The organism is Dyadobacter sp. HNCC25DJ187, from assembly GCF_056895255.1.
Genome location: NZ_JBXHAT010000003.1, coordinates 460,996 through 509,539 on the forward strand (window position 1 = coordinate 460,996; position 48,544 = coordinate 509,539).

At 40.9% G+C, this 48,544-nt stretch carries 47 protein-coding genes (1 of these 47 cut by a window edge); 29 read left to right on the forward strand and 18 right to left on the reverse strand.

Features of this window, described 5'->3' with window-relative positions; translation table 11 throughout:
* The 17 genes from rplO to AC1XUE_RS23265 form a co-directional block, all read left to right on the forward strand.
* A protein-coding gene (gene rplO, locus AC1XUE_RS23185; RefSeq protein WP_483358381.1) for a 50S ribosomal protein L15 crosses the window boundary here: on the forward strand, positions 1-231 show its 3' portion. It extends 216 nt beyond the left edge of the window; 231 of the gene's 447 nt are visible here — the last part of the coding sequence; its start codon lies beyond the left edge, outside the window; its stop codon occupies positions 229-231.
* Positions 232-289: 58 nt separating this feature from the next.
* The gene (secY, locus tag AC1XUE_RS23190; protein ID WP_483358382.1) at positions 290-1,603 is read left to right on the forward strand and encodes a preprotein translocase subunit SecY; all 1,314 of its coding nucleotides are present in this window, start codon (positions 290-292) and stop codon (positions 1,601-1,603) included.
* Between the two features lie 9 nt (positions 1,604-1,612).
* Positions 1,613-2,407 (forward strand): type I methionyl aminopeptidase, encoded by a 795-nt coding sequence (map, locus tag AC1XUE_RS23195; protein WP_483358383.1) that lies wholly within the window; start codon positions 1,613-1,615, stop codon positions 2,405-2,407.
* Positions 2,408-2,422: 15 nt separating this feature from the next.
* Positions 2,423-2,641 carry a translation initiation factor IF-1 gene (gene infA, locus AC1XUE_RS23200; RefSeq protein ID WP_015813810.1) on the forward strand — a complete coding sequence of 73 codons (219 nt, stop codon included), beginning with the start codon at positions 2,423-2,425 and terminating at the stop codon, positions 2,639-2,641.
* A gap of 44 nt (positions 2,642-2,685) precedes the next feature.
* A complete protein-coding gene (ykgO, locus tag AC1XUE_RS23205) occupies positions 2,686-2,802 on the forward strand; it encodes a type B 50S ribosomal protein L36 (protein ID WP_115830842.1) in 117 nt (38 codons plus the stop codon).
* A gap of 4 nt (positions 2,803-2,806) precedes the next feature.
* Positions 2,807-3,184 (forward strand): 30S ribosomal protein S13, encoded by a 378-nt coding sequence (gene rpsM, locus AC1XUE_RS23210; RefSeq protein WP_115830844.1) that lies wholly within the window; start codon positions 2,807-2,809, stop codon positions 3,182-3,184.
* Positions 3,185-3,225: 41 nt separating this feature from the next.
* Positions 3,226-3,621 (forward strand): 30S ribosomal protein S11, encoded by a 396-nt coding sequence (gene rpsK / locus AC1XUE_RS23215; protein ID WP_233825108.1) that lies wholly within the window; start codon positions 3,226-3,228, stop codon positions 3,619-3,621.
* Between the two features lie 76 nt (positions 3,622-3,697).
* Positions 3,698-4,303 carry a 30S ribosomal protein S4 gene (rpsD, locus tag AC1XUE_RS23220; RefSeq protein ID WP_483358384.1) on the forward strand — a complete coding sequence of 202 codons (606 nt, stop codon included), beginning with the start codon at positions 3,698-3,700 and terminating at the stop codon, positions 4,301-4,303.
* 137 nt (positions 4,304-4,440) lie between these two features.
* Positions 4,441-5,430, forward strand: a complete 990-nt coding sequence (locus AC1XUE_RS23225; protein WP_115830849.1) for a DNA-directed RNA polymerase subunit alpha — start codon at positions 4,441-4,443, stop codon at positions 5,428-5,430.
* A 73-nt stretch (positions 5,431-5,503) separates the two neighbouring features.
* Positions 5,504-6,064 (forward strand): 50S ribosomal protein L17, encoded by a 561-nt coding sequence (rplQ, locus tag AC1XUE_RS23230; RefSeq protein ID WP_483358385.1) that lies wholly within the window; start codon positions 5,504-5,506, stop codon positions 6,062-6,064.
* Between the two features lie 178 nt (positions 6,065-6,242).
* A complete protein-coding gene (gene carA / locus AC1XUE_RS23235) occupies positions 6,243-7,346 on the forward strand; it encodes a glutamine-hydrolyzing carbamoyl-phosphate synthase small subunit (protein ID WP_483358386.1) in 1,104 nt (367 codons plus the stop codon).
* A gap of 229 nt (positions 7,347-7,575) precedes the next feature.
* The gene (eno, locus tag AC1XUE_RS23240) at positions 7,576-8,847 is read left to right on the forward strand and encodes a phosphopyruvate hydratase (protein WP_483358387.1); all 1,272 of its coding nucleotides are present in this window, start codon (positions 7,576-7,578) and stop codon (positions 8,845-8,847) included.
* A 44-nt stretch (positions 8,848-8,891) separates the two neighbouring features.
* A complete protein-coding gene (locus tag AC1XUE_RS23245) occupies positions 8,892-9,206 on the forward strand; it encodes an FtsB family cell division protein (protein WP_483358388.1) in 315 nt (104 codons plus the stop codon).
* 65 nt (positions 9,207-9,271) lie between these two features.
* Complete coding sequence (locus AC1XUE_RS23250) at positions 9,272-9,769, forward strand: low molecular weight protein-tyrosine-phosphatase (protein ID WP_483358389.1); 498 nt, start codon at positions 9,272-9,274, stop codon at positions 9,767-9,769.
* Between the two features lie 67 nt (positions 9,770-9,836).
* A complete protein-coding gene (gene gpmI / locus AC1XUE_RS23255) occupies positions 9,837-11,369 on the forward strand; it encodes a 2,3-bisphosphoglycerate-independent phosphoglycerate mutase (RefSeq protein WP_483358390.1) in 1,533 nt (510 codons plus the stop codon).
* 144 nt (positions 11,370-11,513) lie between these two features.
* Positions 11,514-12,044 (forward strand): hypothetical protein, encoded by a 531-nt coding sequence (locus AC1XUE_RS23260; RefSeq protein ID WP_483358391.1) that lies wholly within the window; start codon positions 11,514-11,516, stop codon positions 12,042-12,044.
* Positions 12,045-12,357: 313 nt separating this feature from the next.
* Positions 12,358-13,311: a hypothetical protein gene (locus AC1XUE_RS23265; RefSeq protein ID WP_483358392.1), complete on the forward strand. Its 954-nt coding sequence runs from the start codon at positions 12,358-12,360 to the stop codon at positions 13,309-13,311.
* A gap of 68 nt (positions 13,312-13,379) precedes the next feature.
* On the opposite strand, the gene AC1XUE_RS23270 is transcribed toward AC1XUE_RS23265, so the two are convergent.
* From AC1XUE_RS23270 to AC1XUE_RS23285, 4 genes are all read right to left on the reverse strand, one after another.
* A complete protein-coding gene (locus AC1XUE_RS23270) occupies positions 13,380-14,270 on the reverse strand; it encodes a polyphosphate kinase 2 family protein (RefSeq protein WP_483358393.1) in 891 nt (296 codons plus the stop codon).
* A gap of 33 nt (positions 14,271-14,303) precedes the next feature.
* The gene (locus tag AC1XUE_RS23275) at positions 14,304-14,879 is read right to left on the reverse strand and encodes a non-canonical purine NTP diphosphatase (protein WP_483358394.1); all 576 of its coding nucleotides are present in this window, start codon (positions 14,877-14,879) and stop codon (positions 14,304-14,306) included.
* Positions 14,880-14,967: 88 nt separating this feature from the next.
* On the reverse strand, positions 14,968-15,858 hold the full coding sequence (locus AC1XUE_RS23280; RefSeq protein ID WP_483358395.1) for an FKBP-type peptidyl-prolyl cis-trans isomerase: 891 nt from the start codon (positions 15,856-15,858) through the stop codon (positions 14,968-14,970).
* A gap of 52 nt (positions 15,859-15,910) precedes the next feature.
* The gene (locus AC1XUE_RS23285; protein WP_483358396.1) at positions 15,911-16,945 is read right to left on the reverse strand and encodes a DHH family phosphoesterase; all 1,035 of its coding nucleotides are present in this window, start codon (positions 16,943-16,945) and stop codon (positions 15,911-15,913) included.
* Positions 16,946-17,146: 201 nt separating this feature from the next.
* Here AC1XUE_RS23285 and AC1XUE_RS23290 point away from each other — a divergent pair, with 201 nt between their 5' ends.
* The gene (locus AC1XUE_RS23290) at positions 17,147-17,566 is read left to right on the forward strand and encodes a nucleoside-diphosphate kinase (protein ID WP_483358397.1); all 420 of its coding nucleotides are present in this window, start codon (positions 17,147-17,149) and stop codon (positions 17,564-17,566) included.
* Positions 17,567-17,637: 71 nt separating this feature from the next.
* On the opposite strand, the gene AC1XUE_RS23295 is transcribed toward AC1XUE_RS23290, so the two are convergent.
* Positions 17,638-18,150, reverse strand: coding sequence for a fasciclin domain-containing protein (locus tag AC1XUE_RS23295; RefSeq protein WP_483358398.1), 513 nt, complete (start codon positions 18,148-18,150; stop codon positions 17,638-17,640).
* Positions 18,151-18,247: 97 nt separating this feature from the next.
* On the opposite strand from AC1XUE_RS23295, the gene AC1XUE_RS23300 reads away from it, so the two are divergent.
* The 8 genes from AC1XUE_RS23300 (at position 18,248) to AC1XUE_RS23335 (ending at position 28,119) form a co-directional block, all read left to right on the forward strand.
* Entirely contained in the window at positions 18,248-18,883 is a 636-nt protein-coding gene (locus AC1XUE_RS23300; RefSeq protein ID WP_483358399.1) for a 3-keto-disaccharide hydrolase, read from the forward strand.
* A gap of 165 nt (positions 18,884-19,048) precedes the next feature.
* Positions 19,049-20,485 (forward strand): histidine kinase, encoded by a 1,437-nt coding sequence (locus AC1XUE_RS23305; RefSeq protein ID WP_483358400.1) that lies wholly within the window; start codon positions 19,049-19,051, stop codon positions 20,483-20,485.
* Positions 20,486-20,493: 8 nt separating this feature from the next.
* Positions 20,494-21,270: a LytR/AlgR family response regulator transcription factor gene (locus AC1XUE_RS23310; protein WP_483358428.1), complete on the forward strand. Its 777-nt coding sequence runs from the start codon at positions 20,494-20,496 to the stop codon at positions 21,268-21,270.
* A 306-nt stretch (positions 21,271-21,576) separates the two neighbouring features.
* The gene (locus tag AC1XUE_RS23315) at positions 21,577-22,329 is read left to right on the forward strand and encodes an isoprenyl transferase (RefSeq protein ID WP_483358401.1); all 753 of its coding nucleotides are present in this window, start codon (positions 21,577-21,579) and stop codon (positions 22,327-22,329) included.
* Positions 22,330-22,333: 4 nt separating this feature from the next.
* Positions 22,334-24,922 carry an outer membrane protein assembly factor BamA gene (gene bamA / locus AC1XUE_RS23320; protein WP_483358402.1) on the forward strand — a complete coding sequence of 863 codons (2,589 nt, stop codon included), beginning with the start codon at positions 22,334-22,336 and terminating at the stop codon, positions 24,920-24,922.
* Positions 24,923-24,972: 50 nt separating this feature from the next.
* Positions 24,973-25,584 carry an OmpH/Skp family outer membrane protein gene (locus tag AC1XUE_RS23325; RefSeq protein WP_483358403.1) on the forward strand — a complete coding sequence of 204 codons (612 nt, stop codon included), beginning with the start codon at positions 24,973-24,975 and terminating at the stop codon, positions 25,582-25,584.
* 10 nt (positions 25,585-25,594) lie between these two features.
* Complete coding sequence (locus tag AC1XUE_RS23330) at positions 25,595-26,236, forward strand: OmpH/Skp family outer membrane protein (protein WP_483358404.1); 642 nt, start codon at positions 25,595-25,597, stop codon at positions 26,234-26,236.
* A 284-nt stretch (positions 26,237-26,520) separates the two neighbouring features.
* Positions 26,521-28,119 carry a hypothetical protein gene (locus AC1XUE_RS23335; RefSeq protein WP_483358405.1) on the forward strand — a complete coding sequence of 533 codons (1,599 nt, stop codon included), beginning with the start codon at positions 26,521-26,523 and terminating at the stop codon, positions 28,117-28,119.
* A 35-nt stretch (positions 28,120-28,154) separates the two neighbouring features.
* On the opposite strand, the gene AC1XUE_RS23340 is transcribed toward AC1XUE_RS23335, so the two are convergent.
* Complete coding sequence (locus AC1XUE_RS23340) at positions 28,155-28,949, reverse strand: lipoprotein signal peptidase (protein ID WP_483358406.1); 795 nt, start codon at positions 28,947-28,949, stop codon at positions 28,155-28,157.
* Positions 28,950-29,005: 56 nt separating this feature from the next.
* The gene (locus tag AC1XUE_RS23345) at positions 29,006-30,208 is read right to left on the reverse strand and encodes a proline dehydrogenase family protein (protein WP_483358407.1); all 1,203 of its coding nucleotides are present in this window, start codon (positions 30,206-30,208) and stop codon (positions 29,006-29,008) included.
* Between the two features lie 186 nt (positions 30,209-30,394).
* Here AC1XUE_RS23345 and AC1XUE_RS23350 point away from each other — a divergent pair, with 186 nt between their 5' ends.
* Positions 30,395-31,489, forward strand: coding sequence for a chorismate mutase (locus AC1XUE_RS23350; protein ID WP_483358408.1), 1,095 nt, complete (start codon positions 30,395-30,397; stop codon positions 31,487-31,489).
* A gap of 61 nt (positions 31,490-31,550) precedes the next feature.
* On the opposite strand, the gene AC1XUE_RS23355 is transcribed toward AC1XUE_RS23350, so the two are convergent.
* The 3 genes from AC1XUE_RS23355 to AC1XUE_RS23365 form a co-directional block, all read right to left on the reverse strand.
* Entirely contained in the window at positions 31,551-32,129 is a 579-nt protein-coding gene (locus tag AC1XUE_RS23355; protein ID WP_483358409.1) for an SGNH/GDSL hydrolase family protein, read from the reverse strand.
* 76 nt (positions 32,130-32,205) lie between these two features.
* A complete protein-coding gene (locus AC1XUE_RS23360; RefSeq protein WP_483358410.1) occupies positions 32,206-32,943 on the reverse strand; it encodes a LytR/AlgR family response regulator transcription factor in 738 nt (245 codons plus the stop codon).
* Entirely contained in the window at positions 32,940-34,013 is a 1,074-nt protein-coding gene (locus AC1XUE_RS23365; RefSeq protein ID WP_483358411.1) for a sensor histidine kinase, read from the reverse strand. The genes AC1XUE_RS23360 and AC1XUE_RS23365 overlap by 4 nt, the downstream gene beginning before the upstream one ends.
* 318 nt (positions 34,014-34,331) lie before the next feature.
* Here AC1XUE_RS23365 and AC1XUE_RS23370 point away from each other — a divergent pair, with 318 nt between their 5' ends.
* The gene (locus AC1XUE_RS23370) at positions 34,332-37,238 is read left to right on the forward strand and encodes a TonB-dependent receptor domain-containing protein (protein ID WP_483358429.1); all 2,907 of its coding nucleotides are present in this window, start codon (positions 34,332-34,334) and stop codon (positions 37,236-37,238) included.
* Between the two features lie 69 nt (positions 37,239-37,307).
* Here the strand turns inward: AC1XUE_RS23370 and hemC are convergent, their stop codons facing one another.
* The 7 genes from hemC to AC1XUE_RS23405 all read right to left on the reverse strand — a co-directional run bounded on the left by hemC (position 37,308) and on the right by AC1XUE_RS23405 (position 43,621).
* Positions 37,308-38,240, reverse strand: a complete 933-nt coding sequence (gene hemC / locus AC1XUE_RS23375; RefSeq protein WP_483358412.1) for a hydroxymethylbilane synthase — start codon at positions 38,238-38,240, stop codon at positions 37,308-37,310.
* A 114-nt stretch (positions 38,241-38,354) separates the two neighbouring features.
* On the reverse strand, positions 38,355-39,257 hold the full coding sequence (gene rimK, locus AC1XUE_RS23380; RefSeq protein WP_483358413.1) for a 30S ribosomal protein S6--L-glutamate ligase: 903 nt from the start codon (positions 39,255-39,257) through the stop codon (positions 38,355-38,357).
* Between the two features lie 39 nt (positions 39,258-39,296).
* Entirely contained in the window at positions 39,297-39,773 is a 477-nt protein-coding gene (locus AC1XUE_RS23385) for an ATP-dependent zinc protease family protein (protein WP_483358414.1), read from the reverse strand.
* Positions 39,774-39,835: 62 nt separating this feature from the next.
* A complete protein-coding gene (locus tag AC1XUE_RS23390; protein ID WP_483358415.1) occupies positions 39,836-40,954 on the reverse strand; it encodes a DNA polymerase III subunit in 1,119 nt (372 codons plus the stop codon).
* A 46-nt stretch (positions 40,955-41,000) separates the two neighbouring features.
* On the reverse strand, positions 41,001-42,209 hold the full coding sequence (locus tag AC1XUE_RS23395) for a putative sugar nucleotidyl transferase (protein ID WP_483358416.1): 1,209 nt from the start codon (positions 42,207-42,209) through the stop codon (positions 41,001-41,003).
* A gap of 128 nt (positions 42,210-42,337) precedes the next feature.
* Positions 42,338-42,589: a type B 50S ribosomal protein L31 gene (locus tag AC1XUE_RS23400; protein WP_115830902.1), complete on the reverse strand. Its 252-nt coding sequence runs from the start codon at positions 42,587-42,589 to the stop codon at positions 42,338-42,340.
* Between the two features lie 120 nt (positions 42,590-42,709).
* Positions 42,710-43,621, reverse strand: coding sequence for a TIM barrel protein (locus AC1XUE_RS23405; protein WP_483358417.1), 912 nt, complete (start codon positions 43,619-43,621; stop codon positions 42,710-42,712).
* 472 nt (positions 43,622-44,093) lie between these two features.
* On the opposite strand from AC1XUE_RS23405, the gene AC1XUE_RS23410 reads away from it, so the two are divergent.
* Entirely contained in the window at positions 44,094-46,538 is a 2,445-nt protein-coding gene (locus AC1XUE_RS23410; RefSeq protein ID WP_483358430.1) for a ribonucleoside-diphosphate reductase subunit alpha, read from the forward strand.
* A gap of 134 nt (positions 46,539-46,672) precedes the next feature.
* Here AC1XUE_RS23410 and AC1XUE_RS23415 read toward each other — a convergent pair whose 3' ends face one another.
* Positions 46,673-48,250 carry a DUF4394 domain-containing protein gene (locus AC1XUE_RS23415; protein ID WP_483358418.1) on the reverse strand — a complete coding sequence of 526 codons (1,578 nt, stop codon included), beginning with the start codon at positions 48,248-48,250 and terminating at the stop codon, positions 46,673-46,675.
* Between the last annotated feature and the right edge of the window lie 294 nt (positions 48,251-48,544).

Genomic DNA, 48,544 nt, shown 5'->3' on the forward strand with positions numbered 1-48,544 from the left:
GAATATAAGGCTTTGAATCTGGATGCTATCCAGGCACTTGCTGAAAAAACAAGCGCGACTGTTATTACGCTGGATTTGATCCGTGAAAACGGTCTTTGTGCAAAAAAGGATCTTGTTAAAATCCTTAACCGTGGCGAAATTAAAAGCGCTGTGGAAGTACAAGCCAACGGATTCTCTGCATCCGCTATCGAGTCTATCGAAAAGGCTGGTGGTAAAGCAGTAAAATTATAACTTTGTTGTTAGGTATAGCTGGAAATTTATTATCGGATAGCTATTGTAAGCCCATAAAATGAAACGATTTTTTGAGACGATAAAGCATATATTTTCAATTGAGGAGTTGAGAACACGTATTCTCAACACTCTTTTGTTTATAACAATATTCCGTTTAGGGTCTTATGTAGCTTTGCCTGGCGTTGAACCTGATCAGATGAATGTATCGACACAAGGTCTCCTTGGGTTGTTGGATACATTTTTAGGAGGAGCTTTTAGTAAGGCCTCCATTTTTGCGTTAGGTATCATGCCCTATATCTCGGCATCTATTGCAATACAGCTGTTGACTATGGCTTTGCCATATTTCCAGAAGATGCAAAAAGAGGGGGAGTCAGGACGTAAGAAGTTAAACCAGATTACCAGGGTGTTGACAATTATAGTTACGCTGGTACAAGGTACAGCTTATCTAAATACCACTGTGCCGGATGAGGCGCTTTTGGTTTCGAGAAGTATGTTTTCAATATCGTCCGTATTCGTTCTGACTGCCGGTACAATGTTCTGTATGTGGTTAGGTGAACGTATTACTGACAAAGGTATAGGAAATGGTATTTCAATGCTGATCATGATTGGTATTGTGTCTCGTTTTCCTGGTGCAATCTACAAGGAGTTCGTAAACAGAGGTAGCGGTGGGATCTTATTATTTGTACTTGAAATTGTAGCACTCTATTTTGTTATCATGGGCGCTGTGATGTTAACTCAGGCTGTAAGAAGGATACCTATTCAGTATGCAAAGCAGGTAGTAGGTAATAAGGTGATGGGTGGTCAACGTCAGTATCTTCCATTAAAACTGAATGCAGCTGGTGTAATGCCGATTATCTTTGCTCAGGCATTGATGTTTATACCATCTTTGGGTGCGTCTTATTTCGCAGAGAAGAGTGATTTTGCAAGTGATGTAGCGACGATTTTTGCTAACTACACAACTTGGCAGTACAATCTGTTGTTTGCATTTTTAATTATTGTCTTTACTTTCTTCTACACAGCCATTTCAGTAAATCCGCAACAGATTGCAGATGATATGAAAAGAGGTGGAGGATTTATACCAGGTGTGAAACCAGGACAGCAAACGTCTGAGTATATCAGCTCCATTTTGGATAGGATTACGTTCCCGGGATCACTAATGCTTGCTCTTGTTGCGATTTTGCCAGCTTTTGCAAGTCTTTTAGGGATTTCAACAGATTTTGCTCACTTCTTTGGGGGAACATCCCTACTGATCATGGTAGGTGTTGTTTTGGATACATTGCAGCAGGTTGAAAGCTACTTGTTGATGCGCCGATACGAAGGGCTTATGAAGTCCGGACGTGTGAAGGGCAGGACAGAAAGCGTTGCCATCTGATATTAGAGAATGATATATCTGAAGACGGAAGAGGAGATAATCCTTATAAAAAATAGTGCTCAGGTTTTGGGTAAGGCACACGCGGAAGTGGCTCAATGGGTTAAACCGGGTGTGGCAACAAAAAAGCTGGACGCAGTGGCGGAAGAATTTATAAGAGACAATGGAGGAATTCCTTCCTTCAAAGGCTTTAACAATTTTCCCGCCTCTCTGTGTATATCAGTAAATGAAGTTGTAGTACATGGCTTTCCAAGTAACTACATCCTGAAAGACGGAGATATCGTATCCATTGATTGCGGAGTTAAGTTAGAGGGCTTTCATAGTGATAGCGCTTACACTTATCCAATTGGAGAGGTATCAAAGGAAGTGATGGATTTGCTGATTGCTACAAAGCGTTCTTTATATAAAGGGATTGAGCAGGCAGTTGACGGATTGAGAATGGGAGATCTGGGTTTTGCTATTCAGAGCTACGTAGAGGATAGAGGTTATACTGTTGTGAGAGAACTGGTAGGACATGGAGTTGGCAGAAATCTGCATGAAAGTCCTGAAGTACCCAATTACGGTAAAAAGGGTAAAGGCATTCGTTTGAAAGAGGGAATGGTTTTGGCAATTGAACCGATGATAAACCTGGGAATGAAGTCAGTAGTACAGGAGCGTGATGGATGGACCATCCGCACTACCGATAGGAAGTATTCGGCGCACTTTGAACATACAATTGTGGTTCGTAAAGGAAAAGCTGAAATCCTGACCACTTTCGATTATATAGAAAAAGTGACTGCCAATACCAGCTTAATGGTTGAGGCCTAGTAATAAAAGCTAATAATGGCAAAACAAGCATCAATCGAACAAGACGGTGTAATCTTAGAAGCACTATCAAACGCAATGTTTCGTGTAGTATTGGAAAATAAACACGAAGTAATTGCGCACATTTCTGGGAAAATGAGAATGCACTATATTAAGATATTACCGGGTGACCGTGTTAAGTTGGAAATGTCTCCTTACGACTTATCAAAGGCAAGAATTACGTACCGGTATAAATAGTAGGAGAAGATCACCTAAATATTAACAAATAAGTAACATTCGAGATGAAAGTCAAAGCATCAGTAAAGAAACGCAGTGAGGACTGCAAAGTTATACGCCGCAAGGGGAAGATCTATGTAATCAACAAGAAAAACCCACGGTATAAACAAAGACAAGGTTAATCATATGGCACGTATTTCAGGAGTTGATATTCCCGACCGTAAAAGAGGCGAGATTTCACTAACTTACATCTTCGGAATTGGACGCAGTTCAGCGAAAAAAATTCTGGATAAAGCAGGAGTTGACATCAATAAAAAGGTGATCGACTGGAACGATGAAGAGTCAGGTGCAGTTCGTGCGGTTATCGCAGGTGAATATAAAGTAGAAGGCGCATTAAAGTCTGAAGTTCAATTGAGCATCAAACGTCTTATGGACATTGCTTGTTATCGTGGTCTTCGTCATCGTAAAGGATTGCCGTTGCGTGGACAGAGAACAAAGAATAACTCTCGTACTCGTAAGGGTAAACGCAAAACAATCGCGAACAAGAAAAAGGCTACTAAATAACTAATGGGAATGGGTTTAGGCCCGTAACTATTTCATGAGCAATGGCACAAAATAAAAGAAAAGATAAAGCAAAGAAGAGAGTTGTAGTTGTAGAAGCGGTAGGTCAGGTACATATCAAAGCTTCTTTCAACAACATCATTATCTCTATCACAAATAACAACGGACAAGTTATTTCTTGGGGATCGGCCGGTAAAATGGGTTTCCGTGGATCTAAGAAAAATACACCGTATGCTGCGCAGACAGCAGCTCAGAGTGCAGCACAAGTTGCATTTGACCTGGGAATGCGTAAAGCAGAAGTTTTTGTAAAGGGACCAGGATCAGGACGCGAGTCTGCGATCCGTACGATCCAAAATGCAGGAATCGAGGTAACAACGATTCGTGATATTACTCCGCTTCCGCACAACGGATGCCGCCCTCCAAAGCGCCGTAGAGTATAGTTTGAATGCCCATTCGTAATTTGGACACTGGGGTTACTGAATGGTTTATCTAATTTTAATTAATAAATAGTTTTTAATGGCACGTTACACAGGTCCCAAAACCAAGATTGCAAGACGTTACGGAGAACCCATCATGGGTCCAAGCAAAGCGCTTGCTAAGAAGAATTACCCTCCCGGAGTACACGGAAAGGGCCGCCGCTCTAAGAAATCAGAGTATGCTTTGCAATTGATGGAGAAGCAGAAGGTGAAATTTATCTACGGTATTCTTGAAAGACAATTCCGTAATCTATTCGAAAAAGCATCTATTAAAGACGGTATCACTGGTGAGAACCTTCTTAAGTTCTGCGAAGCTCGTTTGGATAATACTGTATACCGTTTAGGTATTGCGCCAACAAGACGTGCTGCACGTCAGTTGGTATCTCATAAGCACATCCTTGTGGATGGTGAAGTAGTTAACATTCCTTCATTGTCACTACGTCCTGGTCAGGTTATATCGGTTAGAGAGAAATCAAAATCTCTTGAAGCAGTTACAGATAGCTTGGCTGGCCACAGCGCAAAAGGATTCAACTGGCTTGAATGGGATGGACAGCAATTAGCAGGTAAGTTTGTAACTTTCCCGGACCGCGATTTAATACCGGAAAACATCAACGAGCAACTTATCGTTGAATTGTATTCTAAATAATAAATTACAATACTTCATTGCAAGCACGTCGCGGTTCATACCGGGGCGTGCTTATTGCCGGAAACGGCGTTTTGCGATCGCAAAGGTAACGGTAGCGTGATCAACTATCATTTACTACTATAAAAGGAGCAACGACTATGTCAATATTAGCTTTCCAAATGCCTGATAAGGTCGTCATGGAAAAAGCAGACGACTTCCATGGGTTGTTTGAGTTTAAGCCTCTAGAGAAAGGATACGGCGTAACAATTGGTAATGCGTTACGTAGAATACTCCTTTCATCTTTGGAAGGTTATGCCATCACGAGTGTGAAAGTACCGGGTGTACTTCATGAATTTTCTTCTATCGAAGGTATAGTTGAGGATGTAACAGAAATCATCCTGAACCTGAAAACGGTTCGTTTTAAAAAGGTTACGGATTTGAATGAAAGCAGAATCGTTGTGAACCTTAAAAATGTATCGGTTGTTACAGCCGGTGACATTGGTAAGTTCACAAGTGCGTTCGAAGTGCTTAACCCAGATCAAGTAATTTGTCATATTGATGATAACAAAGAGTTCGAAATGGAACTTTTGTTAGATAAAGGAAGAGGATATGTTCCTGCTGACGAACCAAGAGCCAATGAATTGCCTTTCGGTTATATAGCAGTGGATTCTATCTATACCCCAATAAAAAACGTTAAATACAGCGTTGAAAACACAAGGGTAGAACAGCGTACGGATTACGAACGTTTGTTGATCGATATTCAGACTGACGGGTCTATTCACCCTGAGGATGCTTTGAAAGGAGCTGCTAATATTTTGATTCAACACTTCATGCTATTCTCCGACCAGACGATGACGTTTGAGAAGCAAAAAGCTGAAGAAGATAACCAGGTTGATGAGGAAATGTTGAGAATGAGAAAACTTCTCAAAACTTCACTATCTGAACTTGATTTGTCAGTTCGTGCTTACAACTGTCTTAAATCAGCAGATGTTAAATCACTTGGAGATTTAGTAAGACTTGAAATTTCGGATATGATGAAATTCCGTAATTTTGGTAAAAAGTCACTTACTGAGTTGGAACAGCTTGTTGCTGACAAACAACTCACATTTGGAATGGATGTAGCCAAATATCGTTTGGACGAAGAATAATTTAAGTATTCCATCATAAGTATGTATTCTGTAGCGCGTTTGACGCAGCTCGAAGCAACTAAACAAAACAAAAATGAGACACGGTAAAAAAGATAATCACTTAGGAAGAACGGCATCTCACCGTAAAGCTATGTTGTCCAATATGGCTTCTTCTTTGATTATTCACAAGAGAATCGAAACTACTTTAGCGAAAGCGAAAGAGCTTAGAAAGTATGTTGAGCCTTTGTTGACTCGCGCGAAGGAAGATTCTACCCACAACAGACGTATTGTTTTTTCTTATCTTAATGATAAAGAATCGACAAAAGAACTTTTCGGAACAGTTTCTGATAAAATTGCAAGTCGTCCAGGCGGATATACACGCATCATTAAATTGGGAACAAGACTTGGAGATGCTGCGGAAGTAGCACTTGTTGAACTTGTGGACTTTAACGATGCACTTCTTCTTGCAAACGCTGATAAACCAGCTAAGACACGTCGTAGCCGTCGTGGTGGTAAGAAAGAAGGTGCTGCATCTGTAGCGGCTGCTGAAGAAAGTCCCAAGGAGGACTTCACATTGGTAGCTGAGGATGAACAGCCTGAAACACCTAAGACAGAATCAGCTGAGCCAACTAAAGAAGAAAAATCTGAAGAATAAGATGATTTGTCTCTGGATATAATATTAAAGGGGTTAAACGTTTTTCGTTTAACCCCTTTTTTTGAGCAATATTCATTAATTTTGCGGTGCTTATTTACAGGTTACCGGGAAGTAAAGATCTAAATTGATTTGCAGATCAAGTAAAGGATAAAATAGTAAAAAACGATTTTAATCATATATGAATCAAAAAAAGGAAGCTCTGTTGTTGCTGGAAGATGGAACAGCTTACAGAGGATTAGCTTTGGGGATAGACGGAACTACCGGAGGAGAGATATGTTTCAATACTGGAATGACGGGTTATCAGGAGATTTATACAGATCCTTCATACTATGGACAGATTATTGTCAACACCACTTCACACATTGGTAACTACGGTGTGCAGTTGGTAGATGAAGAAGAGTCGGCTTCCGTAAAAATCAGAGGGATGGTGTGTAATACTTTCTCGAATATCTATTCAAGAAGTACTGCTGATTTTTCTTTGCAGGAGTACTTTGAGAAGGCAAACATAGTGGGCATCAGCAACGTGGATACGCGACATCTTGTACGCCACGTGAGAGAGAAGGGGGTGATGAATGCAATCATTTCATCTCAGATTCTGGATGAGGAGGAATTAATGAAGGAACTCAAAAAGATTCCTTCTATGGATGGGTTGGAGTTGTCATCCGAAGTTACTACCCAGAAACCTTACTTTGTGGGCGATGAGGCCAATAGTCAATGGAAGGTTGCTGTCATGGATTACGGTATCAAAAAGAGTATTCTTACAAACCTCACATCAAGAGGTTGCTATTGCAAGGTTTTCCCGGCAAAAACAACTTTTGAAGAAGTGATGGAATGGCAGCCGGATGGTTTCTTTATTTCAAACGGCCCTGGTGATCCTGCTTCCATGACTTATGCGGTTGATAATGTAAATAAAATGGTGTTAACTGGTAAACCACTTTTTGGAATTTGCCTGGGACATCAGCTTCTGGCACTATCAAGCGGTATTAATACTTACAAAATGCACCATGGTCATCGTGGACTTAATCACCCGGTTAAGAACCTTATTTCCGGTATGTGCGAAATTACTTCTCAGAATCATGGCTTTGCAGTGAAACAGGAAGAGATAGAAAGCCATCCTGATGTTGAGGTGACGCATGTCAATCTGAACGATAAAACGATTGAAGGTATCCGACGTAAAGATTATCCTGCATTCTCGGTGCAGTATCACCCGGAAGCGTCTCCAGGTCCTCATGACTCAAGATATTTGTTTGATCAGTTTGCTAATATGCTTTCAGACAATTAAGATTGGAACCTCCGCAAGGAGGTTTTTTTTATGAGCGGTCCTTCAAGTTGCCGGGATACCTTTGCTTGTTTCAGGAGAGGTTGAAATACAACGTGTCCGTTAAGATTACAACGGATTACATGGCACTTTAAATTTGTGTTAAAATGAATTGTCGTTTATGGATGCCAATTTTTTTGTGTTATTTTGTACCGTTAACATAATACATTATTAATCAAAACCCAAGCTGCAAATGAGTACGATTCAGTCAGTACATGCAAGACAAATTCTTGATTCAAGAGGAAACCCAACAGTTGAAGTAGATATTCGTACAGAGAATGGTTATTTAGGCCGCGCGGCTGTTCCATCAGGAGCATCTACCGGTAAACATGAGGCCGTTGAACTTCGCGATGAAGATAAAGGTGTGTATGTTGGTAAAGGGGTTTTGAAAGCCGTTGAAAACGTAAATGATATTATTTTCCCTGAATTGATAGGCTGTTCTGTATTTGAGCAAAATCTGATCGACAAGATTATGCTTGAATTGGATGGTACGCCTAACAAGAGCAAACTGGGAGCAAACGCGATCCTTGGTGTTTCTCTGGCTGCAGCAAAAGCGGCTGCTCAAGAGGCTAATCTTCCATTGTATCGTTACATAGGTGGAGTAAATGCAAACACATTGCCGGTTCCGATGATGAATATTCTTAATGGTGGTAGCCATGCGGATAACTCAATCGATTTCCAGGAGTTCATGATTTTGCCTGCAAAAGCAGATACTTTCTCTGAGTCTTTGAGAATGGGTGTTGAGGTTTTCCATACACTTAAAACTGTATTGAAAAGCAAAGGTTATTCAACCAACGTAGGTGACGAAGGTGGTTTTGCTCCAAACATCAAATCAAATGAAGAAGCGATCGAAATCGTTATTCAGGCGATTGAAAAAGCAGGTTACAAACCAGGCGAAGACATCTTTATCGCTATGGATGCTGCTGTTTCTGAATTCTACGAAAACGGACTATACCATTTCAAAAAATCAGACGGACGTAAATTGTCTTCTGACGAAATGGCTGACTACTGGACTCAGTGGGTTGCTAAATATCCGATCATTTCTATCGAAGATGGTATGGACGAAGATGACTGGTCGGGTTGGAAGACACTTACTGAATCTGTCGGTAAAAAATGTCAGCTTGTAGGAGATGATTTGTTCGTAACTAACGTTACTCGTCTTCAGCAGGGAATCGAATCTCAGATCGCTAACGCCGTATTGGTGAAAGTAAACCAGATCGGTTCGTTAACTGAAACAATCGATACTGTAAATCTTGCTAAGAGAAATAGTTACAAAACGATTATGTCTCACCGTTCAGGAGAAACTGAGGATTCAACAATCGCTGATTTGGCTGTTGCATTGAATACTGGCCAGATCAAAACGGGTTCAGCTTCTCGTTCTGACCGTATGGCTAAATACAATCAATTGCTTCGTATTGAAGAGGAATTGGGTGAAAGCGCATACTTCCCAGGATTGAAATTCTAATAAAATAAAAACCGGAACTCAGGTTCCGGTTTTTTCCTTTGAATATGTCAGATCTGAAAAACCACTGGTTACTGAAGCCATTTCGTAATTTTTATACCGCCACATTATTTGCATGGCTGGTATGGGTCGTGGGTCTTGATAATAATAATATCAGGGTTGTTTTTTCACATAGAATAAAAATGAATGCACTGGAAAAAGAAAAAAGTGCATTGAATGAAAAAATAAAACTGGTAAATAAAGAGCGGGATGAAGTATTGGGTAACCCAAGGATGCTTGAGAAATGGGCCAGGGAAACTTACCTGATGAGACGTCCTAAGGAAGAAGTTTACGTGATTGTAGACGAAAATAATAAGCCGTAATAGTAAAGAGTAATTCTTTTGGGAATGCATACTTTGACCATAGTCGGCTAAGACTGTCATTTGCTTTGATTAAAGTACTTTTTGTTTGTTTGGGCAATATATGCCGCTCACCTGTCGCCGAAGGGGTCTTTAAGAATCTAATCACAAAAAATGGACTGGATCATGTCATTACTTGTGATTCGGCAGGTACTGCAGCTTATCATACCGGAAGTCTGCCAGACAAACGGATGAGAAGGACTGCACTTGAAAGAGGAATAACACTGACACATACTGCACGTCAGCTCTCTTATGAAGATTTTTCTAGCTTCGATTATATCATGGCCATGGATGAATCTAATTTTTCAAATATTCGTGAACAAAGTTTTCGGACTAATGGATTTTATCTGCCGGAGGACAAATTATATCTGTACCGGCTTTTTGATCCTCAAAGACAGGAGTCGGTTATTGTTCCTGATCCCTATTATGACGAAGATTCTGCCTTCTCAGATGTATATAATATTGTAGAGAGAAGCGGAGAGAAATTTCTGGAATATTTGAAAGAAAAACATAATCTGTCTGTATAATCAACAGTTAGTGAGCGATAGTGTGTTTTCATTATACAAGAATCTGAATACTTAAACTTTATATATTTTGAGCAAGAAAGTAATTCTTATCATCATGGATGGTTGGGGAATCGCTAAAATTGGCGAAGAAAACCGTTCTGCTGTTATCGCTGCAAATACCCCTTTCTACGATAGTATCTTACAGAAGTATCCACATAGTAAACTTGCTGCAAGTGGTTTGGCTGTAGGTTTGCCAGATGGGCAGATGGGTAATTCGGAGGTGGGGCATACGAACCTCGGAGCAGGTCGTGTTGTATACCAGGATCTGGTTAAAATTAACCTGGCTGTCAGTGAAGGTACTTTGGGAAAAGAAAAGGCACTGGTTGATGCGCTGGACTATGCGAAGCTGAATAATAAAAAAGTACACTTTATCGGTCTGGTTTCAGACGGTGGTGTACACTCTCATATAGATCACCTGAAAGGATTATGCAAAATCGCTGCAGACAAAGGGCTCGATCAGGTTTACGTTCATGCATTTACTGACGGTCGCGACTGTGATCCTAAAAGTGGTTTGGGTTTCCTGACAGAGCTTACCGAAACCATGGCATTGACCACCGGTAGGATTGCTAGTGTAACCGGCCGCTATTATGCGATGGACAGAGATAAGCGCTGGGAGCGAGTAAAGCTGGCCTATGATGCCATGGTTTATGGAGAAGGAAAACACGTTCTGCCAAGCCAGGTACTCAATGCAGTCGAAGCTTCTTATCAGGAAGGAATTACAGATGAGTTCATTACTCCTATCATTTCTGTTGATGAAAACGGAACTCCTATAGCGCTTATTCAAGACGGAGATGTTGTTTTGTGCTTTAACTTCCGTACGGACCGTGGACGTGAAATTACCGAAGTACTTACACAGCAGGACTTTCATGAGCAGAACATGCACAAGCTTAACTTGCGCTATATCACCATGACCAATTATGATGATACCTACAAAGGTGTTGATGTCATATTTGACAAGGATAACCTGAACAATACGTTGGGTGAAGTGCTTGAAGCAGCAGGAAAAAAACAGATCCGTATCGCGGAAACTGAAAAGTATCCTCATGTAACCTTCTTTTTTTCAGGAGGAAGGGAGCAGCCGTTCGTGGGTGAGAGCCGGTTATTATGCCCATCACCAAAAGTTGCTACATATGATCTTCAGCCAGAGATGTCCGCATTTGGCATTCGTGATTCAATCGTTCCTGAACTTGAAAAAGGGGAGGTCGATTTTGTTTGTCTGAATTTTGCAAATCCGGATATGGTTGGTCATACAGGTGTGTTTGAGGCAGCAATTAAAGCCTGTGAAACAGTTGATCAGTGCGTTGAAGCTGTAGTTACAACCGGATTAAAATATGGCTACTCCTCGATTATTATTGCTGATCATGGCAATTCTGATTATATGGCCAATGACGATGGATCGCCTAATACAGCACACTCATTAAATCTTGTCCCATGTATTTTGGTAGATAATAATTATGAGACGCCTATTCATGACGGTAAGCTGGCGGATATCGCACCTACAATTCTTGCGCTAATGGGTATAGCTAAGCCAGAGGAAATGACCGGTAACAGTATTTTATAGGCAAACACGCCCGATTATGTTAATTTTGTCAGAGAGCCCTTTCAGGCTCTCTGACTTTTTATAAGCCCGGTTTAAATCCGATTTTAGATATCTATGAAGTATGCCATAACGCACTGGAGCAATAGACTGGTTTTAATAATAACAATGGTGCTTCCTTTATTCCTGACATCGTGTAATAATGAAAGTATCCAAGAGACTGACGAAAAAGTATATTATGATCTGAAAGGATTTATAGATACCCAGATAACAGAACTTGATAGCCTGCGCCCACAGGTAAGAAAAAAAGTATCTATGGGTGATGAGCATCATGTGATAGAAACCAGGGATATCAACTGGGAAAAGGAACTCGGGCTCTTTGTACAGGGTGATATCAATAAGCCGGCATTTAAGCAAAGCTACAGTGTATCACGTCGCGATTCTTCAACCTATGTATATGTATCCAAAGAGGGTGAAAGATTACCTGTTCGCGAGTTAAAAATAGTACTAGATAAAACCGGTGAACTGGAGACAGTCGAAGCTTATATTAGGTCTGAGAATAAGCTGTATGTTTCAGAAAAGAGGATATCACTTCAAGTAGCAGATAACCGAATCCAAAATTATAGTATAACAGGTTTTCAGCAATTGGTTATGATGGATAGAAAGCCATTTTCTGTCAGTGCTACTATATCAAACTGATAATTTGTACTATTCGACGCTGTTCACTTATACCATAAGTTGGGTAAAGATTACCCAAAATTTTAGTGAAGGATTGTCTGAATGTCATAGTGTTTTGATTTAAACAATAAATTATAAAAAAGCCACTGGTGTTATTCCGGAGGCTTTTTTGGTATTATTTATATATCTGTTTGATACTATACTACATCAGGAGTTATCCTCTCCGGCACAAAATTGTTCGTTTTATACCTGAAGTTCAATCAAATGCCTGTTGACAATGTAGCGGTTGTCAGTTATGTAAAACTAAATCAAACTATCAAAAACGTTTAAATCAATGCAACAACAAGAACAGAAGAACAAGCAAAGCATAGCCTGGGCGATGGTAGTTGTCCTAGGGTTAGCAACGGCCATGTTTGGCTACCTGTTTACCTCTCAAAAAAGCGAACTTACGCAACAGGAGAGTTTAGTAGTAGAAAAGGCCAGAGAGTTGGCACTCACAAAAACAAGATTGGATTCAATCTCCACAGTTCTTGATGCGAAGATCGCTGAAATTGAAAAATTAGGTGGAGATGTGAGTGAACTGACTAAGGTTAAAGAGCAGCTTGAAAAAGACAAACTTGCCTTTAGCAGAAGTAAAAAAGTGGAGACTGGTAAATATCTTGCTAAAATTAAGGAGTACGAAAAATTCCTGGTAGAGAAAGATGAAGTTATCGCTCAACTAAGACTGGAAAATGAGCACTTGGTTGCATCAAATGATTCCCTGAGTACACATGTAGGTTCGCTTACAAGCGAGAGAGAAAGATTGGTGCAACGTCAGGCAGAATTATCAGACTCGGTAACTACTTTCACCGCAGCTAACAGAGAGCTTTCTGAAAAAGTAAGTCAGGCTGCTTCATTGAAAGCGGCGAATCTTAAAGTGCTTACTGTGAATTCGAGAGGAAAAGTAAAAGACAAAAATGAGTACAAAGCTAAACGTGTAGATAAGTTGAAACTTACTTTCAATCTACCTGAAAACCAGCTTACAGCTCTTGAACCAAAAGATATTTATGTTAGAGTTCTGGATCCTGAAGGAGCTGTAGTTGCTGATGATGCTACTGGTTCAGGTGAATTTGAGATCAACGGAGCACCATCTAAGTTCACAGCACGTGAATCAATTGCTTACCAGAACAATAATCAAAAAGTTGAAATGCTATATGACAATGCATCTCAGTTCCGTCCTGGTAAATACAACGTGGAACTTTACGCTGAAGGATACAAAATCGGGAATACTAATTTCACGATCAAGTAAGTAAAACTCAACGATAATCACACCATACATACTGCAGAGCGGCCGCTATCATTGCGGCCGCTCTTGTTTTATTTGGTATTCTGAGTTTTGATAATATCGATAAATCCACGCAATTCCGCGGCTCTTTCTTCCCCAGATGCAGGATAAGACATATCCATTTTACTCAATTCTTCTTCTATAATCTTTCCGACGATAAGTCTCATGTTCTTTTTGTCGTCCGCTGGTACTACAAACCATGGCGCTTTTTTCGAAGCAGTAGCGTTAATGCAACTCTCATACGCATCCATATATTTATCCCATTGCTCTCTCACTTTTACATCCTGCTCTTCAAATTTCCAGTTTTTTGATGGGTCTTCAATCCTGTCAATTAATCTTTCCGCCTGTTCTTCTTTGGATACATTAAGAAAGAACTTAATGACCCGAATACCATTTCTGAATAGATACTTTTCCAGTTTTTTAATATCAGCATATCGATTTTTAAATACCTTATCCAGATCTTCAGTCAGTTCCAACGGAATTCTCTGAGTATTGGTGAGAATGGAAGAATCCACCTTTACTACCAATACCTCTTCATAATAGCTGCGGTTAAAAATGGTAATTGTGCCTCGCTCAGGCAAAACCTTATTTGTTCTCCAAAGAAAGTCATGACCCAGTTCAGTATCTGTCGGCCGTTTAAAAGAATGTATCTTAACACCTACCGGATTGACCCCTGAAAGTACATGTTTAATTGTACCATCTTTTCCTGCTGCATCCATGGCTTGGAAAATGACCAGCAGACCATATCGGTTGTGTGCATACATCATCGTCTGTAGCGCGTCGAGATCATTCGCAGATTCCGCCAGCATCGTCTCATATTCTTGCTTGTCATCGTAAATATCCTTCGAGCGCGTTTTTGCTTTCTTAATCTCAAATTTTTGAGTTCCGTCAATACGATAGTGGTCTGAATTAAAACTTGACATGGTGTTTCGATAGGTTTAGATGAAACAGAATAATCAATTATCCTGTAAAAATTCCGTTAATTTTTTAAAAGCCAGGGCACGATGGCTTAGCTGGCCTTTCTCAGTCATTGTCATTTCGGCAAAGGTTTTATCATGACCATCAGGAACGAAAATCGGATCATAGCCAAATCCTTGATCGCCTTTTTTTTCATGTATGATTTTTCCGGATACAATACCTTCAAATTGTCGGTAATCGCCATTAATGACTAATGTAATTACAGTCTTAAACTGAGCGTTACGATTGCTTGCCCCGGTCAGGTTATCCAGCAGTAGATTCATATTGTCATCTGCATTACGCTGTGGACCTGCGTATCGTGCTGAATATACACCCGGCTGGCCTGATAGCGCCTGCACTTCCAGACCAGTGTCGTCAGAGAAACAATTGATACGGTAATTTTCCCAGATATATGCGGCCTTCTGGGCTGAGTTTTCGGCTATTGTTTCCTTGGTCTCAGGAATGTCATCCGTACATCCTATTTCTTCCAGCGTAACGATCGAGAACTGCTCTCCAAGCATAGCCTGCACTTCTTTCAATTTATTAATATTATTCGTAGCGAAACAAAGCTTCATAGGTAGTTTGAATTTATGAAGGTGCATTTTACAAAAAAAACGACTACCCTTGTGGAGTAGCCGCTCTTTTTGTAAAAGTGACAGGGGACTATCTTGTTGGAGTAGCAGCAGCCGGAGCTTGCCCTTTTGTTACGTCCAATAGTTCCATATCAAATTTCAATACAGAATTTGCCGGTATCGGACCTGTTGCTTCCTGTCCGTAGGCCAATCCTGATGGAATGATTAAAATTCCTTTTGAACCCTTTTTCATCAACATTAACCCTTCTTCCCATCCTGGAATAACCATTCCGGCACCAAGTGTAAGTTGAAGAGGCTCTCTTCCTTTTGAAGAATCAAATTCTTTTTCGGTCAGCAGTTTTCCAGTGTAGTGTGCTTTTACATTGTCACCGGCAACAGGGTTAGCACCTGTTCCTTCTACTTCTGGAATATAAACCAGGCCGGAAGCTGTTTTTTGAGCTTTGGCTTTCAGATTATTTTTAACGAGATATTCCTCTATAACCTTGGCGTCAACTTCTTTCTGTTTTGAACCAGATTCTGCCTGCTCTTTCTGGAATTCTTCTGTTGTAAGTACGCTGATTACTTTTACAGTGAAACTTAGCTCCGATCCTTTTTTGATCATAGGAGGAAGAGGTTGCATCATCTTAGCAAAAAGTGTATCCGCACTGATCATGAACTTAGCGCTATCACCTGTTGCAAGCATAGTCAAACCTTCTTCAAAACTTCCTTTAAACGGAGGAGCCTGAAGTACCATTTTGATAGGTGTTCCTTGTTCGTATGTATTACGAAGCGTGGAATCTGCACCATTTTTCAACACGAGGTGAAATGACATGATGTCTCCAAGCTTTGCTTTTCTTGCTTTATCATCATGTTCAAACATCTGATATTTAAGCCCGGTTTCTGTAACCTGTGTGCGATGTTGGTTGCAAGCCGCTCCCAGGATAGCTATGCCCACTGCATAACCGATAGTTCTAAGATTCATTGGATAGTTCTAAATTAAAAAATATGTAGTTGAATATTATAAATGTTATGAGTTAGTCTACACTTAATAAGGAGTCTTTGTAAGAAGGTAAAACCGCTAGAAACTTATCAACAGTTTCTTTTACAGAGGAATCTGATCTTCCTCCTGATGCATTTTTGTGTCCACCACCGCTAAAATGACTACTGGCCAGATCACGTACAGAAAAATCTCCTACCGACCGGAATGATATCTTTATTTCACCTTTCCTTTCAATAAATAGGGCAGACATCACTACATTTTCAACCTGAAGACCATAGTTGACAATACCCTCAGTTTCGCCGGCACTGGAATGGAAACGGATCAGTTCTGCATCTGTCAGCACCATATATGCCGTTCTGAATTCGGGAATGACGATCAGCTTTTGCGACAGTACATAACCCAGGAATTGTAGTCTGGATAGCGGAGCATTGTCATAAATGAGTCGGTGAACTCTGGCGGTATCAAATCCTGTAAGCATCAGATCTGCTACTGCAAGGTGTACTTCGGGTGTTACATTGGCATGGCGAAAAGAGCCAGTGTCGGTCATAATGCCGGCATAAAGACATTCTGCCATAGGTATGTCAATCAGATCGGTTACTGAGCGGTCCGGCTCAAGTTGCCTGATCACGGAATATACAAGCTGCGCCGTTGCAGCCGCGTTCGTATCCCATACCATCCATTTCGCAAAGTGCTCAGGCTCCAGATGATGGTCAATCATCAATTTATCGGCTTTAGCCTCCTGAACGACTTTACCCAAGTCTTTTAATCGTGAAAGAACCGAGAAGTCCAGGCAGCAGATGAGCGAAGCCTGATCTATCCGTGTTTTGCAAACACGCTGATCTCCCGCTTTTTCGTAAATCAATACATCCGTTATACCGGGTAGCCAGCTCAAATTGGCAGCATACTCTGTAGGACTGATTACAGTCACTTCATGTCCTCTCTTTTTTAGATAACTTGCCCAGCCAAGAGATGACCCCAGTGCATCTGCATCCGGATCCCTATGCATCGTTATAACGATATTCTGAGGAGATGAAAAAAAGGAACCTAACTCTTCAATGACTTGACTCACAGTATTTTGGTTGGGAAAGAAGCTTCTGTCTTTTTAGATTAAGCCACAAAATTAACAAAACTGTTGGGATTTGTTCAATCTTGATTACTAAAGGCTTAATCTCTTTACATAGTTTATAGAAGGTTAAAGGTTAAGCTGAGGAACAGGCATGGTTATAATCGAAAAATAGTATGTTTGTAATAAATCAATTCTGATAAGAGTATGCCAACGAATAAAACATTCACAATGATTAAACCGGATGCCGTAGCCGACGGGCATTCAGGAGCAATAATTAAAATGATTGAAGAGGCGGGCTTCCGTATTGTAGCATTGAAAAAAACGCAGCTAAGTGCTGAGCGTGCAGGACAATTTTATGCCGTGCATGCTGAACGTCCGTTTTATAATGGCTTATGTGCATACATGTCTTCAGGTGCAATTATTCCCATGATACTGGAAAAAGAAAATGCAGTTGCAGATTTTCGTACGCTGATAGGAGCTACAAACCCTGAGAATGCGGATGAAGGTACAATCAGAAAGCTGTTTGCCAAATCAATAGAATCCAATGCAATCCATGGATCTGATTCTGATGAAAATGCGCAAATTGAAGGTAGTTTCTTTTTCGGAAATGTTGAACAGTTCTGAATCAGTTAGCTAACCATAAAAAAATGGCCGTAGAGTTTGCTCTACGGCCATTTTTTTATGGTTATATCTATTTATTTCTTCGTCAGAACACCATTGATCACCTGAAGAATACCGTTGTCTGTATTGACATTTTTCTGGACGATTGTCGCATTTTTATTTATTACGATGGTAGAGTCAGCATCTTTTACCAGATCAATTTCCTGCTTGTTAAGCATCCCATATTTCTTGGTCCTCAGTTCTGTCGTTGTAAGCCTTTCCTGCAGAATGTGATATTTAAGGAAAGACATCACCGAATCTTTCTTCCATGAAAGTACTTGGCTTGCTGTCAGATTAGCGGTTTGGAATGCGTTATTGTTAGGTGCAAAAAAAGTAAAATTCTCGGTGCGGAATGCGTCTGCTGCATCGGCGCCATTTACAATTTCGTTGAGTATACTGAACTGATCATTTTCTGCCAGAATATCAGTAACAGTTTTCGGTTTCACAAGATCCTTGCTATTCTCTTCACAGGAAGCGAGGCCTGCTGTGAATAAGACAGAAAACAAAAAAAGTGCCTTACCCCGGCCTGTGAAATGGTATTTTTTCATAGCTTTCGCTTGGTTAATTTTTTTTCGTAAAACTAACGTAAAATATAGTTCGACGGATTTAATTCTTACTTTTTTTAATCCTAATCCTTTATTCAAAATGTTAAATCTAAAACGCCTGCTGGTATTTTGTATTGCAGTCTTATTGCTGAATTCTGCCTTTTTAGGGTTACGCGGCCCGGATTTGTCTCCGAAGGCCAAGCCGGTAAAGTTGTTCAATGGTAAGGATCTCACCGGATGGAAAATCAACGGAACCGAAAAATGGTATGTTGAGAAAGGAGAACTGATTTGCGAAAGCGGACCTGACAAACAATACGGTTATCTTACAACAGATAAGTTTTACAAGAATTTTGATCTTTCGTTAAAATTCAAGCAGGAAGCGAATGGAAACAGCGGGGTATTTTTCAGATCTACTGTAGATGGAACGAAGGTTTCCGGCTGGCAGGTAGAAGTGGCGCCTCCTAATCATGATACAGGCGGGGTATACGAATCTTACGGAAGAGGCTGGCTGGTACAGATCCCTGAAGAAAAAGAAGGTTTTTTAAAGATGGGAGAATGGAATACACTACGTATAAAAGTGGTGGGAGATAAAGTTCAAACCTGGCTTAACGGGAATGCCATGGTAGATTTCTCTGATGCGAAAATTGGTGCTGCCAATGGATCTATTGCGTTACAGATTCATGATGGGGGTGGTATCAAAGTTCGGTGGAAAGACATTGCTATTGAGGAATTATAGAGCGAATTTTATTTATTCCTGATAAATCAAGGTTGATTCTGTAAAAAATCAGGTTCATCGGGAATCGCCATGATAGAAGCTTCATGCTTATTAGGTTTGTAACTGAGTTACAAGTCCGATTATGCATGAAGTTTTTTATTTGAGTAGAACACTGTCAGATTTAACATGAGGTACAAAAATACAACAGCTGAAAAAGATAGGAAATCGAAGATCGCATCAACATCTTTTGACGGCCGGGATTTTAGCAACATGGATCTTGAAAATGCTGACTTCAGTTTCTCAAGTATAAAAGAATCCAATTTTGACGGAGCCAATCTGAAAGGAGCCAGAATTCGGTTTTCCACATTGCACAAAACAACATTTCGTAATGCGGACCTAAGAAATGCAGATCTTAGTTTCAGTACGTTATCGGATGTAGATCTGACAGGAGCCAGAGTAGAGGGGGCGAATTTTAGCTTTACAGCTCAGGAGACTTCATTTGACCGTAAGAGTTTCAGTATGATCGGATTGATACAAAGTCAGGGTTGGATCGGAACGTTGGTGGCAGTATTGCTTGGCGCCGTAATCCTGTATGGGATTAATGCCATTATGTTCTTTACGGCAGAAATTTATTTTACAACAGAGCCGATCAGAGGCAAACTTTATCAGTATTTGGTATTGCAAAACGTGATATCAGGATCGGTAGCCGTACTGGTTGCAAAGTTTCTGGCCAACTGGCTGGATCGAATTCGCAAAGAACCTGTTCGATATCTGTTGCTTTCGATTGTAATGTTCTTTGTAAACAGTATAGTAAGTACTGCAGTTTATTTCTCATTCGGTGTGGCAGTGGTCAAACGTTTTGGAGAACTTTATCCCGACGAAGCTTCCAAAAATGCGCCGGGATATTGGTACATGATAGCACCTATCATCGTTGTCAATGTATTTTATTACTTCAGTAGCCAGGGGAAGCAGATATCACGAAAAATATATGATCAGGAATATCAGTTACTTAATCTGGAAAAACTGAAGACGCGTGCAGAGCTGGATGCACTACAGGCCAGAATCAATCCTCATTTTTTGTACAATGCGTTGAACAGTATTGCGAGCCTGGTTCATGAAAACCCTGATAAAGCAGAGGAAATGACATTACTGTTATCCAAACTTTTCAGATATACGACAGGTAGAAAAACCGATGAATATTATGATACCATCAGAAGTGAACTGGAAATGGTTCAAACTTATCTGCTGGTTGAAAAAGTGAGGTTTGAAGACAGACTCCAATTTAGTGTAGAGGTTTCGGATCCTTTTTTAAACGACTTATATGTACCTAAATTCATTCTTCAACCCATTGTTGAGAATGCAATTAAGCATGGCATCGCGAAACTGGCTGTTATGGGGACGATCAACGTAAAGATATATGAAAAGACAGATTGGCTTGTATTATGTGTTCATGACAATGGCCCTGCCTTTTCTGAAGAAATGGGCATCGGATATGGGATACGTAGTATACAGGAAAAGCTGAAACTCCTGTATGGTCAGGATGGTAAAATAGAGCTGCTCAACGAACCATATAAGTCAGTCACTATATCAATCAAAAAAACGGCGATGATTAAACATCAATAGACATGGCTATGCAATTTCCTCTTAATACCATACTTATAGACGACGAGCCACTCGCTCTCAGTAGATTGAGAAGGCTACTTATGAAATATCCTGATACCTTTAAAATTATCTCTGAAGCACAGAACGGTGTGGAAGGTCTTGTTCAAATCAATCAGTTGCAACCAGACCTGATATTTCTTGATATAGAAATGCCTCTTCTGAATGGTTTTGAAATGTTGTCAAAATTGAGCCGGATGCCCATGGTTGTGTTTTCAACAGCATTTGACCAATATGCCGTGAGAGCTTTTGAAGAGAAATCAGTGGATTATCTACTCAAACCGGTTGAAGACGATAGGTTGCAAAAAACGATCGAGAAGCTTCGTAGTAGAACTGATGAAAGCCGAGAGAGCGGGCCGAATCCTTACACAGAAAATTTGCTCAGACTGCTGGAAGAAATGAAGCCTAAGAAAGAGATATTCTCACTTTCTGTGAAATCGGGTGACCGGATTCTGCTGATCCAACTTACAGAGATAACGCATTTTGAAGCGGAAGAGAAGTATGTTTTTTTAAATACATTGGATGGTCAGAAATATCTTCTCAATTATACACTCACCTCGTTGGAAGAAAAACTTCCGGACCATTTTCTAAGAATAAGTCGTGGAGGAATTGTAAATTCACATCACATCAAAGAAATCAGAAAGCATTTTAACGGCAAGTTTACCATTATGATGAGAGATCGCAAGTCGTCTCAACTGTCAAGTGGAAGTACCTACGGTGATGTTATACGCCATCTCACTGATAATTAATTGAATTCGGATATTTTTCCTTGCTGCCCTAATAGATTTTGAAGAGGCCGTACTTATTCCTAAATTGCGCCCCTGTTAAAATAAATAATTAATTTTTGCATTTAATTGGTTGATTTTCAAGTGTTTGCTTGGTGTTTATTGATTGTGGGCTTTAGCTTTTTTTCTAAGTTCGACACATATTCAATCATATCAGCGTATCAGTGACTAACTGATTGTTAAAAAACACTATGAAACAGACTGTAATTTATTTCAGCATAGTTTAGGGTTCAATTGTTTTGTTAAAAAAGGTTAAAGAGTTCAGAAACAATGAAGGAACTCATTGATGCAGGCAATCTGCCAAAGCATATCGCCGTTATCATGGACGGTAATGGGAGATGGGCTCAAAATCAGGGAGCAGCACGTATTTTCGGACATCGTAATGCCATTAAAGCAGTTAGGGAAGTAACAGAGGGATGCGCCGAGTTAGGTGTTGGCTATCTGACATTGTATGCTTTCTCTACAGAAAACTGGGGAAGACCCGAGTTTGAAGTACGCGCATTAATGGAGCTATTGGTGCAGTCTATTGCAAACGAGCTTCCAACAATGATGAAAAACAATGTCAAGCTAGACACAATAGGAGATATAAAAAGCTTGCCAGGAAGTTGCCAGAGACAATTGACTGAAGCCTCAGATGCTACAAAAAATAATACTGGTCTGAATCTGATACTTGCGCTGGGCTACAGCGGGAAATGGGATTTAACTCAAGCTGCGAAAAAATTGGCAACAGAAGTACAGAACGGAACCCTGAAGCCTGAAGAAATTAACGAAAAAACGTTAGCTGACCAGCTGTCAACGGGATCAAGACCTGACGTGGACCTGATGCTGAGAACCGGAGGTGACCACCGTATCAGTAACTTTTTACTATGGCAGCTTGCTTACGCAGAGTTGTATTTTTATGAGAATCTTTTTTGGCCTGATTTCAGGCGTGCAAATCTATACGAAGCCATTTTATCCTTCCAGGGAAAAGAAAGACGTTTCGGTAAGACAGGAGAACAAATCAAAGCGAATAGTGCTAAGTAATAATATGAATCTTGTGAAAAATTTGAGTAAATCATTAGCACATCGTAGTGGTATCTTGTCCGTCATCATGCTTTGCTGGCTCTTTCAGGCAAATGCTCAGCGTGTAGGACTTGGGGGTAATACACCAAAATCAACATCTTCTTCTTCTATTTCTTTTGACGCTGCAGATCCTAAGGAGTATACCATTGCGGAAGTTACCGTATCGGGTACTCAGTTTCTGGATCCCAATTCAATGATCTCAATTTCAGGGCTAAAACCTGGTGATAAGGTAAGAATTCCTGGTCCTGCAATTCCTTCCGCAGTGAGGAGAATGATGGATTTCGGAACTTTGGATGACGTAGAAATTATGGCTACTAAAGTAGAAGACGAGAAAATCTGGCTAAATATTCACATCAAGGAACGCCCGCGTCTCAACCGGGTATCTTTTGCCGGAATCAGGAAAGGCGAGCGAGAAACGTTGAATGATAAAGTAAAGCTGATCAAAGGCCGTGTAATTACACCTACGGTAATTAAAAATACACAGCTGATTATCAAAAAGTATTATATGGACAAAGGTTTCTATAACACGAAGGTAAAAGTGTTACAGATACCAGATTCTACAAGAGGACAAGCTACACTTAATTTTACCATTACGAAAGGTAAAAAAGTGAAGATTGAAAAAATTGATATTCAGGGTAATACTGCCATTAGCAGTCGTACGCTGAGAAAAAAAATGAAAGGTACCAAGCAAAAAATGCTTGGGCGACTTTTCAATCCTTCGAAATATATTCCCAAAAAATATGAAGAGGATAAGGAGAAGCTGATCGCATATTACCGTAAGAATGGGTTCCGTGATGCGGTTATTGAATTTGATACGATCCGCAATAACGGCGAAACGATTAGCGTGGAAATGCGGATTGATGAAGGTATCAAGTATTTCTATCGCGATATTACATGGTCTGGTAATTACCTGCATTCTTCTGCAGAACTTGGAAATATACTGGGAATTAAAAAAGGGGATGTTTATAATCCGGAAGAACTGGATAAGAAAATCAATGGTATTCCTGGTGCTGACGTAAGTTCCATTTATATGGATGACGGATACCTTTATTTCCGTATCGATCCGACTGAAAAATCTGTTGAAGGTGACTCTATCGATATAGAGCTACGTCTCTATGAAGGAAAGCAGGCAACAATTAACCGTATCTTACTGAATGGGAATACAAAAACAAGTGACCGTGTAGTATTGCGTGAATTGTCTACACTTCCGGGACAAAAATTCAGTAAAACTGAGATTATTAACACACAACGCCAGCTGTCTCAAATGGGCTATTTTGATCCGGAGAAAATCCAGATCAATCCAATCCCGAACCAGTCTGATGGTACCGTGGATATCGAATATACAGTGGAGGAGAAACCGTCTGATCAGATCGAACTTTCAGGAGGTTGGGGTGGATACATCGGTTTCGTAGGAACGCTGGGTCTGGTGTTCAATAACTTCTCTTTGAAAAACATTCCGAACCGTGAGACATGGAGACCGCTTCCTTCCGGAGATGGACAGAAGCTCTCGGTGAGGTTCCAGGCGAATGGTAAACAATATCAGACGTACTCTCTATCGTTCAGTGAGCCATGGTTGGGTGGTAAGAAGCCAATCAACTTCGGGGTTTCGCTACAACGCACCGTATATCGTATGACTGACTTCCGTTCTATTTATGGAATGCCTACCAATGGCGGAGGATTGAATTACAGAGGTGGTTACTTTAATAATGGTATTACGGTTTCTCTGGGACGTCGTTTAAAGGAGCCGGACAGAAATCTGGTTATGACGCATGCTTTGTCTTACCAGCGTTATCGTCTCGATAGTCTTGATATCTTCCGTATAGGATATAGTAGTGGTATATCTAATAATATTTCTTTCAACACCACGATTTCAAGAAATACGCTGGACAACCTTCAGTTCCCAAGAAGAGGTAGTAACATGTCTTTGAGTGCAACATTTACGCCGCCGTATTCAGCTTTAAGAAAGAAAGAAATTACAAATATTACAGATACCTACAAATGGGTAGAATACCACAAGTGGATGTTTGATATGAGTTATTTTGCAACCATTACAGGTAAACTTGTATTAAGTGCCCGCACGCACATGGGATATCTGGGGGCTTATAACCAAAAAGTTGGATATAGTCCGTTTGGTAGGTTTATCGTAGGGGGATCTGGCTTGGCAGGACAAGGTTCTTTCTCACTTGCTGACCAGGATATCATAGGTCTCAGAGGTTATGAAGATCAAAAAGTAGGTCCGCTTGCACAAAACGGTTTCCCTGCGTCTGGTGGTGGTATTGTGTACAACAAGTACGTGATGGAACTTCGTTACCCTGTTTCGCTTAATCCACAAGCTACCATCTTTATACTTGGATTTGCCGAGGGTGGTAATAACTGGGGAACCTATAAAGAGTTTAATCCATTTGATCTGAAGAGATCGGCTGGGGTAGGAGCACGTATCTTCATGCCTGCATTTGGTTTGCTGGGTATTGACTGGGGGTATGGATTTGATAAAATTCAGGGAAAAACCAGTGGTGCGCAATTCCACTTTACAATTGGTCAGCAGATCAGATAATATTGTCGGATAGATTTCGTTAAAGGGGTGCAAAATATTACCCACATAACATGAAGAAGTTTTTAATTTTACTAGTTTTGTCACTGGTTGCTGTAGTGCCTGTCTGGTCGCAGAAGTTTGGTTACACTGACATGGAATACATCACCAGTAAAATGCCGGAATATCAGCAGGCCCAGGCTGAGATGAAGAAATTTTCAGAGAAGTGGGCAAAGGAAATTCAGGATAAGTATTCGGAGATTGATAAGATGCAAAGAGCCTACATGGCTGAAGAGATGTTACTGACTGATGAACTGAAAAGAAAGAGGCAGAATGAAATTAAAGAGAAAGAGCTGGAGGCAAGAGAATATAACAGTAGAATTTTTGGAATGGAAGGTTTGCTGTTTCAGAAGAAAAAGGAATTGATGAAACCTGTCATGGAGCGGGTGCAAAGAGCAGTTTCAAAAGTATGCAGCCAAAGAAGATTGGATTTTTTAATAGATAAGTCGAGTGATTCCGGCCTTCTTTACACCAATCCGAAGCATGACTATTCAGATTATCTGATTGAAGAACTAGGCATTGAGTTGAAACCCAAAGCTGCCGGAAAAGAAAAAACAGCAGCTGCCGATGTGGCGCCTGCCGGCAATACCCCGAAACAAAAAAGTACAACCAATAAACTCAAATAAGTAAAAAGCAATGAAACAAAAATTGATAGCGTTTTTGGTCGTAATGACCTTCGTTAGTGCCCCTCTGTTAGCTCAAACAACCCCTGCAAGCGGACTTACAAAAATTGGATATACCAATGTTGACTATATAATCGACAGATTACCTGAGGCTAAAAAAATGCAGAATGAGCTTGAAGTTACAAAGGCTCAACTGGACAAAAGCATGGGTGATATGATTAAGGAAGCTCAGGAGAAATATGAAGCTTATCAGAAGAACGGCGCCAATATGACTGATGTCATTCGTGCTGATAAAGAGAAAGAGTTGCAAGGACTTCAGACTCGTATTCAGGAGTATCAAACAAGTGCTCAAACTTCTCTTCAGAAAAAGCAACAGCAATTGATCGAACCGATCCTTACCAAAGTGAACGATGCGATTCAGGCTGTAGGAAAAGAAAACGGATACCTTTACATCCTGAATATGGATGCAGGACAAGGTACTACTCCAGTGATCCTTTACGTAGGATCTGAAGAGTACGCAGTATCTAACTTGATTCTTAAAAAATTGGGTGTGGATCCTGATAAAGTTGAAGCTGCTCCTGCTGCAACAACTCCAGCTGCAACACCGGCAGCAAAGCCTGCTACTACCCCAGCGGCAACGCCTAAGAAAAAATAATTAGTACCTGTAAAAGGATTGATGCCGGAGAGTAGTCTTCTTGAGACTATTCTCCGGTTTTCTGTATAAATAGGGTTTTGTAAAGCAGTTTCAGTGTTTGATCAATTAGCAGAATGTTTTATACTGGTCTGAAAAAAGTCCAAAATGAAAGTTTGTTAACTGCGAAATATGGTATCATTTGGAATTAGGTTCGTATTCTCAGGGTTAAGTATACAGTAATTGCTAATTTTGCGTTAAGATCAATGTGTCAATTAATCCATAGGATAAATCATATTTGCGACGTTATGGTTGTAAAAAATATTTACAAAATATTGTTTGTTCTGGCGATCGTTTCCAGCGTATTACCAGCCTCAGGTCAGGACAATTCCAGAACCCCCGTTGCTCCTCTACAAATTATTTTCCCCAAAGAAGCCGATTGGAATGTATTGGATGAAGGAAAAGAAATCAACTTTCATTTGCAGACAAAAGGAGGCAAGGGAGATTCCGTCAGATATAATATAGTAAGTGGGCTGGCCAAAGACATGAAGTTTGACTCGCTTGGTCATTTTGTATGGATACCGGGCTATGATGTGGCTGACAGGATCAACACTACTAAGTTTTTTCCTGTCGTTTTTGAAGCGCAGGGGCTGAGTGGGGAAACGGCATCACGCGAAATTATCTTCAAAGTAAATCATGTGAACAGGCCTCCGCAGGTGGATGAGCTGAAGCCTTTTTATGTGCAGTATAAAACGCAGAATTTGTACCAGATTGATATGAATTCCGTGCGTGACCCTGATGGAGATCCGGTTGTATTTATTCCGATACTGGATGGAGGAATGCCTGAGGGAATGAAGCTTACCGCAGGAGGTGAAGTGATCTGGGAATTGTCTACGAAGCAGTTCAATCTGTTGAAAGAAGGACCCCGCTATATGGAGTTTTATGTAGAGGATCAGCCATCCAAGGCACGTACAAAGGGAAGACTCAGGCTTGAAATTACACAGATGGACCTGGCTCCGGATTTTACAATGATTCCTCAGAGCCCAGTTGTAAGAAGCGCTGAAAATAACCGGATTAATCTAAGATTCTCGCTTTCCGATCCAAATGGAGAAGATGATATAGCTACTTTTAATTTTATCTCGGAGAATAAAAATGTTCCCAAAGAAGCGTTAGTCAAAAATACTCCAACCAGTTATGAATTTATCTGGGAGCCGGGATTTGAGTTTGTAAAGGATCCTTTTGATTCCCTTGCATTCAATATTACCTTTTATGTACTAGATAAGTCTCAAAATAAAAAAGAAAAAACGGTACGGTTTGTCATCATGAATACAATCGATGAATCGGAGAGAGATGAGTATGTATATGCACTTTATAAAGGAGCTTTAGTTAATGCCTGGGGATTACTAGAGCAAATGAGGGAGAGAGAAAGCGATTTAAAGAGAGCTTATACGCGTGCTAAAAAGGGAAAACGTAGCAGATCACTTCTGAATGCATCCCTCGGAGCCACAACAGGTTTAGCTCCGGTAATTGCCACCGATGATCCTAGAACCAGAGGCTATATTACAACGATTGGCGGTACGACTGTGGCAACAGTAGGTACATTGGAAGCAACTGAGGTAATAGGCAGATCTACGAACGGTTTACTGGAAAGATTTAATTACGTGGTTCAGAAGAAAAATGAACTGCAAAATAAGGGTGACGTATTTGCCAGAGAATATGCACAGAAGTCATCCAGAAGAGCACCTGATTTCATTAAGAAGTTGGATGAATTCAAGGGGCTTATGAACCTGAGTGGTTTGGTAGCACTGGAGTTGGATGCTAATTGGGAGAATAAAAGAGAGGCTACAGATGCTGCTCTTAAAAAGAGCTTTAAAGATTTTATGCCTTATTCAAAGGATGAAAATTAAAAGAAATATCATTTCTGTTTAAACAAAAAAGAGAACTATATGTTCTCTTTTTTGTTTTCGTCATTTTCTGCTTCACCCATTTGTTCGGGATTAAGAGGATTGTGTGTAATGATTATTTCTTCATCAGGAGTAGTACTGCTATGAGTCGTTGGTTCTTCCGGAATTGGGTTGGTCACAACTTCAGAATTTGTATCAATGTCATTTGGTTCGGGCTGCGGACCGTGATCTTCACTTTCAGATTCTTCATAAGCAGGATGAAAACTGCCCTGAAATATCAATATGCTGCATACGCCCACAAAGATGCAGGAGTCAGCAATATTGAAAATCGGAGTGGAATAATATTGTCCCCCCCATAGTGGCACCCATTCAGGAATAAATCCTTCCCAAAAGTCAACAAAAATCATATCTATCACCTGTCCGTGGAACCAGGGGGTTGGAGATCCATAGGGTGCGTTATCCAGATATACACCGTAAAATGTACTGTCTATCACATTGCCAACAGCGCCTGCAAGGATCATAGACAAAGCCAAAAGTAACCCCTTGGCCGCACCAGCTCTTGCAAGATGCACCAGATACCAGCCTATAGCACACATCGCCACAAGTCGGAAAAGCGTAAGAAACAACTTACCATATTCATGGCCGAGCTGCATGCCGAAAGCCATACCTGGGTTGAGTACGTAATGTAATTTAAACCAGTTTCCGATCAGTGCGATCTGGCCGGAGAAGCCTGGTTCCATGTATTCATGCACCAAAAGTTTGGAAGTCTGATCAATGAAGATCAGCAATAAACTGAAAACTAAATAAGGGACAGGATTTCTCGACTGATTCATTCGGTATATAAGAACAATTAAAATCTATAATTCAGAACGCTAAAATAGGAAGATAGTTATAAAGAACTGATTCCCCGTCTCTTCAATTCACTTTTTACCATTAGAAATTCACGACTGCTTTGTCCGGCAATGGACGTGTTTTCTTCAGCACGACGTATCAAATAAGGCAACACAGCGCTGATAGGGCCATATGGGACATATTTTGCCACATTGTAATTGGCTTTTGCAAGGTTGAACGATATGTTGTCGCTCATACCTAATAACTGGGCAAACCATATCCGCTCATCTTTTCTTTCAATACCCAGTTTTTCCATCTTTGCAGCGCAGTATTGGCAACTGAATTCATTGTGTGTACCCAGGCAAACAGATATTTGTTTCAGGTTCTCAATAGAGAAGTCAATAGCTGAATTGAAGTCAGCATCAGTAGCTTCTTTGCTTGCATGTATAGGATTGGTATATTCATTTTCACGCGCTCTGAGTTGTTCCTTTTCCATATAGGCCCCACGTACCAGTTTCCCTCCCAATATGTATCCTTTTTGGCGTGCTTTCAGATAGGCACCCTTAAGCGCTTCAAGCGTATCGTGTCGATAAAACTGGTAAGTGTTATAGACAATAGCCGATTCTTTGTTGAATTGAGCCATCATTTCATAAGTCAGCTCATCGATAATTCCCTGTATCCAACTTTCTTCCGCATCAACAAAAATCCGGACTTTCCTTTGGTAGGCCTGTGAGCAGAGGAGCGTCATGCGTTCTTTTGCACGTTCGAATTGTACTCTTTCAGCGTCATTAAGGCTGTCTTTACGCTGGACTTTTTCTAAAATCTCAGCAGAGGCAATTCCCGTGACCTTAAATACAGAAAATGGTACATGGCCGGATGTAGCCGCTTTATCTATCGTTCTCAGAATTTCCTTTGCTGTTGCTTCAAAGCTGTCTTCGTTGTCCTCGCCTTCAACAGAATAATCCAAAATGGTTCCTATTCCTGACTCTGCTAATGAGGTAATGGTAGCGTCGCAGTCTGTAATCGTCTCACCACCACAGAATTGTTCAAAAATTGTGGCTCGAATGAGATTTTTTATAGGTAAGTTAAGTTTTAGTGCAAGCTTTATAAAAAAAGTGCCTAAATTTACCACCCGGGCTTGATTCATGAGGTTGAATAACCAATAAGTTTTACGTAAGCGAGCGTTGGATTTTGAGCCAAAAGCAATAGAGGTGTCTTCAAAAAATACAGGTATTTTGTCTTTTGGTAAAGGATATGCCATTTTGCGAAGGTTTTTTCCTGAGTAAGGCTTTCAATAATTTAAAACTAAATCGTTGAAATAAAAGTAAAACGTATAAGAAGTAAACTTAAAAGTTGCTGTCAAATGTACGTCAATCCCTGAAATACGCATAACACAAATCGGAAATATTCCCATTATCTATTTTTTATTAAGGACAAGTTTTTGAATATGAATGCTTCTTTAGATATCCAACCGCTTAGCAGCTGGATCAATACCGAAGGAAAGCCTTTGGTAATCGCCGGGCCTTGCAGTGCAGAGACCGAGGAACAAATGTTAGAAACCGCAACCCAGATCAAAGAGGAAGGATTTGCGCATGTATTACGTGCGGGAATTTGGAAACCAAGAACACGTCCAGGTAGTTTTGAAGGCATGGGTGAGGCTGCTTTGCCATGGCTGATAGCTGCGAAAAAAGAAACTGGTTTGCCGGTAGCGATAGAGGTTGCTAATCCACAGCACATTGAGCTGGCTCTTAAGTATGGAGTAGACATTCTTTGGATCGGTGCGAGAACTACCGTGAATCCATTTAACGTACAGGAACTTGCTGATGCATTGAAAGGTGTAGATGTACCTGTATTGGTCAAAAATCCTGTAAATCCTGATTTACAGCTTTGGATTGGTGCCTTGGAGCGCCTTAATCAGGCTGGAGTTACGAAGCTGGGAGCTATTCACCGCGGTTTCTCCAATGCGCAGGAAACGAAGTTCCGTAATTCACCGATGTGGAACATCGCCATCGAACTGAAAACTTTATTGCCAAACTTGCCGGTAATCGGTGATCCTAGCCACATGGCAGGAAAGCGTGCTTATTTGTACGAAGTGGCACAACGTGCTCTGGATTTAAATTACGACGGTTTGATCATCGAATCACACCGTGAGCCGGATAAAGCTTGGTCCGATGCTGCACAGCAGCTTACGCCTGCTGCATTGGGTCAGATGTTACATGATCTTCACGTTCGTAAAGAATCTTATGGCAGCGATTACCAGTCTCAACTGGAAGTGGTTCGTGGTAAAATAGATAACCTTGATCGCGAATTACTTGAAAACCTTGCAGCCCGTATGTCATTAATTGAGAAACTGGCTGAATACAAGCGTGACAACAATGTTGCAGCGTATCAGGTTGATCGTTTCCGTGAAGTATTGGAGACGCGTGCAGGATGGGGTAAAAGCCTTAATCTATATCCAAACCTTGTTGACGAATTGTTTAAATTGGTACACATGGAATCTATCCGTAAGCAAACGGAAGTGATGAACCAGGTAAGTGCTTAGTTTATAAAAGTTATATTGATAAGCAGGGCGGTTTCGAAAGAAGCCGCCCTGTTTTGTTATATCAGATATTTTTCCTGACCAGTACTTTACGAATCTCCGCTGCCCAAATCTTATAAGCTTCGGTATTGAGATGTGTCTTGTCTACTGCATATTCAGCTTTGAGCCCCGTACTGTCAGCAATGAGTGGGTTGATATCAATGTATTCGATATGGCGTTGTTGGCAGTACCGGATCAGAAAATGATTCAACTCCGTAACCAGTGCCTGGCTCACGGGGTCATTTTGTTCGTATAGTGTTAGTGTAACAATAGGCTGGATCTGGTTCTTAGTAAGATTGTCAAGAATGAGTTTGTAATGCTTTTGTATTTGATCCTGACTGACACCTACCGTGATGTCGTTGATTCCACCCATTACGAAACATACCTTGGGCTTGTGATTAATCACCATAGATTCCATTGCATTCAGAAAATGATAAGTGCATTGGCCAGGCAGTGCTTGGGTAAGTACATCAGTTCGGCCCAGTAGTTCTACCCATTTTCCCTGAGCAGTAATAGAATTTCCAAACATAATAATTTTCGGATTTCCTTTTACCAACACAAATGCCTGGAAGATTTTATCTCTGTAAATGTAGGATAAAGTCAAAAAACCGATTAGGAACAGACAATTGAGAATGACCGAAATGGTTAGATATGTCTTTTGTTTTACCACAGCAAATAGTTTACATCCACTTGCTTAAGAACTGGTTGAAGCTTTCTTTATACTGGTCGCTGACGGGAATTGTAGTGGATCCGATTTGAATTGAATTACGTGTCACAGCTCCAATCTGATCCAGATTCACAATAAATGAACGGTGAATGCGCATAAAACGGGCTGATGGTAATTTTTCTTCCAGGTGCTTTAGGCTGGTTAGGGAAAGAATAGGTTTTTGACCTGATTTCAAATGCACTTTCACATAATCCTTAAGACCCTCCATATAAAGAATATCATCATATGCAATCCGAACCAGCTGATATTCTACTTTCAGAAAAAGATACTCATCCTTAGTTTCTGGCGCAACAGGGCTCTGAGATGCTTTACGAACCAGCTCGACGTATCCTTTGGCTTTGGTTGCCGCTTTTAAAAACTCTTCGTAGTTAAATGGTTTCAGGAGGTAATCCAGTGCATCGACTTTGAAGCCATCTAGCGCATACTGGTTAAAAGCTGTGGTGAATACAACTCTTGGAGCACTGGGGCCGGCCCTCTCAATGACCCTGGCCAGTTCTATACCGGTAAGATCAGGCATCTGAATGTCAAGGAAAACGAGATCAATCTGCTGGTTGTGTATTACTTCAAGCGCTTCCACTGCACTTGAAAACTTGCCAGTCAGTTCCAGGAACGGAGTTTTCTCTACAAATGAGGCAACGAGACCAAGTGCGAGTGGCTCATCGTCAACTGCAATACATTTTAGGGAACTCATGCGGTTTCCAGTTCAAGGTGTACTTCAAATTCTTTTTCTTCTTTATTTTCTTTCATCCTTAGAGAATACTTTCCGGGATACAGCAAGTCTAGGCGTCGCTGTGTATTAGAAAGTCCTATGCCGTTGCTTTCATCCAGTGTTGCTCCTTTTTCAGGGAAAAGAGTGTTTCTGACTTCCACGAAAATTTTATTCTCGGTTTGTTTGATACGAATATCAATGTTACTTTTTTCAACTGAGCTAACGCCATGTTTAAAAGCGTTTTCAATAAATGGAAGGAAAAGCATCGGGGCAATACTCACGTCGTGAAGTGGTACTGGTGGAGATAGTCTCACTGTAACCTTATCTGTAAGCCGGAGTTCCATGAGTTGAATGTAGTCCTGGGCAAAAGCAATTTCCTGACTAAGTAACACAGTCTCATTTTGTGTTTCATACAATACGTAACGCATAAGCCTGGACAACTTATGAAGTGCCTGCTGAGCCGCTTCAACATCTATCACTGTAAGTGCATAAATGTTGTTCAGCGTATTAAAGAAGAAGTGAGGATTGATCTGGGCTTTCAAAAAAGAAAGTTCTGAGTTGATTTTATCCTGTTCCAGTTCCTGACGATACTGTTTGTCACGCTGTACATTCTGTACGGCTGCAATACTGGTACTTATGCCAATGACGATCAGAGCAGTCAGTAGTGAAAAATAGTCGAGTTTATCTTTCGGCTTTTTAGGGCGGGTCATATCATCATGCGCTTTCCGCCATGCCTTGTCCATTTGTTCCCTGTGATTAATGGCCGTTTGCATCTGTTCAATGGTAACAGCAAGGATAACAACGGAGACTATATTAAAAAGTATGAATTTAAGATACCGGTTACGGGCCAGGAAACGTGGAAACCAGAAATAGACATTCAGATAAAAAATACTGACAAGCATTACAAACAGTACAAACTGCTTGATCCAGAAAGTATTAGGTAGTTGTATTTGCCAGCTGAGTGGTTGCCACATCAGAAAAAGGGCTAAAAATCCCCAGCCCAATAAATGCAAGACAAAACGTGGATATTTTCTGACTTCTTGGGAATCCATTTTAGATTTTTTAGAGTGTCGCACGGTATATGCAATTACAATCTTAGGAGATAAAATTCAAAGCACATAATTCACTCGATCAAACTTCATAAAATGTCGACAGGATTGCCAAACTGATCTATGAGGCTAGTGGTGACAATATTGTTTCATCGTGAAAGATAGTGTGAAAATGAGACAAGTCTGTTTTTGATTCATCGTGTAAAACGTGGAGTTAGTCGGTTTAAGTATCCTTTCCATCTAACGCGTTTAGAGAAGTGCCGGCCAGTGATTTATTTTGATATTGTATTTATACTTTGTTCGATGATTCCCATGAAAATGATGAAACGATTTACATCCCTGTTATTAACCTTAACCTTACTATCATCAGCCTATGCCCAGTTTCCCGGAGGCGGTGGTGGAAACCGTGGCGGCGGAGATTTTGGACGCCAACGGCAGACCACAATCCCGGGTACCACGGAGGATACACCTAAAGGAAGTGGCAAAATTAAGGGTGTTTTGATTGACTCTACAACTAAACAGCCAGTGGAATTTGCAACGTTGGCATTGGTAGATGTGAAAACAAATAATCCGGTTGATGGTACTACTACAGATGAAAAAGGAGCTTTTACACTTACTAAAATTGCAGCTGGAAATTTCAAAATTCTGATATCTTTCATAGGCTACAAAACCAAGACCATCAACGACATAAAAGTAGACAGAAAAACAGATCTGGATCTTGGTTCCGTTGTGCTTACTCCTGATGTAGTTCAGCTTAGGGAAGTTGAAGTGGTGGGAATGGCGCAAATGATTGAGGAAAAGGTTGATCGTCTGGTTTATAACGCTGAGAAGGACATTACGAGTAAAGGCGGAGATGCATCGGATGTGATGAGGAAAGTGCCGATGCTGACAGTTGATCTGGATGGAAATGTATCTTTGAGAGGTAGTTCTAATGTACGGGTTCTCATTAATAATAAGCCTTCTACTATTATTGCGACAAGCGTAGCAGATGCTTTAAAACAGATTCCGGCTGATATGATTAAATCTGTTGAGGTAATTACTTCTCCCTCGGCACGCTATGATGCAGAAGGTTCAGCAGGTATCATCAATATTATTACAAAGAAAAGCACCATTCAGGGTGGAACGCTCAATCTGGATACAGGTATTGGGAACAGAGGATCTAATTTGGGGCTTCGAGGTAATTACCGTATAGGTAAAATGGGATTCAGTTTAGGCGGTTTCGGACGATTCAATTACAATATGCCAGGTAGATCGGAGAACCTTCAGGTTGGTAAAATTGATCCGTTTACTATTCGTCAGACCAGTGAATCTGATAATAAAATGGCATTCGGATCTTACAACTTTGGTTGGGATTATGAGATTGACTCAAAAAGCTCTCTTTCGGCGGGCGTGCGTTATGGAATGCGTAACCAACGTAATACACAGGAACTGACAACATCAAGAACTGTAGGTGATTCAATCACAAATAGTTTCCGTAATGTAAATTCGAAGGATCTTTCCGGAACATGGGATGTGAACCTGGACTACATCAGAACATTGAGCAAACCTAATGAGGAATTAAGTATCTCTGGTCAGTATAGCCGTAACAACCGAACAAATGATTACGATGCCAATATCTTCGCTCAGTCAACTGCGCAGCAAATGGAATCATTGGGTGTAGAATCAAATGATAACAGCAGCCACAATCAGGAAAGCACGATTCAGGTGGATTACCAAACTCCGATTGGAGATAACCAGTTGCTGGAAGTAGGTGGAAAAGGGATTTTCCGTCAGGTAGTCAGTAATATTCAATATGGTGGTTTGATCGGTTCCCGGCCTAACAGTATCTTGGATTACGATCAGAATGTCGCTGCAGGTTATTTCTCTTATACCTATACAACTAAAAGCAAATTTACGCTAAAAGTTGGCTCACGGTACGAATATACAAGCATTGATGCAGTAGAAGGCGAGCAGAGAAGAAACCTGAATCTGCCTGCATATGGTAATCTGGTTCCAAGTATCAATTTATCTCAGACATTCGGCAAAGGACAAACCATTAAATTGGGTTATAACCGTCGTCTGCAGCGCCCAGGTATTCAATTCCTAAACCCTAACGTTAACTCTGCCAACCCGACCAACATTACGTTTGGGAATCCGGAACTTGATCCGGAACTGACAGATCAGGTTGAATTAGGAACGAGTTTCTTCAAAAACTCTCTGTATATCAATGTATCTACATTTGCTCGTTTTACCAATAACTCTATCGAAAGTATCAGATCTACGGATTCAGAAGGGGTGATCAGCACTACATATGGTAACATTGGAGAAAAGCAGAACTATGGTGTAAATGTATTTGGTAACATGACTTTCTTCAAAAAGTGGCAAGTAGGTGGAGGATTTGATGCTTACTACGCAAATCTTGTAAACAAAGGCACTAATTCCAGCAATAGTGGATTTGTATTAAGCGGTCGCTTCAGAACGGGTCTTACTATCAGAAATGGCTGGGGATTACAGGCAGGAGGTTTCCTTCGAGGTCGTGAGGTGCAACTTCAGGGAACTCAGGCTGGTTTCCGTATGTACGACTTTGGTGTGAAAAAAGATTTCAAAAACAAACGTGGAAGTATCGGATTCGGCATGGAAAACTTCTTAGCGCCAAGATTTGCCATGAGAACCAGCCTGGAGACTGACGCGTTTACACAGAACAATACTAACTTCCTTTATAACAGAGGTTTCAGAGTGAATTTCTCGTATCGTTTGGGTAAAATGACCTTTACCGAACAAAAAACAAGAAGAAAAAAATCGATCAATAATGATGACCAGAAAAGTGACGGTGGCGGTATGGATGGAGGAATGCAGCAAGCGGCTCCGGCAGTTACTACACCTGTTATCAGACCTGCAGCCGGAGGACGGCCTCAGCAGGGAGCTATGAATGCAGATAGTTCTGCAAGACCGGCACGACCAGAAGGTTCTTTTAACAGACCAGTATCTGCCGACTCAACTACAACGCCTTCGGTTCCGGCTCAAACAGATTCAACAGGAAAAGTTATTCCAGCACAGTCTGATTCTACAGCAAGACCTGTAATGCCAGTAACGCCAGTATTGCCGGATTCAACTGCAAGACCTGCAGTTCCCGGAACACCGGCAGTGTTACCTGATTCAACTGCAAAGCCAGCTGCACCGGTTAAAACTGATTCAACAGCCATACCTGTGAAACGTGATTCTACAGGGACACTTCCAGGAGGCAACTAGGTGTTATTGAATATTAAAAAACCTCTTCGGCGCGATCCGAAGAGGTTTTTTTGTATTTGGTATTTATGATTATTGCGCTTGGTTACGCCTGATATCGCTTAGGATACGATCAGCGCCGGCTGCTATCAGTTGTTCGGCAAGCTCAAAACCAAGTGCTTCTGGAGATTCTCCCTGCCCGGTTTTTTCAAAGCGCAAAAGCTCTCTTCCGTCCAGACTTACAATTCCTCCTGAGATATGAATATCATCATTATTGCTTATAGTTGCCAGGCCAAATACGGGAATACTGCAACCACCATGAAGTCTATTCAGAAATGAACGTTCGGCACGCAAACAGATGGAAGTAGGTAGATGATTAAGCAATTTCCGAAGTACCTCTTTTTTTGCATCATCCAGAGATACCGCGTTTTCAACGGCGACACTTCCTTGTCCCACAGCTGGCGTGAACTCGTCGAGCTTCAGATACTCTGCAATCTTGTCGTCGTATTCCATACGATGTACACCCGCGTAAGCAAGTAATAATGCATCGCATTGCCCTTCTTCCAGTTTTCGTAATCTGGTTTGAAGGTTTCCACGCATGTCGACGGTCTTGACATGCGGATAAAAGTGTTTCAACAATGCGATCCTTCTGGTAGATGACGTTCCTATAACGAATGGTTTTCCACTTTGAAGCGACAACTCAGTATTATGACTTACCAATACATCATTTGTCTTTTCCCGTTCGGTAAACGCCGAAATTTCGAAATCAGCATCCAGATCAGATTGTAAATCTTTGGCACTATGAACGGCAATATCTATATCTCCACTTCTTAATTGGTCTTCCAGTTCCTGGGTAAATACACCTTTGCTACCAATTTTTGATAAAGAACGATCAAGTATTTTGTCTCCTTTGGTTTCAATAATGACAATTTCAGTTTCAATACCACCTTGCTGTAAAAGATTCTCAATGTGGTAAGCCTGCCAGAGGGCAAGTTTGCTGCCCCTTGTTCCTATTTTTATTTGCATGGAAATTTTAAAGCTGTTAGCTAGAGACGGTCCGTCGTTAGCCAGGATTTTATATCATCTTCAAAGATTGCCATTTTGATCTCCATAATCAAACAGAATTATCATTCAGCTTAGTTACACACCTACTGTATCTCCCTCGTCGGTAATAATTTTATCTTCTATATAAGAAACGATTAGAGAAGCCACATCAATACCGGAAATTTCTTCAATACCTCTGAGGCCGGGAGATGAATTGACCTCCATCACCAGCGGGCCACGTTCAGACTGCAACATATCCACACCGGCAATTTTAACACCTAATGCTCTTGCTGCAGCAATGGCGGTTTCTTCTTCTTCGGGGGTAAGTTCAATTTTTGAACCTTCTCCTCCTCTGTGAAGATTGGAGCGAAAATCGCCATCTGCACCTTGTCGTTTCATCGCAGCTACCACTTTGTTACCGATTACAAATGCCCGGATATCTGCTCCTTTCGATTCAGCAACATATTCCTGAATAAGAAAATTAGCTTTGAGACCATAAAATGCTTCAATGGTAGACTTCGCGGCCTTGATGGTTTCGGCAAGCACAACACCTACACCCTGCGTACCTTCCAGTAATTTGATAATAACAGGAGGGCCACCAACCAGTTGTATGAGCTCAGTCACCTGCGTCGGATTTTTTGCAAAGATGGTTTTTGGGATATCTACGCCTGACCTGGCTAATACTTGCATGCTGCGAAGTTTATCGCGTGACCTTAATATCGCCTGTGATTTTACGGTTGTAAAAACTTTCATCAGTTCAAACTGCCGAACCACCGCGCAACCAAAAGCGTTTACAGATGTACCGATTCTTGGTATCACTGCATCAATCCCTTTCACAGCTTTACCCTTATATATGATTGTGGGCTTTCCTCCCTCAATCATGACGAAACATTTGACGTGGTCGATAACAACGGCCTTATGGCCTTTTTGCCTGATTGCTTCTACCAAACGACGTGTGGAGTATAACTCCGGATTGGTAGACAGGATGGCGATTTTCATATAAACTGAAATGTTATTAATTAAGAGCAGAGGATTTCTTTAAAGTCGTGCCTGATCCGTTAATGACTCCTGGCTGATTTTGTTTTTGGAACGTTTAATCGAAAGGTCTTTTTGCGCAACATCGATAATAAAGCGTCCTTTGAGAAGCTTTCGGCCCAGCAATATCGGATAGCTCATTTTTTTTCGATTGGCAAGTGTGAATTCAGTTCTGATTTTTCTGCCAAAAATTTTGATAGTGGTTTTGATCACATATCGTTTCTCTTCTTTTCCGGAAGAATTACGCACAATTGTTTCTTTGAAGTTCTTTACAGTAAAAGATTGGGGTGGCGCACCTCTACGGGCATCCAGGTAAAATCTGAGAACGGTTTCATTATTTTCGGTAATTAGCTTTACTTTAGAACAGTGGATGGATGATGTGGTAGCTCCCGAATCTACGCGGACAGGAACCTTATACCAGCCCAACTCTGGCAGGTCCACGATATCGGTTGCACCAATAATTTCAATAGGATGCTTCATCGGATGTGATATCCTTGATTATATCTGGTGATAACTTTGAATTCCATGTTTCAATTGTATATCTACCTGCGCTGAAAAAATCGTGCAATAGTAAGCGACAGGTCCAGGAAAACCATTTTGGCTCTCACATTTCGCTCAATATGTATAAAGGCAATATTTACTTCCTGAATCATATTTTCAAGTGCTTCCAGATTGACGGCTTTTGAAAAGTTCTGTACGAAAGTAAGTTCTTCCTGTGGTACACGCAACAGCTCCCCGGCACCATGGCTCCATACAAGCATGTCTCGGAAAAGTCTGAGCGCATAATCAAGCAAACCTTTTTGTTTTTCCTTATTCATGGCATCGAACAGATCAGCTGCTTTTACAAGGAAACTGATATCTGATTTGTAACAGGAACGCATCCATTCTATAAACCACTCCGACCGGTCATCTTCCGTCTCTTTTACCAGTTGCATGGCTTCCGACAGATTTCCGTCAGAAAGATATACTATTTGATTGGCGATCTGATCACTAATCGACTTATTCCTTAGAAAATGCTTTACATCTTCATCTGAAAATGCGGGAATGACTATGCGCTGGGCGCGGGAAATAATAGTAGTAAGCAGCCTGTCGGACTGGTCGCTTACAAGAAGAAATAAGGTCTTGTATGGAGGCTCTTCCAGGATTTTCAGAATGGCGTTGGAAGAAGATGCGTTCATGATATCCGGCTTCCATATTAAGAGAATCTTATATTCACCCTCATAAGATTTAACAGAAAGTTTACGCAGGATTCCTCTTGCTTCCTCTACAGATATGTTGCCTTGTTTGTTGTCTGCATGGATATAGTCGAGCCACTCAGGTAATACGCGATATGGATTTTCAAGTACAAAGCTCCGCCAGTGCGCCAGGAAAGCTTCACTGGTTTTACCTTCTATTTTTTTTGAAGAAGCTATCGGGAATATGAAGTGCATGTCGGGATGAATCAGTTTGTTCATTTTGACACAGGAAGCACAGGAGCCGCAGGCATCATCAAGTCCACGGTTTTCGCAGTTGATATAGGTTGCAAAAGCAAGCGCCATAGCAAGCCCGCCGCCCCCCGTTGCACCGTCGAACAACTGTGCATGGGCCAGGTGGCTGGTTTGTACCGATCTTATTAATGTTGACTTGATATGATCCAGTCCAGGGATATCCTTAAATAGCACTTTGGTTTTATTAAGCTTTTTTCAATTTATTAATACAGAGAAGAGACTAAACAGTAATCACTTTCCCACGTTGTATTTCTGTTTGTTCGAATACCTCAGCCATCATGTTCTGGCGTACATCGTCAAAGGTCACATTTCTGCGGCTTACGGTATCTTTGGCTACAGCTACTGCTTTTGGAAATCGGTATTCCATAAATCCTTCTGCATGACCTCCCCATGAAAATGACGGGATATGTTTTGACTGAAACCCGGCCCCGAATACGTTGACACTTACTCCGACAACGGTTCCGGTGTTGAACATGGTAGAGATACCCGCCTTAGAATAATCTCCCATAAATAATCCACAAAACTGAAGACCTGTATCCTGAAGTGCCTGAGTAGCATAGCTATGCAACTTCACGTTTGTATGGTCGTTTTTGAGATTTGAATTATTCGTATTTGCTCCCAGATTACACCATTCACCCAATACGGAATTTCCCAGATAGCCATCATGACCCTTATTGCTATATCCGAAAATCACAGAGCCGCCCACTTCTCCACCAATTTTACAAAACGGGCCGATAGAAGTATTGACTCTGATCTTTGCATTCTGCGCGATGATGGAGCCCTCACCCATGGCAAAGGGTCCTTGTATGGCTGCGCCTTCCTGTATCATCGTATTTTTTCCTATATAAATGGGCCCATTTTCAGCATTGAGTATGGCTGCTTTGATAGTAGCCCCAGGCTCAATAAAAATGTTCTCAGGATTGTAACAACGGGTATAGGGATCTGTCAGCGGCTCCGACTTCCGCGTACTTGTAAGCAGGTTGAAGTCAGATTTTATTTCAGCACCGTTATTAGTAAAGATATCCCAGATGTTCCGGATCATCGTAAATGGTGCCTGATATATAACAGATGTCAGCTGTGATACATCAAACTGTGGTGTCCATTCAGGGTTAGTAGTTTTAACAGCCAGAATTTCATTTGCTGAGGAGTATAATACCGTTTCTACGGGAAGCTCAGAAATGGCATCTACTAAATTTTGATTAGGGCATAACGCGCCGTTAATGAATACATTATCAAATGATGTACTGATAGGGAAAGCAGCCGATAAATAAGCCTGTGTTAAAAACGAGGTTTGGGTAGAAAGCCATTTATCCCACTTTTCAGCTATGGTATCAATTCCGCATCGGATGGAAGCTACAGGGCGCGTGTATGTAAAAGGTAATAATTGCGTTCGCAGTGTTGGTTCGTCGAACAGGATGATGTTTGGCATAATAGAATAACAGGAGTATGTGTAGACCAAAGTTCGCCCATTTTTACTAGGGCACAAAAAAAGAAGCAGTCTCTTTTAGCTTTCGCCAGGAGACTGCTTCCTATCAATTTTTAACAAACATGTAAAGCCTAAGCTTCTTTTTGTCCGTAACGTTTTCTGAACTTGTCAACACGCCCAGCTGTATCTACAAGTACATTTTTACCTGTGTAGAATGGGTGTGACTGAGAAGAAACCTCAACCTTATATACCGGGTAAGAAGTGCCATCTTCCCAGGTAATGTTTTCGGTAGTCTCTATAGTTGAGCGCGTAATAAATTTATAATCGCTTGATAGATCCCAGAAAACAACGTCTCTATAGTTGGGATGAATATCTTTTTTCATTGGTATATGGTATTATGTGTTTCGATACAATTGTCAAAAAGGATTGCAAAAGTAATTATTTAAATTTATAGACGCAACTATGTGGTAATTATTTTATTACCGTTTTTATGCTTCCTAATACTACACCTCACTGAGTTGTTTTCTAAGTACTTCAATACCCGCTTTTATTTCATTGTCAAAATCACTGTATTTAAAACATTCAATAGATAATCCACCGTTGTAGCCTATTTTTTTAAGTGCACTCAGGTACGGTCGGAAATCATCACCTTTTACCCCGGGCGGTGTTCTGTCTTCCTTCTCAGCAATATGACAGTGAACGATGTGTTTACCGTATTTAACAATTTCATCCGGTGATTCATCTTCTTTTAACATGTGATAGATATCGCAAAGCAGCTTTACTTTTGGGCTTTTTACAGCTTCTACTACGCGTACACCTTCGGCAAGACTATTAATAAGGTTAGTTTCTGTACGATTAAGCGGCTCTATGGCGATGGTAACACCATATTTCTCTGCAAAAGGAGCCATTTTTTTAGTTACCGCAATATGTTGTTCCCACGCTTTTTCACGATCGAACCCTTCTGGTATATTTCTGGCTCCACCGCTTCCGAATACGATATAGTCGGATCCTGCCGCTTTAGCTCTCTTAAGTGCCAGCTCAGTACGTGCAAGTACACCTTCGTGGTCGGCATTGGGTCCTACTGTTTTCAGATCACCCGGCAGCAGAACCACATAAGACCATATTGGGAATTTCAGCTCATGAAGATGATGCAGATTATTATTAAAACCGGTTTCTCCATCTTTAGGTATAAGAAATCCACCCACCGACTCTTCTATATAAGTGTATCCTAAATCCCTCAGATATTTGGCATGGTCGTAGGAAGCAAATACGCCCAGGGATATTCCTTTCGGTTTGCTGACTTCCACAGAGAACCCGTTAGCCAGCAGTGCGGGACTCGTTGCAAGTCCTGCCGCTAAAGCTGAAGAATTTTTAAGGAAGTTTCTTCTTGAGGTATCTGTTCTTTTAATACTCATACTATTTGTTTTTACGATGGGCAACTTCTGCTTTACGATTGCCAAAAGGGGTATTTAACAGATACCTACCCTAATTTTCGCTATAATTTTCTTTAAGTTTTAAAAGTTGTTTTTTGCGAGAAGTATACAAAATGTTATCATTAATAAGCTGTAAATCAGATGTTAAATGTATTATGTCATTAGAAATGTTAACAAAAAAGTATAAACTATCAACTTATGATGACCGTAAAATAATTTTTGAAAATATCCTTTCATCATTCTGATAAGGTATGGTTTTAGTAATATCCTTGTTTATAGAATTTTAACAATTTCTTAACTTGTATTTTAGTGAGATGCTTCTTTTTTCCCGCTCTGATGCCGGTTGCGATTACCGATTTTTTGATGTTATTTCAACATCAAATCAGTTCTGATTCTTCATCGAAGTTCTACATATTAACATCACTGTTTTTCTTAAAAGATCAAATCTATGTCTATGTACGTCATCAAGCGTGACGGTCGCCGCGAATCGGTTAAATTCGATAAAGTGACTGCCCGTATAGAAAAGTTGAGCTATGGCCTTGACTCCAATTATGTTCAACCTGTTGAAGTAGCGAAAAAGGTTGTTTCGGGTATTTATGATGGTGTAACTACCGCGGAATTGGATAATTTGGCTGCTGAAACGGCCGCTTCGATGACTACAAAGCACCCGGATTATGCCATACTTGCTGCCAGGGTAGCTATTTCAAATCTGCATAAGAATACGTTGAAGTCATTTTCTGCAACCATGAAAAGGCTCTATACGTACGTAGATAGCAAGACCGGTGAAAATGCATCTTTGATTTCGAAAGAGGTATATGATGTGATCCGCAAGCATGCGTCTCTTTTTGATTCCACTATTATATATGACCGCGATTATGCATATGATTATTTTGGCTATAAGACACTAGAGAAGTCCTATTTGCTCAAAGTGGAGGGAAAGATCGTGGAGCGTCCTCAACATATGCTCATGCGTGTCGCAGTTGGAATTCATCAGGAGGATGTGCAGGCTGCGGTAGAAACATACCATTTATTATCTGAAAAATGGTTTACGCACGCAACGCCAACGTTGTTTAATGCGGGAACTCCAAAGCCTCAGATGTCATCTTGCTTTCTTCTTACTATGAAGGAAGACAGCATCAGTGGTATATATGATACCTTGAAAAGCTGCGCGATGATATCGCAGTCGGCGGGGGGAATTGGATTGAGCATTCATGATGTTCGAGCAACAGGTTCCTATATAAAAGGGACAAACGGGCAGTCTAACGGTATTGTGCCTATGTTACGGGTATTTAATGATACAGCCCGTTATGTAGATCAGGGTGGAGGAAAGCGGAAAGGCTCCTTTGCTATATATATGGAACCATGGCATGCTGATATTTTTGATTTCCTTGATCTTAAAAAGAATCACGGAAAGGAAGAGCAGCGTGCACGCGACCTATTTTATGCTTTGTGGATTCCTGATCTGTTCATGAAGCGCGTAGAGTCCAATGATACCTGGTCGCTATTTGACCCACATGAATGTCCGGGACTTTCAGATACGCACAGTGCAGAATTCGAAAAGCTGTATGAGCAGTATGAGCTGGAAGGCAAAGCGCGTAAGACAATAAAAGCGCAGGACTTGTGGTTTGCGATTATGGAGTCGCAGATCGAAACAGGCACACCTTATATGTTGTATAAGGATCATGCGAACAGTAAGTCTAATCAGAAAAATCTGGGTACTATCAAGTCGTCGAATCTTTGTACAGAAATTATAGAGTATACAGCTCCTGACGAAATTGCGGTTTGTAACCTGGCATCCATTGCTCTTCCAAAATTTGTGGAGCAAAGCACAGATGGGTTCATGCGTTTCAATCATCAGAAACTGTATGAAATTACGAAGGTGATCACCCGGAATCTTAACAAGATCATTGACCTGAATTACTATCCGGTTCCTGAAGCTGAGAAAAGTAATAAAAGGCATCGTCCGATCGGAATCGGTGTACAAGGTTTGGCAGATGCTTTTTGTTTGCTCCGAATGCCATTTGATTCGGATGAAGCCCGACAATTAAATAAAGATGTATTTGAAACCATCTATTTTGCATCTATGGAAGCTTCCATGGAGCTTGCCATGAAATTAGGCCCCTATGAAACCTGGCAGGGAAGCCCTATTTCACAGGGTATCTTTCAGTTTGACATGTGGAATGTGAAACCGGAAAGTAATCGCTGGAATTGGGAAAAGCTAAGAAAAGAAGTGGTGCAGCATGGAGTAAGAAATTCTTTACTGCTGGCACCCATGCCCACAGCATCTACCAGCCAGATACTAGGTAATAATGAATGCTTTGAGCCCTTTACATCCAATATATATGTAAGGAGAGTGTTATCAGGGGAATTTGTAGTGGTGAATAAGTATCTGCTCAAAGATCTTGTGAAACTGGGATTGTGGAACGAGGAGATGAAAAATAACTTGGTGCGCGCCAGTGGTTCGGTGCAACCTATTCCTAATATCCCTCAGCATATCAAGGATCTTTATAAAACAGCATGGGAAATTAAGCAGCGCAGTTTGCTCGATATGTCTGCAGACAGAGGTGCCTTTATATGCCAATCGCAATCTTTGAATATATTTATGGAAGAAGCGAATTTCGGGAAATTGACATCTATGCATTTCTATGCATGGAAGAAAGGATTAAAGACCGGCATGTATTATTTGCGGACCCGTGCAGCTTCAGATCCTGTGCAATTCACATTGAGCAAACAGGCAGAACCACAGCTTCAGGCTGCCACAATGGTAGTTGCAGAAAAAGAATTGAATTACGTTCAGTATGCAGAGGATCATACTAAACCCGTTGCTCCACGAGATAACAAAGCGGATATGCAATGTTCCCTGGATGATCCGGAAGGGTGCGAGGCCTGCGGATCGTAAAAGAATTTTGTCCCTGATCATAAATAAAATGGTCGTCACTTTCGGGTGACGACCATTTTTATAGGTCATGTATAGTGACTAAACAGGAGCACAAGATCAGGAACAATTCCTGATCTTGATGAACTGCAATTTAGTTATAGGTTAAATCCTAATGCAAAACCTTTGACAGGAGCTGGGAAATTTGAAGTTTTAGTAGCTGCACCTGTTGTCAGATTGATTGTATATAATCCGGTGTTACCACCTGTGGTAAGTAATGCATGACCTCTGCCGGATATACCAGTGATATCAAAGCCGTTGGCCGCATCTACCATGATACCCAAAGAGCCTACCTCCACCAGTACTCCTCCGTTTGGATTCGGATCTTGCTTGTATAGCTTACCCGTTTCACTATCGATATCAAAAAGTGTAGTTTGTGTTCCAGCGGTTAACCCTGTGTTGCTGTTGGTATATGCAGCACCATTAGCACCTTTCGAAGATCCGTTAAAAGTCAGAGGAGTATCTACTGTTGTTGCTCCGTCTCTCACATCAATACGCAGGTTTTGTCCTGTACTACTGATTATTCTAAGACGATCTGCAAAAGGATTAAAATCGACTCCAAAACTTGCACCAGCATCATTACTTAAAGGCACAGATAAAGTAGATTTAAGTACAACTTCTCCGTTTGAAAGATTTACAGTATATAATTTACTGTCACTACCCACCGCATACAGTGCGCCATCCACAGGTCTGAAATCCGCACCTACAACAGTAACACCTGCTGGTACTTTAATATCCTTAGTGATCACAGTGATTGCAGTACTTGTAGGATTAAATATGTGAAGTTTATTGTCGATTCCAATAGCATAGGCAACTGGCTGTGTAGGAATAGCAATTCCAATAATCTTATTTCCTGAAGGTAAATCTCCAAGTTTCTGCAACTTCCCAGTTGTTACATCCACAAAGTCAAGTTCCCATTTTCCTTCGAACAATACCGAAGCAATCGCATATTCTTTTCCATCATTTGTTTTCCATGGAGCAATATCAAACCCACCAACGTCAGTGATGTCCAATCCCAAGGGGCCAACCTCTTCCAGAATTCCGGCATTAGGGTCTTTCTGTAGGTATAATTTGTTTGCTACAGGATCAATATCATAAAGAGCTGTAGTGGCAGCTCCGGCAAAACTGTTTGTATAAGCAACAGCACCCACCGCTGGGTTTGGCACACCTTTAAGATCGCCATCTGTAGCTGCAAGAGCACCAGTTTCCGGGTGAAGACGTAAATTTTGTCCGGTGTTTGTGGTAAGGCGAATTCGATCAACAGTAGGGTTGAAATCGAAACCTACTGAACTGGCTGTAATGGCCGGACCAAAAGGAGCAGTACCGAGTGCAGTTGCCAATCCTGGTCTGGAGACAGTACTAAGGTTAATGTGATAAATTCTGCTGCTTTTTCCAACCGCAAGAAGCTGACCTGTAGACGGACGAAAATCTAATCCTGCGAGAACTTCACCTGAAGGAAGACCTTCTACATTAATAGTCCTTACTACATTAGCAGTATTTCTGACGTTCAGTTCGTAAATAACATTTTGGTCATTCAACGCAAAAAATGTTTGATCCGGTAATTCCTGTTGCATGGGTGGAAGCCGATGATCCTGGCAAGCCTGAAAAGATGCTCCAAGTAAAATAAGACCGAGAAGTGATTTTGTGGACCATTTAGGTAAATTGAAACGCTTCATAAGCATAATGATTAGATGAGTATAGAATTATCGATCTCATATACGATCCTTATCATCATTTAGATTATCCTATGCTATTTATTTTATCACTGGCTTGGCTTGATGGGTTTTCAGGATAAACAGACACGAACATTTAGGCACTATATATAATTGTAGCTTGGCATGTCTATGCTGAAAGCAGGCAACTGGTCTGGATGGTACGATTATCTATGCTATAAGAAGTGATGTTCAGCGTGCGATAGGATAATTATGCGGTAATTTCTCTACAGATAAAGGTTTCCTTAAAAATAACCG

Excerpts from the sequence above, each read along its gene's own strand:
- secY (WP_483358382.1), top strand. The coding sequence starts at position 290 with ATGAAACGATTTTTTGAGACGATAAAGCATATATTTTCAATTGAGGAG.
- map (WP_483358383.1), top strand. The coding sequence starts at position 1,613 with ATGATATATCTGAAGACGGAAGAGGAGATAATCCTTATAAAAAATAGT.
- infA (WP_015813810.1), top strand. The coding sequence starts at position 2,423 with ATGGCAAAACAAGCATCAATCGAACAAGACGGTGTAATCTTAGAAGCA.
- ykgO (WP_115830842.1), top strand. The coding sequence starts at position 2,686 with ATGAAAGTCAAAGCATCAGTAAAGAAACGCAGTGAGGACTGCAAAGTT.
- rpsM (WP_115830844.1), top strand. The coding sequence starts at position 2,807 with ATGGCACGTATTTCAGGAGTTGATATTCCCGACCGTAAAAGAGGCGAG.
- rpsK (WP_233825108.1), top strand. The coding sequence starts at position 3,226 with ATGGCACAAAATAAAAGAAAAGATAAAGCAAAGAAGAGAGTTGTAGTT.
- rpsD (WP_483358384.1), top strand. The coding sequence starts at position 3,698 with ATGGCACGTTACACAGGTCCCAAAACCAAGATTGCAAGACGTTACGGA.
- AC1XUE_RS23225 (WP_115830849.1), top strand. The coding sequence starts at position 4,441 with ATGTCAATATTAGCTTTCCAAATGCCTGATAAGGTCGTCATGGAAAAA.
- rplQ (WP_483358385.1), top strand. The coding sequence starts at position 5,504 with ATGAGACACGGTAAAAAAGATAATCACTTAGGAAGAACGGCATCTCAC.
- carA (WP_483358386.1), top strand. The coding sequence starts at position 6,243 with ATGAATCAAAAAAAGGAAGCTCTGTTGTTGCTGGAAGATGGAACAGCT.
- eno (WP_483358387.1), top strand. The coding sequence starts at position 7,576 with ATGAGTACGATTCAGTCAGTACATGCAAGACAAATTCTTGATTCAAGA.
- AC1XUE_RS23245 (WP_483358388.1), top strand. The coding sequence starts at position 8,892 with ATGTCAGATCTGAAAAACCACTGGTTACTGAAGCCATTTCGTAATTTT.
- AC1XUE_RS23260 (WP_483358391.1), top strand. The coding sequence starts at position 11,514 with ATGGTGCTTCCTTTATTCCTGACATCGTGTAATAATGAAAGTATCCAA.
- AC1XUE_RS23265 (WP_483358392.1), top strand. The coding sequence starts at position 12,358 with ATGCAACAACAAGAACAGAAGAACAAGCAAAGCATAGCCTGGGCGATG.
- AC1XUE_RS23270 (WP_483358393.1), bottom strand. The coding sequence starts at position 14,270 with ATGTCAAGTTTTAATTCAGACCACTATCGTATTGACGGAACTCAAAAA.
- AC1XUE_RS23275 (WP_483358394.1), bottom strand. The coding sequence starts at position 14,879 with ATGAAGCTTTGTTTCGCTACGAATAATATTAATAAATTGAAAGAAGTG.
- AC1XUE_RS23280 (WP_483358395.1), bottom strand. The coding sequence starts at position 15,858 with ATGAATCTTAGAACTATCGGTTATGCAGTGGGCATAGCTATCCTGGGA.
- AC1XUE_RS23290 (WP_483358397.1), top strand. The coding sequence starts at position 17,147 with ATGCCAACGAATAAAACATTCACAATGATTAAACCGGATGCCGTAGCC.
- AC1XUE_RS23295 (WP_483358398.1), bottom strand. The coding sequence starts at position 18,150 with ATGAAAAAATACCATTTCACAGGCCGGGGTAAGGCACTTTTTTTGTTT.
- AC1XUE_RS23300 (WP_483358399.1), top strand. The coding sequence starts at position 18,248 with ATGTTAAATCTAAAACGCCTGCTGGTATTTTGTATTGCAGTCTTATTG.
- AC1XUE_RS23305 (WP_483358400.1), top strand. The coding sequence starts at position 19,049 with ATGAGGTACAAAAATACAACAGCTGAAAAAGATAGGAAATCGAAGATC.
- AC1XUE_RS23310 (WP_483358428.1), top strand. The coding sequence starts at position 20,494 with ATGCAATTTCCTCTTAATACCATACTTATAGACGACGAGCCACTCGCT.
- AC1XUE_RS23315 (WP_483358401.1), top strand. The coding sequence starts at position 21,577 with ATGAAGGAACTCATTGATGCAGGCAATCTGCCAAAGCATATCGCCGTT.
- bamA (WP_483358402.1), top strand. The coding sequence starts at position 22,334 with ATGAATCTTGTGAAAAATTTGAGTAAATCATTAGCACATCGTAGTGGT.
- AC1XUE_RS23325 (WP_483358403.1), top strand. The coding sequence starts at position 24,973 with ATGAAGAAGTTTTTAATTTTACTAGTTTTGTCACTGGTTGCTGTAGTG.
- AC1XUE_RS23330 (WP_483358404.1), top strand. The coding sequence starts at position 25,595 with ATGAAACAAAAATTGATAGCGTTTTTGGTCGTAATGACCTTCGTTAGT.
- AC1XUE_RS23335 (WP_483358405.1), top strand. The coding sequence starts at position 26,521 with ATGGTTGTAAAAAATATTTACAAAATATTGTTTGTTCTGGCGATCGTT.
- AC1XUE_RS23340 (WP_483358406.1), bottom strand. The coding sequence starts at position 28,949 with ATGAATCAGTCGAGAAATCCTGTCCCTTATTTAGTTTTCAGTTTATTG.
- AC1XUE_RS23345 (WP_483358407.1), bottom strand. The coding sequence starts at position 30,208 with ATGGCATATCCTTTACCAAAAGACAAAATACCTGTATTTTTTGAAGAC.
- AC1XUE_RS23350 (WP_483358408.1), top strand. The coding sequence starts at position 30,395 with ATGAATGCTTCTTTAGATATCCAACCGCTTAGCAGCTGGATCAATACC.
- AC1XUE_RS23360 (WP_483358410.1), bottom strand. The coding sequence starts at position 32,943 with ATGAGTTCCCTAAAATGTATTGCAGTTGACGATGAGCCACTCGCACTT.
- AC1XUE_RS23365 (WP_483358411.1), bottom strand. The coding sequence starts at position 34,013 with ATGGATTCCCAAGAAGTCAGAAAATATCCACGTTTTGTCTTGCATTTA.
- AC1XUE_RS23370 (WP_483358429.1), top strand. The coding sequence starts at position 34,332 with ATGAAACGATTTACATCCCTGTTATTAACCTTAACCTTACTATCATCA.
- hemC (WP_483358412.1), bottom strand. The coding sequence starts at position 38,240 with ATGCAAATAAAAATAGGAACAAGGGGCAGCAAACTTGCCCTCTGGCAG.
- rimK (WP_483358413.1), bottom strand. The coding sequence starts at position 39,257 with ATGAAAATCGCCATCCTGTCTACCAATCCGGAGTTATACTCCACACGT.
- AC1XUE_RS23385 (WP_483358414.1), bottom strand. The coding sequence starts at position 39,773 with ATGAAGCATCCTATTGAAATTATTGGTGCAACCGATATCGTGGACCTG.
- AC1XUE_RS23395 (WP_483358416.1), bottom strand. The coding sequence starts at position 42,209 with ATGCCAAACATCATCCTGTTCGACGAACCAACACTGCGAACGCAATTA.
- AC1XUE_RS23400 (WP_115830902.1), bottom strand. The coding sequence starts at position 42,589 with ATGAAAAAAGATATTCATCCCAACTATAGAGACGTTGTTTTCTGGGAT.
- AC1XUE_RS23405 (WP_483358417.1), bottom strand. The coding sequence starts at position 43,621 with ATGAGTATTAAAAGAACAGATACCTCAAGAAGAAACTTCCTTAAAAAT.
- AC1XUE_RS23410 (WP_483358430.1), top strand. The coding sequence starts at position 44,094 with ATGTACGTCATCAAGCGTGACGGTCGCCGCGAATCGGTTAAATTCGAT.
- AC1XUE_RS23415 (WP_483358418.1), bottom strand. The coding sequence starts at position 48,250 with ATGAAGCGTTTCAATTTACCTAAATGGTCCACAAAATCACTTCTCGGT.